This is a genomic window from Chloroflexota bacterium, assembly GCA_026713825.1.
In the GTDB taxonomy this organism is placed as follows: domain Bacteria; phylum Chloroflexota; class Dehalococcoidia; order Lucifugimonadales; family UBA1127; genus UBA1127.
The window spans coordinates 1-55455 of sequence record JAPONS010000080.1; the positions used below are offsets into that span (position 1 = coordinate 1).

Annotated in this window: 59 protein-coding genes (1 of these 59 only partly in view); 24 read left to right on the top strand and 35 right to left on the bottom strand. The window is 65.4% G+C overall.

Annotation, left to right across the window (positions count from 1 at the left end; all coding sequences use genetic code 11):
- The 3 genes from OXC99_10040 to OXC99_10050 all read left to right on the top strand — a co-directional run.
- A partial coding sequence (locus OXC99_10040; protein MCY4625321.1) for a leucine-rich repeat domain-containing protein occupies positions 1–597 on the top strand: 597 nt, incomplete at its 5' end.
- 113 nt (positions 598–710) lie between these two features.
- On the top strand, positions 711–1739 hold the full coding sequence (locus tag OXC99_10045) for a zinc-binding dehydrogenase (GenBank protein ID MCY4625322.1): 1029 nt from the start codon (positions 711–713) through the stop codon (positions 1737–1739).
- Positions 1740–1800: 61 nt separating this feature from the next.
- The gene (locus OXC99_10050) at positions 1801–2829 is read left to right on the top strand and encodes a zinc-binding dehydrogenase (GenBank protein ID MCY4625323.1); all 1029 of its coding nucleotides are present in this window, start codon (positions 1801–1803) and stop codon (positions 2827–2829) included.
- A 67-nt stretch (positions 2830–2896) separates the two neighbouring features.
- Here the strand turns inward: OXC99_10050 and OXC99_10055 are convergent, their stop codons facing one another.
- From OXC99_10055 to aroQ, 9 genes are all read right to left on the bottom strand, one after another.
- Positions 2897–3577 (bottom strand): PHP domain-containing protein, encoded by a 681-nt coding sequence (locus tag OXC99_10055; GenBank protein MCY4625324.1) that lies wholly within the window; start codon positions 3575–3577, stop codon positions 2897–2899.
- A gap of 92 nt (positions 3578–3669) precedes the next feature.
- Positions 3670–3954: an exodeoxyribonuclease VII small subunit gene (gene xseB, locus OXC99_10060; protein MCY4625325.1), complete on the bottom strand. Its 285-nt coding sequence runs from the start codon at positions 3952–3954 to the stop codon at positions 3670–3672.
- A gap of 99 nt (positions 3955–4053) precedes the next feature.
- On the bottom strand, positions 4054–4536 hold the full coding sequence (locus tag OXC99_10065; protein MCY4625326.1) for a cytochrome c: 483 nt from the start codon (positions 4534–4536) through the stop codon (positions 4054–4056).
- A 188-nt stretch (positions 4537–4724) separates the two neighbouring features.
- Entirely contained in the window at positions 4725–5210 is a 486-nt protein-coding gene (locus tag OXC99_10070) for a hypothetical protein (protein ID MCY4625327.1), read from the bottom strand.
- A 14-nt stretch (positions 5211–5224) separates the two neighbouring features.
- The gene (locus OXC99_10075; protein ID MCY4625328.1) at positions 5225–5956 is read right to left on the bottom strand and encodes a DNA methyltransferase; all 732 of its coding nucleotides are present in this window, start codon (positions 5954–5956) and stop codon (positions 5225–5227) included.
- Positions 5957–6076: 120 nt separating this feature from the next.
- Positions 6077–7273 (bottom strand): exodeoxyribonuclease VII large subunit, encoded by a 1197-nt coding sequence (xseA, locus tag OXC99_10080; protein ID MCY4625329.1) that lies wholly within the window; start codon positions 7271–7273, stop codon positions 6077–6079.
- A 79-nt stretch (positions 7274–7352) separates the two neighbouring features.
- Positions 7353–7922, bottom strand: coding sequence for an elongation factor P (efp, locus tag OXC99_10085; protein ID MCY4625330.1), 570 nt, complete (start codon positions 7920–7922; stop codon positions 7353–7355).
- Between the two features lie 225 nt (positions 7923–8147).
- Positions 8148–9236: an aminopeptidase P family protein gene (locus OXC99_10090; GenBank protein ID MCY4625331.1), complete on the bottom strand. Its 1089-nt coding sequence runs from the start codon at positions 9234–9236 to the stop codon at positions 8148–8150.
- Positions 9233–9676: a type II 3-dehydroquinate dehydratase gene (gene aroQ / locus OXC99_10095; GenBank protein MCY4625332.1), complete on the bottom strand. Its 444-nt coding sequence runs from the start codon at positions 9674–9676 to the stop codon at positions 9233–9235. The genes OXC99_10090 and aroQ overlap by 4 nt, the downstream gene beginning before the upstream one ends.
- 459 nt (positions 9677–10135) lie before the next feature.
- On the opposite strand from aroQ, the gene OXC99_10100 reads away from it, so the two are divergent.
- Positions 10136–10573 (top strand): PIN domain-containing protein, encoded by a 438-nt coding sequence (locus tag OXC99_10100; protein ID MCY4625333.1) that lies wholly within the window; start codon positions 10136–10138, stop codon positions 10571–10573.
- Positions 10574–10987: 414 nt separating this feature from the next.
- Here OXC99_10100 and OXC99_10105 read toward each other — a convergent pair whose 3' ends face one another.
- Together OXC99_10105 and OXC99_10110 are read right to left on the bottom strand one after the other, a co-directional pair.
- The gene (locus OXC99_10105) at positions 10988–12589 is read right to left on the bottom strand and encodes a thiamine pyrophosphate-binding protein (GenBank protein ID MCY4625334.1); all 1602 of its coding nucleotides are present in this window, start codon (positions 12587–12589) and stop codon (positions 10988–10990) included.
- A gap of 131 nt (positions 12590–12720) precedes the next feature.
- Positions 12721–13956, bottom strand: a complete 1236-nt coding sequence (locus OXC99_10110) for a helix-turn-helix transcriptional regulator (GenBank protein ID MCY4625335.1) — start codon at positions 13954–13956, stop codon at positions 12721–12723.
- A gap of 363 nt (positions 13957–14319) precedes the next feature.
- Here OXC99_10110 and OXC99_10115 point away from each other — a divergent pair, with 363 nt between their 5' ends.
- From OXC99_10115 to OXC99_10140, 6 genes are all read left to right on the top strand, one after another.
- Positions 14320–15828: a menaquinone biosynthesis decarboxylase gene (locus OXC99_10115; protein MCY4625336.1), complete on the top strand. Its 1509-nt coding sequence runs from the start codon at positions 14320–14322 to the stop codon at positions 15826–15828.
- Between the two features lie 43 nt (positions 15829–15871).
- On the top strand, positions 15872–16756 hold the full coding sequence (gene ubiA / locus OXC99_10120; GenBank protein MCY4625337.1) for a putative 4-hydroxybenzoate polyprenyltransferase: 885 nt from the start codon (positions 15872–15874) through the stop codon (positions 16754–16756).
- Positions 16753–17364, top strand: coding sequence for a UbiX family flavin prenyltransferase (locus OXC99_10125; GenBank protein ID MCY4625338.1), 612 nt, complete (start codon positions 16753–16755; stop codon positions 17362–17364). Before ubiA ends, OXC99_10125 begins: the two co-directional genes overlap by 4 nt.
- Positions 17365–17367: 3 nt before the next feature.
- Entirely contained in the window at positions 17368–17754 is a 387-nt protein-coding gene (locus OXC99_10130; GenBank protein MCY4625339.1) for a hypothetical protein, read from the top strand.
- Between the two features lie 112 nt (positions 17755–17866).
- Positions 17867–18223: a hypothetical protein gene (locus tag OXC99_10135; protein ID MCY4625340.1), complete on the top strand. Its 357-nt coding sequence runs from the start codon at positions 17867–17869 to the stop codon at positions 18221–18223.
- 132 nt (positions 18224–18355) lie between these two features.
- Positions 18356–19312 carry an NAD(P)-dependent oxidoreductase gene (locus tag OXC99_10140; protein ID MCY4625341.1) on the top strand — a complete coding sequence of 319 codons (957 nt, stop codon included), beginning with the start codon at positions 18356–18358 and terminating at the stop codon, positions 19310–19312.
- Positions 19313–19487: 175 nt separating this feature from the next.
- Here the strand turns inward: OXC99_10140 and OXC99_10145 are convergent, their stop codons facing one another.
- From OXC99_10145 to OXC99_10155, 3 genes are all read right to left on the bottom strand, one after another.
- Positions 19488–20474, bottom strand: coding sequence for a zinc-binding dehydrogenase (locus OXC99_10145; protein MCY4625342.1), 987 nt, complete (start codon positions 20472–20474; stop codon positions 19488–19490).
- Between the two features lie 120 nt (positions 20475–20594).
- Positions 20595–22001, bottom strand: coding sequence for an amidase (locus OXC99_10150; GenBank protein MCY4625343.1), 1407 nt, complete (start codon positions 21999–22001; stop codon positions 20595–20597).
- Positions 22002–22003: 2 nt separating this feature from the next.
- Positions 22004–22195, bottom strand: coding sequence for a hypothetical protein (locus OXC99_10155; protein ID MCY4625344.1), 192 nt, complete (start codon positions 22193–22195; stop codon positions 22004–22006).
- Positions 22196–22373: 178 nt separating this feature from the next.
- On the opposite strand from OXC99_10155, the gene OXC99_10160 reads away from it, so the two are divergent.
- The 6 genes from OXC99_10160 to OXC99_10185 all read left to right on the top strand — a co-directional run bounded on the left by OXC99_10160 (position 22374) and on the right by OXC99_10185 (position 26405).
- Positions 22374–23708 carry a Rieske 2Fe-2S domain-containing protein gene (locus OXC99_10160; GenBank protein ID MCY4625345.1) on the top strand — a complete coding sequence of 445 codons (1335 nt, stop codon included), beginning with the start codon at positions 22374–22376 and terminating at the stop codon, positions 23706–23708.
- A gap of 194 nt (positions 23709–23902) precedes the next feature.
- Positions 23903–24967 (top strand): LLM class flavin-dependent oxidoreductase, encoded by a 1065-nt coding sequence (locus OXC99_10165; GenBank protein ID MCY4625346.1) that lies wholly within the window; start codon positions 23903–23905, stop codon positions 24965–24967.
- Positions 24968–24986: 19 nt separating this feature from the next.
- Complete coding sequence (locus OXC99_10170; protein ID MCY4625347.1) at positions 24987–25187, top strand: hypothetical protein; 201 nt, start codon at positions 24987–24989, stop codon at positions 25185–25187.
- Positions 25188–25213: 26 nt separating this feature from the next.
- Complete coding sequence (locus tag OXC99_10175) at positions 25214–25348, top strand: hypothetical protein (GenBank protein MCY4625348.1); 135 nt, start codon at positions 25214–25216, stop codon at positions 25346–25348.
- A 52-nt stretch (positions 25349–25400) separates the two neighbouring features.
- Positions 25401–25760 carry a PaREP1 family protein gene (locus tag OXC99_10180; protein ID MCY4625349.1) on the top strand — a complete coding sequence of 120 codons (360 nt, stop codon included), beginning with the start codon at positions 25401–25403 and terminating at the stop codon, positions 25758–25760.
- A gap of 27 nt (positions 25761–25787) precedes the next feature.
- Positions 25788–26405, top strand: a complete 618-nt coding sequence (locus tag OXC99_10185; protein MCY4625350.1) for a hypothetical protein — start codon at positions 25788–25790, stop codon at positions 26403–26405.
- On the opposite strand, the gene OXC99_10190 is transcribed toward OXC99_10185, so the two are convergent.
- The 11 genes from OXC99_10190 to OXC99_10240 form a co-directional block, all read right to left on the bottom strand.
- Positions 26402–26851, bottom strand: coding sequence for an Rrf2 family transcriptional regulator (locus OXC99_10190; GenBank protein ID MCY4625351.1), 450 nt, complete (start codon positions 26849–26851; stop codon positions 26402–26404). The genes OXC99_10185 and OXC99_10190 overlap by 4 nt on opposite strands.
- Positions 26852–26890: 39 nt before the next feature.
- Positions 26891–27346 carry an SUF system NifU family Fe-S cluster assembly protein gene (locus tag OXC99_10195; protein ID MCY4625352.1) on the bottom strand — a complete coding sequence of 152 codons (456 nt, stop codon included), beginning with the start codon at positions 27344–27346 and terminating at the stop codon, positions 26891–26893.
- Positions 27346–28575, bottom strand: a complete 1230-nt coding sequence (locus tag OXC99_10200) for a cysteine desulfurase (protein ID MCY4625353.1) — start codon at positions 28573–28575, stop codon at positions 27346–27348. Before OXC99_10200 ends, OXC99_10195 begins: the two co-directional genes overlap by 1 nt.
- Complete coding sequence (gene sufD, locus OXC99_10205; GenBank protein ID MCY4625354.1) at positions 28572–29918, bottom strand: Fe-S cluster assembly protein SufD; 1347 nt, start codon at positions 29916–29918, stop codon at positions 28572–28574. The genes OXC99_10200 and sufD overlap by 4 nt, the downstream gene beginning before the upstream one ends.
- Positions 29919–29938: 20 nt before the next feature.
- Entirely contained in the window at positions 29939–30697 is a 759-nt protein-coding gene (gene sufC, locus OXC99_10210) for a Fe-S cluster assembly ATPase SufC (protein ID MCY4625355.1), read from the bottom strand.
- Between the two features lie 127 nt (positions 30698–30824).
- Positions 30825–32267, bottom strand: a complete 1443-nt coding sequence (sufB, locus tag OXC99_10215; GenBank protein ID MCY4625356.1) for a Fe-S cluster assembly protein SufB — start codon at positions 32265–32267, stop codon at positions 30825–30827.
- 126 nt (positions 32268–32393) lie between these two features.
- Positions 32394–33395: an ABC transporter permease gene (locus tag OXC99_10220; protein MCY4625357.1), complete on the bottom strand. Its 1002-nt coding sequence runs from the start codon at positions 33393–33395 to the stop codon at positions 32394–32396.
- Positions 33382–33699 carry a nucleotidyltransferase domain-containing protein gene (locus OXC99_10225; GenBank protein MCY4625358.1) on the bottom strand — a complete coding sequence of 106 codons (318 nt, stop codon included), beginning with the start codon at positions 33697–33699 and terminating at the stop codon, positions 33382–33384. The genes OXC99_10220 and OXC99_10225 overlap by 14 nt, the downstream gene beginning before the upstream one ends.
- Before the next feature lie 89 nt (positions 33700–33788).
- On the bottom strand, positions 33789–35189 hold the full coding sequence (locus OXC99_10230) for an NAD(P)(+) transhydrogenase (Re/Si-specific) subunit beta (GenBank protein MCY4625359.1): 1401 nt from the start codon (positions 35187–35189) through the stop codon (positions 33789–33791).
- Positions 35189–35485, bottom strand: a complete 297-nt coding sequence (locus tag OXC99_10235) for an NAD(P) transhydrogenase subunit alpha (GenBank protein MCY4625360.1) — start codon at positions 35483–35485, stop codon at positions 35189–35191. Before OXC99_10235 ends, OXC99_10230 begins: the two co-directional genes overlap by 1 nt.
- A 32-nt stretch (positions 35486–35517) precedes the next feature.
- On the bottom strand, positions 35518–36675 hold the full coding sequence (locus tag OXC99_10240; GenBank protein MCY4625361.1) for a Re/Si-specific NAD(P)(+) transhydrogenase subunit alpha: 1158 nt from the start codon (positions 36673–36675) through the stop codon (positions 35518–35520).
- 344 nt (positions 36676–37019) lie between these two features.
- On the opposite strand from OXC99_10240, the gene OXC99_10245 reads away from it, so the two are divergent.
- From OXC99_10245 to OXC99_10255, 3 genes are all read left to right on the top strand, one after another.
- Positions 37020–38381, top strand: coding sequence for an MFS transporter (locus OXC99_10245; GenBank protein ID MCY4625362.1), 1362 nt, complete (start codon positions 37020–37022; stop codon positions 38379–38381).
- Positions 38378–38902, top strand: coding sequence for an MOSC domain-containing protein (locus tag OXC99_10250; protein ID MCY4625363.1), 525 nt, complete (start codon positions 38378–38380; stop codon positions 38900–38902). The genes OXC99_10245 and OXC99_10250 overlap by 4 nt, the downstream gene beginning before the upstream one ends.
- Before the next feature lie 77 nt (positions 38903–38979).
- Positions 38980–39480 (top strand): VOC family protein, encoded by a 501-nt coding sequence (locus OXC99_10255; GenBank protein MCY4625364.1) that lies wholly within the window; start codon positions 38980–38982, stop codon positions 39478–39480.
- 284 nt (positions 39481–39764) lie between these two features.
- On the opposite strand, the gene OXC99_10260 is transcribed toward OXC99_10255, so the two are convergent.
- From OXC99_10260 to OXC99_10275, 4 genes are all read right to left on the bottom strand, one after another.
- Entirely contained in the window at positions 39765–40610 is an 846-nt protein-coding gene (locus OXC99_10260; protein MCY4625365.1) for a TIGR03619 family F420-dependent LLM class oxidoreductase, read from the bottom strand.
- A gap of 154 nt (positions 40611–40764) precedes the next feature.
- A complete protein-coding gene (locus OXC99_10265; GenBank protein ID MCY4625366.1) occupies positions 40765–42552 on the bottom strand; it encodes an ABC transporter substrate-binding protein in 1788 nt (595 codons plus the stop codon).
- A gap of 190 nt (positions 42553–42742) precedes the next feature.
- A complete protein-coding gene (locus OXC99_10270; protein MCY4625367.1) occupies positions 42743–43873 on the bottom strand; it encodes a cobalamin-independent methionine synthase II family protein in 1131 nt (376 codons plus the stop codon).
- Positions 43874–43881: 8 nt separating this feature from the next.
- Positions 43882–45348, bottom strand: coding sequence for a 4-hydroxyphenylacetate 3-hydroxylase (locus tag OXC99_10275; GenBank protein ID MCY4625368.1), 1467 nt, complete (start codon positions 45346–45348; stop codon positions 43882–43884).
- Between the two features lie 223 nt (positions 45349–45571).
- Here OXC99_10275 and OXC99_10280 point away from each other — a divergent pair, with 223 nt between their 5' ends.
- A complete protein-coding gene (locus tag OXC99_10280) occupies positions 45572–45907 on the top strand; it encodes a hypothetical protein (protein MCY4625369.1) in 336 nt (111 codons plus the stop codon).
- 91 nt (positions 45908–45998) lie between these two features.
- Positions 45999–46355: a retroviral-like aspartic protease family protein gene (locus tag OXC99_10285; protein MCY4625370.1), complete on the top strand. Its 357-nt coding sequence runs from the start codon at positions 45999–46001 to the stop codon at positions 46353–46355.
- 5 nt (positions 46356–46360) lie between these two features.
- On the opposite strand, the gene OXC99_10290 is transcribed toward OXC99_10285, so the two are convergent.
- From OXC99_10290 to OXC99_10310, 5 genes are all read right to left on the bottom strand, one after another.
- A complete protein-coding gene (locus OXC99_10290) occupies positions 46361–47437 on the bottom strand; it encodes an LLM class flavin-dependent oxidoreductase (protein MCY4625371.1) in 1077 nt (358 codons plus the stop codon).
- Positions 47438–47653: 216 nt separating this feature from the next.
- Complete coding sequence (locus OXC99_10295; protein MCY4625372.1) at positions 47654–48466, bottom strand: alpha/beta hydrolase; 813 nt, start codon at positions 48464–48466, stop codon at positions 47654–47656.
- A 236-nt stretch (positions 48467–48702) separates the two neighbouring features.
- Complete coding sequence (locus OXC99_10300; GenBank protein ID MCY4625373.1) at positions 48703–49242, bottom strand: DUF664 domain-containing protein; 540 nt, start codon at positions 49240–49242, stop codon at positions 48703–48705.
- 113 nt (positions 49243–49355) lie between these two features.
- Positions 49356–50645, bottom strand: a complete 1290-nt coding sequence (locus tag OXC99_10305; protein ID MCY4625374.1) for an MFS transporter — start codon at positions 50643–50645, stop codon at positions 49356–49358.
- Positions 50646–50900: 255 nt separating this feature from the next.
- Complete coding sequence (locus tag OXC99_10310; protein ID MCY4625375.1) at positions 50901–51302, bottom strand: cupin domain-containing protein; 402 nt, start codon at positions 51300–51302, stop codon at positions 50901–50903.
- A gap of 171 nt (positions 51303–51473) precedes the next feature.
- Between OXC99_10310 and OXC99_10315 the strand changes: the two genes are divergently transcribed.
- Positions 51474–51887, top strand: coding sequence for a hypothetical protein (locus OXC99_10315; protein MCY4625376.1), 414 nt, complete (start codon positions 51474–51476; stop codon positions 51885–51887).
- A gap of 106 nt (positions 51888–51993) precedes the next feature.
- Here OXC99_10315 and OXC99_10320 read toward each other — a convergent pair whose 3' ends face one another.
- Positions 51994–53616, bottom strand: coding sequence for a formate--tetrahydrofolate ligase (locus OXC99_10320; GenBank protein ID MCY4625377.1), 1623 nt, complete (start codon positions 53614–53616; stop codon positions 51994–51996).
- Between the two features lie 254 nt (positions 53617–53870).
- Between OXC99_10320 and OXC99_10325 the strand changes: the two genes are divergently transcribed.
- Both OXC99_10325 and OXC99_10330 read left to right on the top strand, forming a co-directional pair.
- Positions 53871–54749, top strand: a complete 879-nt coding sequence (locus OXC99_10325; GenBank protein ID MCY4625378.1) for a methylenetetrahydrofolate reductase — start codon at positions 53871–53873, stop codon at positions 54747–54749.
- Between the two features lie 30 nt (positions 54750–54779).
- A protein-coding gene (locus OXC99_10330) for a hypothetical protein (protein MCY4625379.1) crosses the window boundary here: on the top strand, positions 54780–55455 show its 5' portion. Its footprint extends 464 nt past the window's final position; only the first 676 of its 1140 coding nucleotides appear in the window; it begins with the start codon at positions 54780–54782; its stop codon lies beyond the right edge, outside the window.

Below are 55455 nucleotides of genomic sequence, written 5' to 3' on the forward strand. Positions count from 1 at the left end.
CTCAGCGCCAACCAGTTGAGCGGGGAGGTACCGCCGGAGGTCGGGAACCTCGCCAGCCTGCGAGTGCTGAGCCTCAGCAACAACCAGTTGAGCGGGGAGATACCGCCGGCGTTGGCCAACCTCGCCAACTTGGAACATCTGAACCTCAGCGCCAACCAGTTGAGCGGGGAGGTACCGCCGGAGGTCGGGAACCTCGCCAGCCTGCGAGTGCTGAGCCTCAGCAACAACCAGTTGAGCGGGGAGCTGCCGCCGGAGGTCGGGAACCTCGCCAGCTTGGAAGGTCTGGACCTCCACGGGAACGAGTTGAGCGGAGAGCTAGCACCGGAGTTGGGCAACCTCGCCAACTTGGAACATCTGAACCTCAGCGACAACGAGCTAACCGGGGAGATACCGCCGGAACTGGGCAACCTCACCGGACTGGAATCGCTGCGCCTCAGCAACAACCAGTTGAGCGGGGAGCTGCCGCCGGAGTTGGGCAACCTCGCCAGCCTGCGAGTGCTGAGCCTCAGCAACAACCAGTTGAGCGGATGTGTGCCAAAAGTTTTGCAGGATCAATTGGCGAGCCACGATCTTGGCGACTTGCCCTTCTGCCCATAGGCCCCGGCATCCCCCGATATGAGGATGGGGGACAGAATACGCCCCACGTGACAGGGCACAATCCGACGCCGACACCTATAATGCCCCTGCACACCTACACAGGAGGCCTCCCAATGCGGGGCATGCTCTTCCTCGGCGACAAACGCGTGACGCTGCGTGAGTTCCCGACGCCGTCCGGCCCGGCCGGCCGCCAGGTCGTCGTCAAGATGCGGGCCTCGGGCATCTGCGGCAGCGACCTCTCCTCCTATCGCAACGTGCCCGAGGGCCTCGGGGTCCGCGCGCACATCATCGCCGGCCATGAGCCCTGCGGCGAGGTCGTCGAGGTCGGCCCCGAGGCCCGCAACGTCCGCGTCGGCGACCGCGTCATGGTCTACCACTACAGCGGCTGCGGCCGGTGCGCCCAGTGCCTCTCCGGCTGGTGGCACATGTGCATCCACGGCGAGGTGATCTACGGCGCGCAGGCCAACGGCGGCTTTGCCGACTACCATCTTGCCGAGGACTACATGTGCATCCCCATGCCGGACGGTCTCAGCTTTGAGGAGGGCGCCGCCTGCGCCTGCGGCACGGGCACCGCCTATCAGGCCATCAGACGGCTCGACGTGAACGGCCGCGAAACCCTTGCCGTCTTCGGCCAGGGCCCTGTGGGGCTGTCCGCCACCATGTTCGGCGCGGCAACTGGCGCCTACGTCATCGCCGTCGACCCCGTCCCCGAACGCCGCGCGCTCGCCGAGAAGCTCGGCGCTGCGCAGACCGTCGACCCCTTCGACGCCGACCCCATCGAGGTCGTCAAGGCCGCCACGCACGGCCTCGGCGCCGACGCCTCCATCGACGCCTCCGGCATCGCCGAGGTGCGCACCGCCGCCGTCCGTTCCGTCCGCGACTGGGGCCGGAGCTGCTTTGTCGGCGAGGGCGGCACCGTCACCTTTGAGGTCACCAACGACATCATGCGCCGGCAGCTCACCCTCATGGGGTCCCGCACCTTCAGCACCATTGTGCTGGAAGAGTTGGGCCGCTACGTCGCCGACCGCAACCTGCCCCTCCGTGACCTCATCACCGCGCGCTTCTCCCTGGACCGGATCGACGAGGCATTCGCGCAGTTCGAGGCTGGCGCGCCGGGCAAGTTCGTCGTGACGTGGGACTAGCCCGGCGCAAACCTGAGAGGCAGGGCCTATAATGGCCCCATCACCCACTAGGAGGCCCGCCATGCAGGGCATGTTCTTTCTCGGCGACAAGCAGGTCGCGCTCCGCGACTGCCCCGCGCCGTCCGCCCCCACCGGCCGCCAGGTGGTCTTGAAGATGAAAGCGGCGGGCCTCTGCGGCAGTGACCTCCGCCCATATCGCTCGACGCTCGAGGTCCTCGGCCCGCGCGCCCACGTCATCGGCGGCCATGAGCCCTGCGGCGAAGTCGTCGAAATGGGCCCCGAGGCGCGCAACGTCCGTATCGGCGACCGCGTCATGGTCCACCACTACTCCGGCTGCGGCCGCTGCGAGCACTGCCTCTCCGGCTGGTCGCAGCTCTGCCCCAACGGCATGACGCTGTACGGCTCCCAGGCCCACGGCGCCATGGCTCCCTACCAGTTGGTCGAGGACCATATGTGCGTCCCCATGCCCGACGGCCTCAGCTTTGCGGAGGGCGCGGCCTGTTCCTGCGGTACCGGCACCGCCTACCAGGCCCTCAGGCGCCTCGGCGTCTCCGGGCGCGACACCTTCGCAGTCTTCGGGCAGGGGCCCGTCGGGTTGAGCGCCACGCTGTTCGGCGCGGCCAGCGGCTCCTACGTCATCGCCGTCGACCCCATCCCCGAGCGCCGCGCCCTCGCGATGAAGCTCGGCGCATCCGAGACCATCGACCCCAACGAGGTTGACCCCATCGAGGTCATCAAGGCCGCCACCCACGGCCGCGGCGCCGACGCCACCCTCGACGCCACCGGCGTCGCCGAGGTCCGCGCCCAGGCCGTCCGCTCCACCCGCGTCTGGGGCCGTAGCTGCCTCGTCGGCGAGGGCGGCGCCGTCACGTTCGACGCCACCAACGACATCATCCACCGTCAGGTAACGCTGATGGGCTCATGGACGTTCAGCACAGTGGTCTTGGAGGAGCTCGGTCACTACGTCGTCGACCGGGGCATACCCCTGCGCGACATGATCACCAAGACGTTCACGCTGGACCAGGTAGCGGAAGCCTTCGCAGACTTCGAGGCGGGCGCGGCGGGCAAGTACGTGGTGACGTTCGAATAGCCCCCTACACCAGCAGCCTCCATACCGGCGGAAGCCGGTATCCAGAGGGGCATGGGAGGTGCGGCGTCTACCCCCGCGGCCGGGGCTTCATGCGCAGGCGGTTGGCAATCTTGTTGTAGGTCGTGACGCCGTGCATCAGCGGCTGCGCCCACCACGGCGGCGCGTACGGGTGCAGTGTCGCCTCCCGCAGCGCGTCGAGGAATCCCTGCGGTGTCCCGTCGAACTCCGGCATCTCCGTGTACGTGCACCCCAGCTCCCACGGGTGGTGCGAGTCGCTGACGGCGGTGACTGCGAGCCCATGCTCCTCGGCAGCGGCCCGAGCCCGCTCCTCCGCGCCCCGGAAGACGTTGCGCGCGTTGAACGCCTCGATGATGTCCGCGTGCGGCAGCACCTCGACCATCGCGTCCTCCGAGAGCACGCTGCTCCGCACGTTGTCGTACGGGTGAGGTATGGAGACCAGCCCGCCCTGCGCCTTGATCCGTTCCACAGTCTCCATCGGCGAGAGCCCGCGCGGCACCTCCTCCGTCAGGAACAGCCCCGTGATCTCCCCGTGCGTGCTCTTGACCTCCGACGCGACGATTACCGGGAACGGCGCGATCTTCGCAACCGCCTGCCCGCCGCGAATCGTGTTGTGGTCCGTCACCGCAATACACCCCAGCCCCATCTTCACGGCGCGCGCCACCAGCTTCTCCGGCGACGTCGCGCAGTCCCGCGAGTACCAGGTGTGCATATGGAAATCGCCGCGCATGGTCGTCTTTGCCTCTCAGTCACCGGCGTAGTCGCCTGCGCCATCCCCGCCGTTCGCCCTGAGGGAAATCGAAGGGAGTGAGCGGCGAGGGCCTACGCCTCGTACTCCTCTTCCTCGTCCTGCACGCCTTGTGCGTCGGACATGAACCGCATCTGCTCGCCCATCGAGGTCTGCAGCCGCGTGATCCGGAGCTCGGCCGCGCTGAGCAGCTCGTTGCAGACGCGCGCCAGCCGGGCGCCCTCGGCGTAGAGCCCCGTCGCCTCGTCGAGCGTCAGCCCGCCGGCCTCCAGCGCCTGCACCGTCTCCTCCAGCCGCTGGTACGCCGCCTCGAAGGTCAGCTGCTCCTCGGTCTCTCCGTCATTCTTCTTGGACGTCATCTTCCCCGCTCCCGGCCCTCGCGCTGGATACATGGAACCTGGGCAACAGATACAGGGCAAGTGTAGCACACGAGGACTTGGGGCCGATGCGGGGGCAGCCTATGGTGTGGCCGGTGCGGGCGCGGCGTCCGCTGGCGCGGGCTCCTTGAGGTTGACCAGGTACGCGACCACGGCCTCGTAGTCGTCGCCGAGGACGTCATTGAGTCCCGCGGTCATGAGCGGCGTGTAGTCGGGGGCGATGAAGGCGGCGGGGTCCTCGATGGACTGCCGGATGTACTCCTCGGCGCTGAGGCTCGTGCGGGTGGCCGCCACCGTGCCGATGTTGCTGAGCTCCGGCCCGATGGTGCCCGTCGTGCCGGCGTCCGCGACGGTGTGGCAGATGCCGCACGTCGTGACGAACGCTGCGGGCACGCCCTCGGGCGCTGCGGGGCCGCCCTCTCTGATGATGGGGACGATCATGCCCAAGGGAGGGAGTGGGCCGGGCTGCGCGACTACCGTGGGGCCCGGGTTGAAACACGCCGTCAACAATACGACGGCCCCTAACGCGAGGGCCAACACTGTCACGATGATGCGGGAAGGCATGCCCGGTCTCCAGTCCAAGTGCAGCATCACAGCACTATGTTACGACTTTCACACACGGGTGTCCAGATAGTCCGAAGATGATTTTTTGACACGGCACAACCTCTACGCTGACGCTTCTCCAGACCCCCAATCCCCCTCCACGCGCGCGCTGAACTCGCCGCGATGCAGCCGCACCCGGCGCACATGGCCTAAGATGATTGACCCATCACTTCTGAGCGGACCCAACCTGTAAACTCTTCAATTGGGCGCATTTCTGCCAGGCGCTTGGTCAGTTTGTGAGTTGTGCTTTGCCCTTCTGCCATCCGAACAAGCGATCCTGCTCCTCCCTCAGACACGACACCCTTCCGCCAAGCGCGGAATACAATGCTCTGAGGGGCTATGCCAAGGCACAGCAGATATTGGTATGTCCTGTCCAGCCGGATGTGATTGAACTGAAATGTGCCATTCGTTCCCAGCGATGCCGTCTTGACTTCAAACCTCTGACCGGCAATGAGCAGGTCTGTAGGTGTTACTCGAGTGCCCTGGCTTACCGGAATGCCTGCCTGCGACAGGAACCGCATGACGAAGTCTTCACCAATTTGTCCACGATTGGTGTTGCCGAGGCGGCGGTAGCCCTCCATTGGTGAATCTATCCAAATCGAGCGCGGCGTACGCTCGGCTATGATATCCACCATGAGACTTACGGGATCTATTGGGGAGGTTCCCATATAGGACTGCTTTCGCCTCGCTTCCAAAGTACAAGGAAATAGGAATGGTTTTTTCTTGCATGGACCTGCTTGACAGCTCGGCTGACGCCCGGCCGGTTGTTGCGCACTACCACAAAGAGGTCCTCGGCAACGAATCCAAGCCCCGCAAAGGTCTGCATCAGCTCAACGTGGGTAAATCGTTGCCGATTGGCGCATACCTCATCCTGGCACTTGACGATGAAGATCCCGCGTTCTCGAAGCACCCTGTAGGCTTCCGCGCCTGCACCCGCGTATAGCTCCAAAACAGCTTCATGGTACTTCCCGGCGGTCTGTCTTCCTGAACCGTTGTTGCTGTAATAGACCTCAAATGCCTCATGCCCCTGATGCGCTGTGCCCCCGGGAGTGTGCATGTAGGGGGGATCAAGCACAACGCAGTCAATCTCTCCATCCCCGTACGGCAATGCACGACAGTCCACTCCCGTCTGGAGGTCCGTAGCCTTGAGAATGTATCGTCCCTTTGGGACCCACCGCCAGAAAACGCCTTTGCCATAGGTCACATCGGCAACGACACTGCCTGGCTTGACGTAGAGATCGAGTATTTGGGGGAAGACCGATTCATTGCCGTCTACGTGTGCGCTGACGACAAGTTTATTGGTCGGAGCGCCATTCGATACTGTTCGCCTGTTTTCAATCGGCGATTCTTGTATAGAGGTGCCGTTGAGGTCTGGCTGCATTGGCTGTCCCTAAGGCAAGAGTTTTCTTGAGGCGAGTTCTCCTGGTGACAAGTTATCATCAAGCAGACCATTTGTGTCAATAACAGTCGGCGGCATTTTACGCGCCTTTGCCCACACCGCTCATTGTTTCGTTTGACCATCCCCCTCCACGCGCGCGCCGAACCCGCCCCGGTGCAGCCGCACCCGCACGACGTCCCCCGCCGCCACGTCCGCCGCGTCCAGAAGCGTCTCCCCTGTGTCCTCGCGGCTGACGACGGCGTAGCCCCGCCGCAGCACGCCCGCCGGGTCCAGCGCGCTCAGCCGCTGGTCGAGCCCCGTGGTCCGCTGCCGGTGCATCGCGAGGCTGTTCTCCAGCCGCATGACGAGCCCCGCCAGCAGGTCGTCCACCTGCTGCCGCCGCGACGCAGTGTCGGGCACGCGCCGCTCAATGACCGAAAGGCAGTCGCGAACGTCCGCCATCCGCAGCGCAAGCTCCTGCTGCACGCCCTGGTACAGCGTCTGCCCGTTCTGCGCGACGCGCGCCGCCAGGATGCGCGAGTCCGGCACCGCGAGTTCCGCCGCGGCTGAGGGAGTCGGCGCGCGCACGTCCGCCACCATGTCCGCCACAGTCGTGTTCGTCTCGTGCCCGACCGCGCTGATGACCGGCGTCCGGCTGCCGTACACGGCCCGCGCAACCGGCTCCTCGTTGAATACCCACAGGTCCTCTGTCGAGCCGCCCCCGCGCGCCAGGATGACGGCGTCGATGCCCGGCTCCGCGTTGATGACCTCAAAGGCCTCGATGATGGACGGCGCCGCCGTGTCCCCCTGCACAAGGCACGGCGCCAGCGCCAGCTCCGCCAGCGGGTAGCGCCGCTCGACGACCGTCTGGATGTCGTGCCAGACGGCTCCCGTCGGCGACGTGATGACCCCCAGCCGCTGCGGAAACGCCGGCAGCGGGCGCTTCCGGCTCGGCTCGAAAAGGCCCTCGCTCTCAAGCTTGACGAGCAGCCGCTCCAGCTCCAGGTACCGTTCGCCCATCCCCTCGGGGCGCGCCAGGTCGACGATGCACTGCAGGTCGCCCCGCGCCTCGTACACCGAGATCCGCCCGTGCGCCGAGACCGCCGCTCCGCTGCCCAGGTGCTCGTGGCCGCTCCCGCCGCGGAACATGACGCACCGCAGGACGGTGTTGGCCTCTTTCAGCGAAAAGTAGCTGTGCCCCGCCGACGAGCGCGTGTAGTTCGAGACCTCGCCGCTCACCCACAGGTCGGCCAGCAGGGCGTCGCGTTCCAGCGACTCCTTGATGTACCGCGTGACCTGCGAGACTGTGTAGACGGCCATCGCTCATCCCCTGTGCAGCGCGAGGGGCGCCGTGTGCACCGGCGCCCCTTCGACAACCTCGTTTCGTGTCCCCGACCGGTTACTTCACCAGCGACAGGTACTCGCCGGTGCGGGTGTCCACCTTGACGACCTGCCCGACAGTGACGTGCATCGGCACCCTGACCTGCGCGCCCGTCGCCAGCGTCGCGGGTTTGCGCCCCGACGACGCCGTGTCGCCCTTGAACGCCGGAGGCGTGTCGACGACCTCCAGGTCCACTGTCGTCGCCAGCTCGACGCTCAGCGGCTCGCCCTTGAACGCGACGATGGTGATGTTCTCGCCTTCCTTCAGGAACTTGGACTGGTCGCCGATCTGGTCCGGCGTCAGCGGGAACTGGTCGAACGACTCCATGTCCATGAAGATGTACGACGTGCCGTCGTTGTACAGGTACTGCGCCTCGCTCTCCTCCACGTCCGCGACGGTGAGCCGCTGGCTTCCCGGCAGGTTGCGCTCGAACACCTTGCCCGTGCGCAGCTGCCGGACCTTCAGCGTGAGCGTCGGCGCCCGCTGCTGCATATAGACGTGCTTGAAGTCCACGATCTGGTAGGCGTCGCCGTCCATCTCGATAGTCAGGCCCCTGCGTATCTCGTTGTAGTTCACCGTATCCGCCATGCGTGTCTCCTTGCCTTGGCCCTATCCCCGTCCCGTCGTTCCTGCGCAGGCAGGAACCCCGACGAATGCTGCCCTCTCCATCCTGAGGAAAACGCCCCCGCCACTCCGCATTCCCGTGGGGGGGAAATGGCGAGACCATCCTCCGTTCGCCCCCCTTATCCCCGCCCCGCCATTCCGGCGAATGCCGGAATCCAGAATGGCTGTGGGGCGCCCTTCCATAGGCCCCTACCCGTGCTTCGGGTTCTCGTGCTTGTGCGACGTGGTCAGCGAGCGCACCTTGCCGTTCTCCATGACCACCGTGTCCTCGATTCGCACGCCGCCCCAGCCGGGGATGTAGATGCCCGGCTCGATGGTGAAGACCGTGCCGTCCACCAGCGGGTCTTCCGTGCGCGGGCTCACCCGCGGGTACTCGTGCACCGCGAGCCCAATGCCGTGCCCGAGGCTGTGCCCGAACCGGTCCCCGTAGCCCGCCTTGTCGATGATGTCCCGCGCGATGCCGTCGGCGTCGCCCGAGTTCATGTCCGGCGTGACCGTGACCGACGCCGTCATCTGTGCGTTCAGCACCGTGTCGTACACGATGCGGAACATCTCGTCCGGCTCACCCAGGCAGATGGTGCGCGTCATGTCGCTGTTGTAGCCCATGTACCGCGCGCCGAAGTCCATCACTACCGTCTCGCCCGCGCCGATGCGCCGCTCCGTCGGGTGGTGGTGCGGTTTCGCGGCGTTCGGCCCCGACGCAATGATCGTGTCGAAGGCCAGCGCCTCCGCCCCCGCCTCACGCATCGCCCACTCCAGCCGCCACGCGACCGACTCCTCGGTGTCGCCAATCTCGATCGTCGGCGACACGACGGCGAAGGCGTGGTCGGCGATCTCCATCGCCCGCGTCAGCAATGCCAGCTCGTCCGGCTCCTTGATGGCCCGCAGCGGGTCGATGAATTGCGACGTGGCCAGGAGGCTGACCTCCTTGGCAGCCTCGTCCTCCTTCAGCGCGTTGACGATGGCCGAGTGCAGCGCAACGGTCATGTGCCCCGCCTCGAACCCGACGCGCTTGACGCCAAGCTCCTTGAACAACTCGGCCACCCAGCTCAAGCCGCCGCTGATGCGGTCGACGCGGAAGTCCGGCGCCTGCAGCTCCGCCTGCTCCGTGTAGCGAAAGTCCGTCGCCAGCACGGCCGCATCTTGGCTGATGACCAGGTACCCCGCAGAGCCAACAAACCCGGACAGATACCGCCGGTTCTCAGGCGAAGACACGAAGAACGCGTCCAGCTCCAGAGTGGAGAACTTCTCCCGCAGCCGTTCCAACCGATTCTTCATGCCCTACTCTCCTTCAAGTGCTCCACCAGGTAGTCTATCGCATAGAGGTAGCCCCGCCAGCCCAGTCCCGCGATCGCGCCTCGGGCAACCTCAGCCGTCACCGACTGCCGCCGCCACCGCTCCCGAGCGTGGATGTTCGACAGGTGTACCTCGACGACCGGCAGCCCCGCATCCACAAGCGCGTCCCGCAGCGAGATCCCATAGTGCGTCAGCGCCCCGCCGTTCAGCACAACCCCGTCCGACGACGCCGCCTCAGCCTGCAAGAAGTCAACAATAGCGCCCTCGTGGTTCGACTGGAAGCAGACAACCTCCGCCCCCAGCTCCGCCCCACGAGCAGCAGCAGCCGCCTCAATCTCCGCAAGCGTAGTCGTCCCGTACAAAGACGGGTCCCGACGCCCCAGCATATTGATATTCGGCCCGTTGACCAGCAGAATCCGCAAAACCCCTCCTCAGACAATGACCGCCAACGCCCTCAGTCTACCTGAGGGACGCCCAACCCGCCAACCGGCGCCCCACATCGTCATACCGGCGAAAGCCGGTATCCAGGGGCGATAGAGTGGGGTCGTTCGCTCTGAGAGAAATCGAACGGAGGGGCAGAGAGCCGGCTTGACGATATGGCTTGACCATCGATGACAATATGGTTAGTATGGCACTATGAAAACAACGCTCAACATCCAGGACGAATTGCTAACGCGCGCAAAGCGGCACGCTCAGCGGACCGGACGTCCACTGCGTGCCGTAGTCGAAGAGGGTCTTCGCCAGGTGCTCTCTTCCGAATCCCCTGGTGGACACTATATTCTGCCTGATTGCAGCGTCGGCGAAGCTGGAGGCAGGGATCCCCTGGAGGCGTACTCCTGGCAGGACCTCCGTGAGGAGATATACGGAGCGCCTGAACGCCGATGATCGCCGTCGACACCAACCTGCTGGTGTATGCGCACCGGCGCGAATCACGGCTTCATGTAGCGGCCTCTTCGCTTTTGCGCGGATTGGCAGAGGGCAACGACGTATGGGCTATTCCTTGGCCATGCTGCTACGAGTTCCTCAGCGTGGTGACCAACCCTCGAATCTGGAAGGATAGCGCGACCACGCCGGATCAGTCATGGCGTCAACTCGCTGCTTGGACAACCTCCCCTTCCGTACGTCTGATAGGAGAGACAGAGGACTTTCCGGAGATACTCGAGAGTTTAGTTCGACGCCCCCGGGTCATCGGCGGCGTTGTGCATGACGCCAGGATAGCGGCGATATGCGTAGCCCATGGAGTGGAAGCGCTCCTGACCAGGGACCGCGACTTCTCACTGTTCCCCGAACTCAAGACGCGGGACCCGCTAGCCGGGTGACCGCAGTTGGCAAGCCCTTCCCCGTCGTTCCTGCGCAGACAGGAACCCCGAAGCACGCATTGTCCCCGTTCGCCTTAAGGGGAATCGAAGCCTGTCCTGAGGCTCTCGAAGGGGAGGAAGGTTTGCGCTGGGCAGCCCCACACCTCCCTGCCACCACCCCCTCGCGCGAACGCCTCGCCCCTCGCTACCATTCCCCCATGCACAGCGCGACGGCGCGCACACTCAGCCATCTCGAAAATGCAGGGAACACCGGAAAAGGGGACAGAAATGCAGTTCTCGACAGCTAGGAAGCCCATTCGCAGCGGACTATACGAGTCATATCTGTAGAGGGCAGTTTCCTAGGGGCCTCGTTCTGCAGAAAAGCACATCAAGCGACTCGAATCGAATGCCGCGCAACCCGGCCGGCAACCACCCCTAGAACGACGACTCCATCATCCCCACCGGCACCTCGATCAGCGTCGGCGCCTCGACCGCTATGGACTCCCGGATCGCCGTCTCCAGCGCGTCCGCGTCGTGCACCCGAAGCCCCCGCGCGCCGAAGGACTCGGCCATCTTCACGAAGTCCGGGTTGTGCAGCTCCGCCCCGTACGGGTGGTCGTTGAACCGCCGCACCTGCTCCCGCAGCACGTTGCCGAACGCATTGTCGTTGAACACAACGGTCACCGTGTTGATCCCGTAGTGCACGGCGGTGGCCAGCTCCTGCACGTTGTACATGAAGCCGCCGTCGCCGGTCACGCAGACCACCGGCGTGTCCGGCCGCGCCACCTTCGCCCCCAACGCCGTCGGGAACGCGAACCCCAGGTTCCCCGAGTACGATGACGTGATGAACGTGCCCGGCTTGTAGACCGGAAAGTACGCCCGGCTGAAGTACCCTATCTGCGTCATGCCGGAGATGAAGATGCCGTCGTCCGGCAGCGCGTTGCGGATGGCCCGCATGAAAGACCCCTGCGGCTCCATCAGGTTCGCCGGGTCATTGCGCGTCGCGCGGAACGCCTCGTACTCCGCTTGCCTGCTCCCGCTCGGCCCGGCGAGCCCCGACACCGCCTCGTGCAGCCGCTCCAGCGAAAGCGTCGCGTCGCCGAGCACCGGCAGCGTGTCCTTCCAGTTCCGCCCGATTTCCTCTGGGTCGACGTCGATCTGCACGACGCGGTGCCCCTCGGGCAGGTTCGCCGTCGCCAGCCGCGTCCCCACCGCCAACACGACGGAGTGGTCGGCGACCACCCGTTGCATCATCTCCTCCCGCCCTCGCGGCGAACCCAGCGACAGGTAGTGGCGGTCCGAGATCGCCCCCTTCCCCTCGCCCGTCGTGAGCACCGGCGCCTGCAGGTGCTCGGCCAGCCGCGTCAGCGCTGCCGACGCCGCCTCCGAGTTCGCGCCCCCGCCGGCCCAGATGACCACCTTGCCGTCGTTCTCTGCCAGCAGCCGCGCCGCCTCCGCGATCGAGTCCGCCGACGGCTCCGTGCGGTCGTACATGGCCGGCTCCAGCAGCTCCACGTCGAGCGCCTCCGCCAGCGTGTCGGGCGGGATCTCGATCTCGACGGGCCGCGGCCGGCCAGTGTTGAGCTGCCGGAACGCCTCGTGCACGGCCGAGGGAACCTCGTCGGCGTTCAGCACGCGGGCCGCCCACTTGGTTACGGCCTTCACCGACTCCAACTGGTCGTCGATCTCGTGCAGCATGCCCCTGTTCACGCCGATGAGGTCGCGGGGGATCTGTCCGGCCACCAGCAGCACCGGCGACGACGCCGAGTACGCCGTCGAGAGCCCCGAAGTCGCGTTCAGCACGCCCGGCCCCGGCACCACCATCGCCGTCCCGACCCCGCCGCCCGCGCGAGCGTACCCGTCAGCCATGAACGTCGTCGCCTGCTCGTTCCGAGTGCTGATCCATCGGATCCCCGGCTCATCGAAGAGCGCGTCGGTCGCATAGTAAAGCTGTGCCCCCGGCAGCCCGAAGATCACCCGCACCCCCTCCCGGTACAGCGACTTCGCCAACGCCTGCCCGCCGGTCATCTCAGCCATGCAGTCCTCCCGAAGTGCCGTCTCGTGGTCGTGGGGGCAAGCTATGGCAGGAGGGGGCAAGTGTCAAGGGAATGTAGTAAGCGGAACAATGAACACCCTCAATACCCAAGAAATCACGCGACAGTTGCACGCTATGGCCTGGAGGTAAGAAGCAGACGGTGGGATTCCTCGATATCCAGTTCTACGTTGACCAGATTTGCCATTCCTTCCATTACGCGCAGGAGAAGAAGGAGATGGTCACGCAGCATGCGGAGGTTCTGCTTCTGGCGACCGGAATCATAATAGCTGGCGAAAACAAGATGATAGCCTACTTGTCCCTCTGGGGGTGGCAGTTGCTGCATTCCGGTCCCACTAGCATGGATAATCTTGCTGAGGATCCTATAGTTGTTCTTCCACGCTTCTTTGAATGGGAACGAGGGGTTTCTCTCCTGAAACCGCTCCAGCATTTCCTTTGAGATTCGGATTGATTGTTGATTCTTGAGCGCCTGTCTCGTTTCTTTGCATTCCGGGAGGTCGTACAACACGATAAGGTGCTCCAGCCCAATACGTTGAAGGGCCAAAGCTTGCTCGTAGTAGCCCAGCTCCGAAAGGAACTTGGCGCAGCGCAAGACCTTGAATATTCGAGAGGCTAGGTTCATCCCTTCTTCTACGAGGTCCAGTACCTCTTCAGCTTCCCGATTGCTTCCTACAGCATCAAAACCAATGGCCACCTTTCGCAGTGCACCAAATATGGCATCAAGGCCTTTATCCAATGCAGAAAACTCTTGTCGGTGTCTTTCGGCATTGAGTGACCAAGCCTCCAGTTCAATTTGTTGTAGAAGCGGTGTGATTGGCTCAGCCCCAAGTCGATCAAAGACACCTTGGGCTTCTTCGTATGAGTCAGGTTCAAGGAATAGGTCGATTGTCGGCATGCCGACCGCCTGCGCAATAGCCGAAAGCGTCTTGAACTTAGCTCTTTGCTCACCCTTTTCTAGCCGGACCAAGGTTACTCTGCCAATTCCAGCTGCTCGCGCGAGAGCTTGCTGAGTCAAACCGGAAGCCTTGCGGACTTGGCGAATTCGGCTACCTAGTGTCTGTCTTCCTAGCCAAGCCTGCGATTCGATGCGCTCTCGGTAAGAAGCATCGCAATAGTGCCGGGCAAAGTCCCAAGGAATCTCAGGGTATCGACCTTCAATTCCAACCAAGAAAAGCTCGAATGGATTGGGTAGCTCCAAGCCAATAATTGACTCAGGTCCCTTCACATCCTTGAGAGCTTCAAATGGGATTGTGCCATAGCAACCGTCCGCGAATCTCACCTGAATTCCATCAGGCATCAAGCTTGCAGAAGTCATCATTTGGTCGGCGTTTTTTAGTTCGATAGTGTCCATTAGCTACCTCTTGTGAATGGAGTACCATGTTCTGTTGATAAGGTCGGCATTTGTCAAGTACGCATCCATGATTCTCCCGGCCGTACCAGATGGCGGTTCTTCCATGAATTCCCCATCTCGCAGTCTGATTCGGCAAACGCTCAGGCCTCCAAAGAACACATGAACACGGGGCGGTTCATATAGGTTCTCTCTGGTGTTGATGACAAAACGCAAATTACCTTCTATGACTACGGTTGGCATGGAGAATCCTTGAACGGGGTGATGGTTAAGATTCTAGCATGCATTCAGAGTGTATCATTCAACGATACACAACACAATCCCAACACCCCCCATCCTTGACACCCCTTCCCACCCCTCCCCACAATGCGAGCGCCAATCCCAGCCACGCCATCCTGTCACCGGAGGCCCCGCGTGCCCGGTAAGTTCCGTGACCTGCGCGAGTACATCGCCTTCCTCGAAGGCCGCGGCGACCTGCGCCGCGTGTCGACGCCCGTCAGCGCACACCTCGAGATCACGGAGATCGCCGACCGCCTCGTCAAGTCCGGCGGGCCCGCCGTGCTCTTCGAGAACGTCGAGGGCCACGACATGCCCCTCCTCATCAACGCTTTCGGCACGATCCCCCGCGTTGCGTCCGCCCTCGGCGTCGAGCGCCTCGACGAGCTGACGGAGCGCGTCCGAGGGCTGCTCGGCATGGTGAAGGAGCCGCACCAGGGGCTCTTCGCCAAGCTCAAGGCCCTCGGCCAGCTTGCGCAGATCGCGTCCTACCAGCCGAAGACCGTCCGCTCCGCCCCATGCCAGGAGGTCTTCATTCCCGGCGAAGAGGTCGACCTGTCGACGCTCCCCGTGCTCACGTGCTGGCCCGGCGACGCCGGCCCCTTCATAACTCTGCCCCTCGTCGTCAGCCGAGACCCCTTCACCGGCGTCCGCAACATCGGCATCTACCGCATGCAAGTGTACGACCGCAACACCACCGGCATGCACTGGCAGACCCACAAGATTGGCGCGCACCACCAGCGGCTCGCGCAGGACAAGGGCATTGAGCGCATGGAGGTCGCAGTGGCCCTCGGAGGCGACCCCGCGACGATCTGGGCCGGGTCCGCGCCCCTGCCGCCCGACCTCGACGAATACCTCCTCGCCGGCTTCATCCGCGGCGAGGGCATCGAGCTCGTGAAGTGCAAGACCGTCGACCTCGAGGTGCCCGCCCACGCTGAGATTGTGCTGGAGGGCTACGTCGACCCGGCGGAGAGCCGCCCCGAGGGCCCCTTCGGCGACCACACGGGCTACTACTCGCCCGCCGAGGACTACCCCGTCTTCCACGTCACGGCTATGACGCGCCGCCGAGACCCCATCTACCCCACCTCCATGGTGGGCCGCCCGCCCACGGAGGACTTCTTCTTCGGCAAGGCCACGGAGCGCCTCTTCCTGCCCGCCATCCAGATGGTCCTGCCGGAGATCGTGGACATCAACATGCCCGCGGAGGGCATCTTCCACAACCTCATCATCGTATCCATCAAGAAGTCGTACCGCGGCCAGGCGCAGAAGGTCGCGCACGGCATGTGGGGCCTCGGCCTGCTCGCCCTCGCCAAGACCATCGTCATCGTCGACGCCGACGTCAACGTGCAGGACCTCTCGGAGGTCGCCTGGCGCGTCACCGCAAACCTCGACCCACAGCAGGACATCTTCTTCGCCAGCGGCCCCGTCGACGACCTCGACCACGCATCGAGCACCCCGCGAGTCGGCAGCAAGGTCGGCATCGACGCGACGGCCAAGGGCCCCCTCGATGGCCGCGAGCGCCCCTGGCCCGATGACATCGTCATGAGCGACGAGGTCAAGGCGCTCGTTGACGGCAAGTGGTCGTCGTACGGCATATAATTGAAGGTGCAGCCCCAAATCCTGACACACAACTAGTGGACACATGCAGAACGTAGCGCACGAAAACGCCGGGCCCCTCAGGAAGCTCAACTACGTCCTCGCGGCGGTGAAGTTCGAGCAGAGCCTCTTCGCGCTGCCCTTCGCCTACATCGGCATGCTCCTCGCCGCCGACGGTCTGCCCGAGCTCCAGCCGTTCATATGGGTCACACTCGCCATGGTCGGCGCGCGCAATGCCGGCATGGCCGTCAACCGCGTCTTCGACCGTAACATCGACGCCGTCAACCCGCGCACCGCCGACCGCCACCTGCCGCAGGGCCTCCTGCAGCCGTGGGAGCTCTCGATGCTGGCCGTCGCCGGGCTCGCCCTCTACTTCGTCGCCGCGTGGCAGCTCAACCCGCTCGCCCTCGCGCTTTCGCCGGTCGGCGCCCTCTTCGTCGTCGGCTACTCGACCGTCAAACGGTTCTCCTGGCTGACCCACTTCACCCTCGGCATGACGCTCGCCATCGCCCCGGCGGGCGGCTGGGTCGGCGTCACCGGCGAGCTCGCGTGGGAGGCCGTGCTGCTCTACGCCGTCGTCGCCACCTTCGCCAGCGGCTTCGACATCTTCAACACCGTCGGCGACATGGAGTTCGACCGAACCCACGGCATCAGGGCGCTGCCTGCCCGTTTCGGCATCCACGCCGCCTTCTGGGTCTCCCGCACCATGCACGTCCTGACCGCCTCCGCCCTGCTGGCTCTCGGCTTCTGGTTGGAGCTCGCGTGGCCCTACTTTATTGGCTGGGGCATTGCCGCCGTGCTGCTCGTGTACGAGCACATCGCCCTCAAGCCCGATGACATGTCCAAGCTCCGTTTCGTCTTTACGCAGGTCAACGCCGTCATCAGCCTCGCCGTGCTCGTCTTCACCTTCATCGCGGTCGTGGTCGTATGACCACGCACGACGCGCGCCCCGTCATCGTCGGCGTCACCGGCGCCAGCGGTGCCGTCATGGCGAAGGGCCTCGTCGACGCCCTCCTCCGCCGCGAGACCGACGTCGCGCTCGTCTGCTCCTCCGGCGGCCGTCTCGTCTGGGCCGAGGAGATGGACCGCAGCTACGCTGCGACGGTCGCCGGCTGGCAGGAGTCGCCCCACTTCACGGAGTACGCCATCGGCGACCTCCGCGCCCCCATCGCCAGCGGCTCATACCCCACGCGCGGCATGGCCGTCGTCCCCTGCAGCATGAACAGCCTCTCCGCCATCGCCCACGGCCGCTCCGACAACCTCCTCCTCCGCGCCGCCGATGTCTGCCTGAAGGAGCGCCGCACCCTCGTCATCACCCCCCGCGAGACGCCCCTCCACTCCGGCCACCTCGAGAACATGCTCCGCGCGAGCCAGCTCGGCGCAGTCGTCCTCCCGCCCGAGCCCCCCTTCTACCTCCGCCCGCACACCATCGACGAGGTGGTCGACTTCGTCGTCGACCGCGTCCTGGTGGCCCTCGGTGTCGAGGAGGCCCTGGAGGACGAGCACCAGTACCGCCCCGGCCGAGAGCGCGAGGGCTAGCCCATGTCCACCTTCCCCTGCCGCGTGACCGTCTCCTCCCCCGACTGGCACGACCAGCGCGACGTCAGGGCAACCGTTAACATCGACCTCGCCTTCTCCATGCTCCCCGGTAACCTCCTGCGCGGCCTCGGCCTCGCACCCGACAGGCAGGCCCACTTCCCCCTCCCCGGCGGCCGCCGCGAGCTCATGGACATCGGCGACGTCCGTCTCACCGTCGAGGGCTCCTCCGGCGTCACGCCCGTCGTCTTCGGCCCGGACGGCGCAGAGCCCCTGCTCGGCCGTGTCGCGCTAGCCTCGCTCAACCTCAAGGCCGACCCCACAACGCAGCGGCTCTTGCCCACCCACGGCTGGATGCCCACACGCCGCCCCATCCCCCCACGCTCCGGTTGACAACGCGCAGGCCGTCCAACGTACGTTGTTAGATGCGGGGACAAGCGCAAGCCCCCTGCTGCAACGGCATATATGCTAAAGTTGCTCTAGTCAATGTTCAGGAGGTCCCGCTTTGGGCACCTTTTACTGGCCGATGACTGTTTCTACAGTGACCGGCGAGGGTTCCCGCGAAATCGAAACTTTGGTGGACACTGGGGCGACCTACAGCATGGTTCCTGAGAATGTCCTCCGAGAAATCGGCATTGCGCCAATCCGCGCATCCTTTTTCCAATTGGCGGATGGCAGCCGTGAACGGATGCAGATGGGAAGAATGCTCGTCTCCATTGGCGGGCTTGCTGAAATCTGTCCGGTTGTCTTTGGCCCGGAGAATGCAAGACCGTTGATAGGGGCAGTCACGTTGGAGGCGTTGCTTCTGACGGTAGACCCCATCAAACGCAGACTGGTGTCCACTGACGGCCTCTTGCTGTGATATCGAGTCCCCCCACGCTCCGGTTGACAACGCGAATCCCCCCTAGCTATGCTACCGCCCGAAGCGACTGCATCCGTGGGTGTTGTGCGCGCACGACTCCCGGCAGCCGCGCAAATTGACTGGAGGACAACCATGATTCTGATCACAGGCGGCATGGGGTTCATTGGCCTGCACACGGCCCGCGCAATGCTCGACGCGGGCGAGGAAGAAGTGGTCATCACCTACTACCAGACCTGGCGAGAGCCCAGCTTCATCAAGGACGACTACGGCAGCCGCGTCCACGTCGAGAAGGTGGACGTGACCGACCGCGAGGGTCTCCTCGCCCTCGGCGAGAAGCACAACATCACCAGCATCTGCCACCTCGCCGTCACCGGCCTCGGCGCCTACGACGCCATCGGCGACATGCGCGTCAACCTGAACGGCCTGATGAACGTCATGGAGGCCGGCGTACAGTGGGGCGTCTCCCGGGTCTCCCTCGCCAGCTCCATCGCCATCTACTCCAGCGTCGCCGAGGGCCCGTTCAAGGAGGACATCGCCCTCCCCATCTACGGCACCGGCAACCCGACCGAGACCTACAAGAAGACCTTTGAGATTGTCGGCGGCCACGTCGGCGTCCGCTCCGGCATCGAGGTCGTCACCCTCCGCATCGGCGGCATCTGGGGCCCCCTCTACCACTCGATGGCCAACCTGCCGAGCCGCTTGGTGCACGCCGCCGTCAAGGGCGAGGAGCCCAACCTCGCCGCCGGCCGTGGCGGCGTCCCCTTCGCCGAGGACGAGGCCGACTTCTGCTACGTCAAGGACTGCGGCCTCGGCATCAGCATGGTCCACCGCGCCGAGTCGCTGCCCCACAAGACCTACAACATCAGCAGCGGCCGCACCCACCGCAACCAGGACCTCGTCGACGGCATCAAGGAAGTCATCCCCGACGCCAAGATCGAGCTCCAGCCCGGCAACGGCCCCAACGCCCGCAAGGACCCCTACGGCGACCCGTCGCAGATCAGGGCCGATGTCGGCTACGAACCGCAGTTCACCCTCTACACTGGCATCGCCGATTACATCGGCTGGCTCCGCGCCGGCAACGAGCGGTAGTCTCTACCAACCGCTCAACCGCGCAGCAAAAGGGAAGGGGCCGGAATGACCGGCCCCTTCCTCTTTCCTCGTCGTTCCCGCGGAGGCAGGAACCCTGACACTTCCCTGCCAACTCCTCCCCAGACCGTCGTTCCCGCGCAGGCGGAAACCTCATCCTTTGCCGACAACAGCTCCCCTACGCGCTGGCGTCCATCACCACCTTGATGATCTCGTCCTGGTACCCCTCGTACATCTCGTACGCCCTCGGCGCCTCCGAGAACGGTAGCCGATGCGTCACCAGCCACGACACGTCGAGCTGCCCGCTGTTCACCAGATCCACCGTCTCCCTGATGCAGCCCGTCGGGTCGTTCGTCGACGCGCTCACGTTGGGGATGATGATCGCCTGTCGTCGCATGAGCCCGACGTAGTCCAGCTCGACCTTCGGCTCCTCAGGCAGCCCGAACAGGGAAATGGTGCCGAACATCTTCACCAGCCCCTTGATCATCTCGACCGTCTCGATCTGGCCGGCGGCTTCGATGACCACGTCGGCGCCCTCGCCGTCCGTCAGCTCGCGCACAACCGCGATCGGGTCCTCGTTGTAGGAGTTAATCGTGTGCGTCGCCCCCAGCGACCGCGACTTCGCCAGCCGGTAGTCGTGGTGGTCGACGGCGATGACCTTCCCCGCGCCCATCTGCACGGCAAGCCGCGTGAAGGTCAGGCCGATGACGCCCTGCCCCAGCACCACAACCGACTGCCCGATGACGTTCGGCAGCCGCTTGGCCGCGTACAGCACCGTCCCCACGGGCTGGCACATCATGTAGGTGAACGGGTCCGCGCCCTCAGGTAGCGGAATGACCAGGTCCGGCGCCGAGAGCACGTACTGCGCGCCCATGCCGTAGTTGCCGCCGCGCCCGCCGCGTCCGATGTTCAGCGCGATGACCCGCGTCCCCGCCGGCACCTCCGCCGAGTCGCTCTCCTCCACGACGCCGACACATTCATGGCATGGCATGCACGGCGCAAGCGGGTAGTTTTCCTCCGGGAACGCATACCGGAACGAGCGCATGTCGCTGCCGCAGATGGAGAGCACCTCGCTGCGGATGAGCAGCTGCCCGCTCTCCCGCTGCGGCTCCGGCACGTCCACCATCCGCATGTGCCTGGGCCCGAAGACCTGTATCGCCTTCATCGTTCCTCCTCGTGCTTTTGGTTGCCCTCCGTTCGCCCTGGCACCGTTCTGGTTTCGTCGAAGGGCAATCTCCAATTCGTCATACCGGCGAATGCCGGTATCCAGAGCGCGCTTGCGTGCCTACAGCGCGGGCCTTTTTTCGTGCCAGCGGGCCTGCTGCTGGTAGGCGTGCCCCGCCTTCAGCGCCGTGTCCTCGCGGAACGGCGCAGCGGCAAGCTGCATGCCGATGGGCAGCCCGTCGGACGAGAACCCCACGGGCACCGACATCGACGGCAGCCCCGTCTCGTTGAACGGCGCCATCAGGCTGGGCGTCATCATCATGCCCAGCGGGTCGAAGTCCGCAAGCGACGCCGCCGGTTTCGGCATGACGGTCGCCGCGATCAAGTCCACGCTCCCGAGCGCCTCCGCAAACTCCCGGCGGAGCCGGCTCCGCGCCCGCTGCGCCTGCACGTAGTCGCCCGCCGTGTACACCGCGCCGAGGATGAACCGCGTCCGCACAATGTCGCCGTAGTTCTCCGGCTGCGAGAGCAGGTTCTTCCGGTGGTACGCGTGCGCCTCGCTGATCATGATCACGTTGTTGGCGATGCTCGCATACTGCAAACTCGGGATCTCGATGTCCCGCACCGTCGCCCCCAGCTCGCCCAGCGTGTCGATGGCCTTGTTCACCGCGTCGGCCACCTCCGGGTCGAGGGCCACGTCGTCGCTGAAGAAGTAGTGGCGCGGCACCCCGACGGTCAGCCCGCGCAGGTCGCCGCCCAGCGCCGCCGCGTAGTCCGGCACCGGCTCCGTGCTCGATGTCGGGTCCTTCGGGTCGTGCCCCGCAATGGCCTGCAGCATCAGCGCCGCGTCCTCCACCGTCCACGTCATCGGCCCGCAGTGGTCCAGCGACCAGCTCAGCGGCAGCACCCCGTACCGGCTGACACGCCCGTACGTCGGCTTCATGCCGACGATGCCGCACAGCGCCGCTGGCCCGCGGATCGACCCGCCCGTGTCCGACCCCAGCGTCCCCATCGCAAGTCCCGCCGCCATCGCCGCGCCGGAGCCACTGCTCGATCCGCCCGTCACGTGGTCCAGGTTCCACGGGTTGCACGCCTGGTCGAACAGGCTCGTCTTCGGCCCGCCCAGCGCGAACTCGTGCATCGCCAGCTTGCCAAGGGTGACCGCCCCGGCCTCGCGCAGCCGCACGATCGCGGTGCAGTCCTCCGTCGGCACCCGATGCTCCAGCACCTTCGACTGCCCCGTGGTGCGCACGCCCTCCGTGTCGTACAGGTCCTTGTAGGCGATGGGCACGCCGTGCATAGGCCCGCGGTACGCGCCCCGCGCGATCTCGTCCTCCGCCGTGCGCGCCTGCTGCAGCGCGGCCTCCGGCAGCAGCGTCACGTACGACTTGACCCTGTCGTCCAGCGCCTCGATGCGCTCCAGGTACGCCTGCGTCAACTCCACCGGCGACAGCTTGCGGTCGCGCAGCAATCCGCTCGCCTCCCCGATGCTCATGAAGCAAAGCTCGTCGCGTGTCATCTGCGCCATGGCTACGCCCCCTTCCACACCGGCGTGAAGCTACCGGCCACCTCTTCGTCGTCCAGGTCCGCCTCGTGGAGTCGCCGCAGCCGCTCCTTGTTCACGCGAAAGACCCTCAGCATCTCCTCCATCTCTTCGCCAGAGAAGCTGAACCCGGAGTGGGCCAGCAGCGCGAGCAGTTCTTCCCGGTCGTCGTCCGCCATAGTGCGCCTTCCTTCCACCCGTCCATAGCGACGCTACGGACAGGCAATTGCTGCGCCGTGATTCTACCACCATTGCCGTCGTCACGGGCATTGCGCGCCTCGCGCGCGTGTTGACACTGGCAACTGCGCGGCGTAGATTGAAGCGGTATCCCAACGAACAGAATCGTGGAGGGTGTAAATGCTGACGGCCAAAGACAACGCACTCTTGACCCAGGTGGGCCCCGGGACCCCCATGGGTGACCTCATGCGGGAGTTCTGGATCCCCGCGGTCCAGTCCATTGAGCTCCCGGAGCCCGACTGCCCGCCCGTCCGCATCAAGCTGCTGAGCGAGGAGTTGGTAGCCTTCCGCGACACCAACGGCGATGTCGGCATCCTCGACAACTACTGCCCGCACCGCCGCGCCAGCCTCTTCTTCGGCCGCAACGAGGAGTGCGGACTCCGCTGTGTCTACCACGGCTGGAAGTTCGACGTGAACGGCGAATGCGTCGACATGCCGTCCGAGCCCGCCGAGTCCAACTTCAAGGAAAAGGTCAAGATCAAGTCCTACCCCTGCCGCGAGCGCGGCGGCGTCATCTGGACCTACATGGGACCCCGCAAGGAGCTCCCGCCCCTCCCGGACCTCGAAGCCAACATGCTCCCCGAAGGCGAGTTTGCCGTCGCCACCGTCATGCGCAGCTGCAACTTCGTGCAGGCCCTCGAGGGCGATATCGACACCTCCCACCTCGGCTTCCTGCACCTCGGCGCCGTTGACCCCGGGAATGCGGCCCCCGGCTCCTTCGACTACTACACCGTCAACGTCCGCAACCCGCGCTACAAAATCATGGACACGGATTACGGCACCAGCTACGCCGCCTACCGTGACGCCTCGGAGGGCAACTACTACTGGCGCTTCGCTCACTTCTTGCTGCCCTTCTACTCGATGATCCCGACCGGTGTCCTCGGCATTCAGGTCCTCGCACGGGCGTGGGTGCCCATCGACGACGAGCACACCATGTTCTGGAACATGATTGTCCCCAGCACTCGACAGAGCAATTCGGCTGGCCAGGGTGGCTCCGCGCCGCCGCGCAAGGGCGTCAACATCGACGGCAAGAGCGGCGCATCCTCCTACATCCCCAACGGCACCGGCTGGTACGACCGCTGGAACCTGACCCAGAACGCGGACAACGACTACATGATCGACCGCGAGGCCCAGAAGACCGGCCAGAACTTCACCGGCATCGACGGCATTTACCTGCAGGACCAGGTGGTCACAGAGGCAATGGGCGCCGTCGTTGACCGCACCAGGGAGCACCTCGGCACCAGCGACACCATGGTCATCAAGACCCGGCGCCGCCTGATGAGCGCCGCCCGCGACCTGCAGGAGGGCATCGTCCCCAAGCCCGTCGACCACCCAGAGCTCTACGCCCTCCGCTCCGGCGGCGTCGTCCTCCCCAAGGAGACCGACTGGCTCGAGGGCACGTCCGAGCTCCGCAAGGCCTTCGTCAAGCACCCCGGCCTGTCGACTGTGCAATAGGCCAACACGACCCGGCAGTTTGGAAGGGCTCCTGCGCCGCAGGGGCCCTTCTACTTGGGAGTCCCTTCCCCCCTCAGGGGGAAGGTTAGAGCCTGCCCCGTACTTGATACGGGGATGGGGGTGACGCGCAGCCCCCGCGGGACTATCCTGTACCCGCGCCTCGGCGAGGGGCGAATCGGCGGCCCAGGAGGACCATGAAGTTCGGCGTTTTCCTGCTACTGCACTCACCCGACATGAAACCCGCGGCCGATGTCTACCGCAACGCCCTGGAGCAGGCACGGCTCGCGGACGAGCTCGGCTTCGATGCGGTCTGGCTCGCCGAGCACCACTTCTCCAGCTACGGCTACGGCCCCAACCCCCTGACCTTCGCCGTCAAGGTGGCGGAGCAGACCCGGCGCGTGCGCATCGGCACCGCCGTCGTCGTGCTCCCCCTCTACCACCCGCTCCGCCTCGCCGAGGACATCGCCCTCGCCGACCACCTCACTGAGGGCCGCCTCGACGTCGGCCTCGGCCGCGGTTACCAGCGCTACGAGTTCGAGCGCCTCGGCCTCGAGCTCAGCGAGAACCGCGCCATGTTCGACGAGGCTCTTGAGGTCATGCTGGCCGCGTGGACCCAGGACACCTCCAGCTACGAGGGCGCCCACTTCTCCTTCCCGGAGACCACCATCTTCCCGAGGCCCCTGCAGCAGCCGCACCCGCCGCTCTGGATCGCGGCCCAGTCGCCGGGCAGCATCGTCGACGCCGTGCAGCGCGGCTACAAGTGCATCACCGGCGGCTCCAGCGCCCCCTCCGACCGCGTCCTGCAGAGCTGGAACGTCTTCCGCGACGCCGTCAACGAGTCCGGCCTCGGCTGGCCGCAGGAGTTCGTCATCCAATCGCAGGTGCACGTCGGCGAGAATGATGCTGCCGCTCGCGCGCAGACCCAGAACGCCCTCTGGCACCTGCGCTCCGCCGGCGCCCTCCGCGCCAACACCCAGATCGTCCGCAACGGCCTCGCCGTGGAGCAGCCCCAGCCCAACGAGCCTCCGCCGGACCTGATGTACGACGAATGGGTCCTCTTCGGCGACTCCGACACCGTAGAGTTCAAGGTGCAGCGTCTCCTCAACAACACCGGCATCACCTATCTCAACTGCGTCTTCGCCATCGGCCGGCTGGAACACGGGGAAGTCATGAAGTCCATGGAGCGGTTCGCCCGGGACGTCATGCCCCAGTTCCGCGACAAGGTCGGCGTCTCCGGCGCCGTGGAAGCGCCCGTATAGCGCGAGAAAGGGGAACGTCATGGGCTTTGGAGCCCCGCATCTCCCGCAGCATGACCCGTTCAACCGCTCGAATATTGAGCGCAACATGCAGCAGTCGCCCGGTCACCGCGACCACGGCCTCGGCCATACGCTGCACGGGCTCAATCTCCTGGAAGTGGCGATCATCGCCGCGGTGCTCGTCGGCATAGCGCTGGCGGTCCTGTTCTTCGTCATGCTCTAGCCGAGTCGGCGCGAGAGGAGGTCCCCATGGGAGCCATAGGTAAGCCCCAGCGAAAGGTGGAGTACTGGCCCATCCGCACCCCCGTGCCCGAGCGCCGCTCGGCCCCTGCCGCACCCCCGGTGACACCCGCGCCAACAAGGGAGCCCGCGCCCGTGCGGTAGGCAATGAGGCATGATAAAGAGTGGAGGATCCAGCCTGGAACCAAGAGCAAGCATGAATCGCCCATCTCATCAAGAGCAAGGCAGAATCTCTCTCGCGCAAGCTGAGGAGGAGTTGGCGAAAGACGACCTGCGGCAGGCGTCAGAGAAGGGATGGGGAGCCGCGTCGCAGATGGTGAAGGCCGTGGCCGACGCCCGTGGCTGGGACCACAAGGGCCACGCACAGCTGTTCAAGGCAGTTGGATCGCTGGCCGGCGAGCATGACGACAAGGCGCTCAGGCGGCTGTTTTCTTCCTCAAATGACCTGCACATCAACTTCTACGACGGATACCTGAGCCAGCACGAGGTTTCTGTGCGCATGGAAGACGTCGCGCTGTTCGTGAGAAAAATGGACGCCATCCTCGCTGAAGCCTGACCCACTGCGGCCGGAGGCCACATTCGCATGGCTGAAGCATCCCCAATTGAGACCCGCCTCGGCTACGTGACGGCATGGCGCACGTGGCGCGTCTGGTCGTCGCCCGATAGCCTGTCGCTGCACAGCGTCGCCGCCGCGCCGTCGCTCGGGGAGTGGCAGCCCCTGCAACCGATGGAGGCCCGCTGCGGCTACCGTGAGATGCGCCCGCCCGCCTGCCAGTGCGAGTCCTGCCCCGGCGACGGCAACCACTGCGGCATCTACGCCTACCGCGAGGCCCCCAGCGCCGTCACCCACGCCATGGGCGTCGTCGGCCGCGTCGCGCTCTGGGGCACCGTCATCGAGCACGCCACCGGCTACCGCGGCCAGTTCGCCTACCCCATAGACTTCGCCTACGGCCACTGCACCTGGTGCCGCTCGCCGGAGAGACCCAAGCTGCTGCCCTTGGAGGAATCGGTGGTGCTGGCCCCGGAGCGCGGAGAGGGCTGGCTGGTGTGGGCGTGCTCCAAGCACGCGCAGGCAGCTCTGGCGAGAGCGCGCGCGCTTGAAACCGGAAAGGCGTCGATGGGATGGGCGCCGATGCCCGGCCTGGACGTGGCGCGTGCCATCGCGGAAGTCTACAGCGTCGAGGTGGCCGCGGGCGGCTAGGGCTGCCCAACCGCCCGCGTGGGCGCTTCCACGAACGCCACTCGCGGCGGCGTCACCAGGTCCGCGATGGTTGTCCGCTCGAGGATCGTGTTGATCGCGTCCTCCACCGTCTGCCAAACGTTCCGCTGGGCGCAGCAGTCGGACAGCGTGCAAGCGTTCTCGTCGTCGAGGCAACCCACAAGCGCGTTGGACTCGTCGAACGCGGACATGACCATGCTCAGATTGATGTCCTTGGGTTCCATCGCCAGCATGTGCCCGCCCAGGGGGCCTCGCAGCGTCGTAGTGAACCCGTGCTTGCTGAGCGTGTGGAGGATGTGGTTGAGGTAGGGCTCAGGCATCGCCATGGTCTTCGCGACCTGCGTGGCGTGCACCGGTCCCCTGCCCTTCTGCTGGGCAAGCGCAACAAGGGCCCTGACCGCGTAGTCCACCTTGATCGGAATGTGCATTGGCCCCTCCTTGCAGCGGGCGCCTTGTCCAATGCCCGCCTACTCCGTCGTTACCTGCTCCGCCTTCTTGGGGTCTAGTGAGGCCGCCATCGTGTGCCACGCCAGGCTGGCGCACTTGATGCGGTTGGGAAAGGCGCAGACCCCGGCCAGCGCCTCGAGCTCGCCGAGGCTGCCGGAGTCGAAGTCTTCCCCCGGCTCGCGCGTGACCATGCTGTGGAAGACCTCGAATAGCGCCCCTGCCTCCTCGACGGACTTGCCCTTCACGTTCTGCGTCATCATCGACGCCGACGATTGCGATATCGCGCACCCGACGCCCTGAAACGCCACGTCGGCGATGACCCCATCCGTGACCTTCAGAAACACCGACACCTGGTCGCCGCACAGCGGGTTATACCCATCGGCGGTGTTGCTCGCGTCCTCCATCGTCCGCTTGTTGCGCGGCCGGTTGTTGTGGTCCAGCACCAGCTCCTGGTACAGCTCGACAAGGTCACTCACTAGCTGAACACCTCAAAGGTCTTGTGGATGCCCTCCACCAGCGCGTCTATCTCGCCCCTGGTGTTGTAGAAGGCGAACGACGCCCGCGCCGTCGCCGGTATCTGGAACCGCTGCATCAGCGGCTGCGCGCAGTGGTGCCCCGTGCGAATGGCGATGCCCTGCGTGTCGAGCACCGTGCCAATGTCGTGCGGGTGGATGCCGTCCAGCACGAACGACAGCACGCCGGCCTTCTCCCGCGCCGTGCCGATAAGCCTCAGCCCCTCGATGGCCTGAAGCTGCTCCGTGCCGTATTCCAGCAGCTCATGCTCGTGCGCGGCCGCCCGCGCCAGCCCGACGCCGTTCACGTAGTCGATCGCCGCGCCGAGCCCGATCACCCCCGCGATGTGCGGCGTGCCCGCCTCGAACTTGTACGGCAGGTCGTTGTAGATGGTCTTCTCAAATGTGACCGACTTGATCTGCTCGCCGCCGCCCTGGTACGGGGGCATACTCTCCAGCCATTCGCGCTTGCCGTAGAGCACGCCGATGCCCGTCGGGCCGAAGAGCTTGTGGCCGGAGAAGGCGTAGAATTCGCAGTCCAGCTCCCGCACGTCGACCGGCAGGTGCGGCGTCGCCTGCGCGCCGTCCAGCAGCACCGGGATGCCGTGCGCATGGGCCAGCGCGACGATGTCCTTCACCGGGTTGATGGTGCCCAGCGCGTTGCTCATGTGCACAATCGAGACCAGCGCCGTCTGCGGGCCCAGCATGCTCTCGTACTCGTCCATGAGCAGCTCGCCGTCGTCGTTGATGGGCACTACCCGGAGGCGGCCGCCCTGTTGCTCGCACAGGATCTGCCACGGCACCACGTTGGAGTGGTGCTCCATGTTGGAGATGACCACCTCGCTGCCCTGCCCAACGCGCTGCGCCCCCAGCGTCTGCGCGACGAGGTTGATCCCCTCGGTAGTGCCCCGCGTGAAGACGATCTCCGCGTCCTCGGCCGCATTGATAAGCTGCCGCACCTTGCCGCGCGCGCCCTCGTATGCCTCCGTGGCCTCCTGGCTGAGCGTGTGCACGCCGCGATGGATGTTCGCGTTCATGCCCGTGTAGTACGCAGAGAGCGTGTCGATGACCACCTGCGGCTTCTGGCTCGTGGCCGCGCTGTCGAGGTAGACCAGCGGCTTGCCCCCGATCTCACGGCTGAGGATGGGGAAGTCCCTGCGGACGGCCTCGACGTCGAAGGGCATGGAGGTCATGCGGTCCTCCCCTGATGTCGAAGTGAAGCGGTGATGAGCTGCTCCAGGTGCACGCGCAAGGGCGTCAGCCCCACGTGTTCGAGCACCTCATTGGCGAAGCCATGCACCAGCATGCGGCGCGCCGCCGCCTCGTCGATGCCCCGGCTCTGCAGGTAGAAGAGCGCCCCGTCGTCGAGCTTCCCGCACGCCGCTCCGTGGCCGCAGCGGACGTCATCGGCGTAGATCCACAGCGCGGGCTTGGTGTCTACCTCCGCCTCGTCGGACAGCAGCAGGTTCTTGTCGGACTGCTTGGCGTTCGTCTTTTGCGCCGCCTGCCGCACGGTGATGCTCCCGTGGAAGACTCCGCGCGACTTGCCATTCAGCACGCCCTTGTACACCTGCTCGCTCGTTGTGTGCGGCGCGATGTGCTCGACCAGCACCTGGTTGTCGACGTGCTGGCCCTGGTTGGTCATGTAGAGGCCGTAGAGCGTGCACTCGCTCCCCTCGCCCTCCAGCGCGACGCTCAGCGTGTGCCGCGCGATTGCCCCGCCGAAGTCGAAGGCGCCCGACGTGAAGCGGCTGTTCCGCCCCAACCGTACCTGCGCCGACCCGACGTGGTACGCCGGCAGCGCCTGCTGCTGCAGTCGGCACGCGTCGAGCTGCGCCCCCTCGGCGAGGACGTACTCGGACACAGCATTGGTGAGCGAGATCGTGTCCGTCAGGCCGCCATAGCTCTCGATGACTGATGCCTTCGAGTTCCGGCCCATTGACACCAGCGTCCGTGGCTGCGTCACGGAGGACTGCCCCTCCGACGATGACAGGTAGATGAAGTGGATGGGCTCCTCCACAACGGTGTCGTGCGGCACGATGAGCGCCGCGCCGTCGCGCAGAAAGGCGGTGTTGAGCGCCGTGAAGCCGCTCTCGTCGTAGGGAGCGTAGTGCCCGAGGTGGTCGCGCACCAGGTGCGGGTGGAGAGCCATCGCCTTGGCGAGGCTCGTGACCGTCACCTGTGGCGGGAGCGTCGGCATCGAGGTCAGCGACGGCACCCAGTGCCCGTCCACGAAGACCATGCGGTTCCACACGGAGCCGCCCATGATGTGCTGGTCCAGCGCATCGGTTGCCACGCGCACCGGCGCCGCCGGCGCAAGGTCGTCGAAGGCCGCGTTCGCGATGGGCCCGATGTCCGTGTACTTCCACGCCTCGTTGCCGCGCCGCGCCGTCGGAAACCCGACCTCCTCGAACTTCGCGATGGCCGACTCCCGCAGCGCGTGCAGCTCGGCGGGCACGGCGGACGACGACGGCCCAATGACGGCGTTCCACGCCTCCACGTACCGTCGCTCCAGGGTTGCTGCCTGCTGCGTCATGCCTTCCCGGTCCCCCGCGATTAGCTCTGGGCCTGCAGGACCTCGTCCTGCCCCTCGTAGCCCTCCGCCTCGATCTCCTCGGCCAGCTCCATGCCGCCCGTCCGCACGATGCGGCCGTTCATCAGCACGTTCACCACGTCCGGCGCCACGAGGTTCAGGATGCGCTGGTAGTGGGTGATGAGGATGACCGACCGCTCCGGGCTCCGCAGTTGGTTGATGCCGTCGGCCACCAGCCGCAGCGAGTCCACGTCGAGCCCCGAGTCCGGCTCGTCCAGGATGGAGAGGCGGGGCTCCAGCATCGCCATCTGCAGGATCTCGTTGCGCTTCTTCTCGCCGCCGGAGAAGCCGTCGTTGACGCTCCGCTTCAGCATGGTCGGCTCCATGTTGACGATGCTGGCCTTCTGCTGCAGCAGCCGGTCGAACTGGATGGGGTCAAGCTCCTCCAGCCCCTTGCTCTTGTGGATGGCGTTGTAGCCCGCGCGGAGGAACTGGTCCAACCGCACGCCGGGAATCTCGACGGGGTGCTGGAATTGGAGGAAGACCCCCGCGCGGGAGCGCTCCTCAGCCGGCATCGCCAGCAGGTCCACGCCGTCCAGGATCGCCTCGCCCGACTCCACGATGTACTGAGGGTGCCCGGCGAGCACGTTGGACAGCGTGCTCTTGCCGGAGCCGTTGGGCCCCATGATGGCGTGCACCTCGCCCTGCTCCACCGTGAGGTTGATCCCGTTCAGGACTCTGTTGCCCCCAACGGAGGCGCTCAAATTGCGAATCTCAAGCATGTCACTCTACCGTTGTCTTGAATTTTCCCGCGCCCCAACCGTCATTCCCGCGCCCCCGACCGTCATTCCCGCGAAAGCGGGAATCCAGGAATGCCGGAAAGGACGGCCCCTTATGGTCGGGCGCTCCCTACCCCACAGACCCCTCCAGGCTGACCTCCAGCAGTCGCGTCGCCTCGATGGCGAACTCGAACGGAAGCTGCTGGAAGACCTCCTTGCAGAAGCCGTTGATGATGAGCGAGTTGGCGTCCTCCGACGACATGCCCCGCTGCTGGCAGTAGAAGAGCTGCTCCTCGCTCACCTTCGACGTGAAGGCCTCGTGCTCCAGGTGCGCCGAGCTGTTCTGCACCTCGACGTAGGGCGTCGTGTGCGCCCCGCACTGGTCGCCGATGAGCAGCGAGTCGCACTGCGTGAAGTTCCGGGCGTCCGCCGCACGGGGCATCACCTTCACCAGCCCGCGGTACGTGTTCTGCCCGTGCCCCGCCGAGATGCCCTTGGAGATGATCTTGCTGCGCGTGTTCTTGCCCAGGTGGACCATCTTGGTGCCCGTGTCCGCCTGCTGGTAGCCGCGCGTCAGCGCGACCGAGTAGAACTCGCCGATCGAGTTGTCGCCCTGCAGCAGCACGCTTGGGTACTTCCACGTAATCGCCGAGCCGGTCTCGACCTGCGTCCAGGAGATCTTCGAGTTGTCGCCCGCGCACTTGCCGCGCTTGGTCACGAAGTTGTAGATGCCCCCGACGCCGTTCTCGTCGCCCGGGTACCAGTTCTGGATGGTGGAGTACTTGATCTCCGCGTTCTCCATCGCGACGAGCTCCACCACGGCGGCATGGAGTTGGTTTGTGTCGCGCATTGGCGCGCTGCACCCCTCGAGGTAGCTGACGTAGGAGCCCTCCTCCGCGACGATGAGCGTCCGCTCAAACTGACCCGCCTCGGCGGCGTTGATGCGGAAGTAGGTGGAGAGCTCCAGCGGACACCGAACGCCCTTGGGGATGTAGCAGAAGGAACCGTCGGAGAAGACGGCCGAGTTGAGGGCGGCGTAGAAGTTGTCCGTGTACGGAACGACTGAGCCTAAGTACTTCCGTACGAGCTCCGGATGCTCCTGCACTGCCTCGTTGAACGACCCAAAGATGATGCCTTGCTTGCTCAGCGTCTCCTTGAACGTCGTCGCGACGGAAACGCTGTCGAACACCGCGTCCACCGCGACGCCCGCCAACCGCTTCTGCTCCTCCAGCGGGATCCCCAGCTTCTCGTACGTCGCCAGCAACTCCTTGTCGACGTCTTCGAGACTGGCTGGCTGGTCCTTCTTGGGAGCGGCGTAGTACACGCCGTCCGCGAAGTTGATGGGCGGGTAGTGGACGTTGGCCCACTTTGGCGACTGCTCCTTCTCAACTAGGGTGAGAAAGTGCCGGAAGGCCCGGAGCCGCCACTCCAGCATGAACTCCGGCTCCTGCTTCTTTGCCGAGATCCAGCGGATAGTGTCCTCGGTGAGCCCGCGGGGAGCGGTCTCCTCCTCGATGTCCGTGACGAACCCGTACTTGTACTCGGCCTGCGCCAGTGACTTGGGCGATACCATAGGCAGGACCCCTTCAATGGCAGTAGTAGACCAAAGTGGTCAAGAATCTACAGGTAGTGTACGGCGGGCGATTTGGGGGTGTCAACTTTGGTAGCGGCGGCCCCTTAACCTCGCTGGCGAGAGACGTCACGGAGTGGCGGGCGATGGAGCGTACTCTCGCGTCTCGGGGAACCGCACTCGCGCGTCTGCAAAAGCCAGCGCGATGTCTATAACTACGTGGAAGACAATGAGCGCTGTTGCTGTTGTCAATACTATGCCGTGCAACAGGAAGTCGTCGGCCGCAATCACTGCTTGCATCACCAGCATACCTGCGCCGGGCCACCCAAATAGCCACTCTACGACAACAAGTGTACTGATGAAGGCGGAAACTCCAGTGATTATGGAAGCGGGTGGTGCCATTGCAGCGATTCGAACTCCATGCCTCAGTATGGTCTTCCACTCCGACAACCCCTGCATTCGCGCAAACTTGACGTGCTCAGAATTCAACTGCTTGAGCATTGCGCAGCGCATGTATCGTAGCGCGCCCACGGTGGAGAGCGCTAGGACCGTGACTGGGAACACAGGGCTTGCGAATCCGTCCGCCTCGGGACCTAGTGACCACCCTATAAATCCGAAGAATACCAAGATGAACTGCATGGAAATGCAAAGGACTGGAATGCTCTGTGAATTAAGCAACAGCTTTTCCCCAACGTAACCAAGCGGAGTATGTAGTTTGACTGCGCTAATCAGCCCTATTCCAAGAGCAATGGGAACACCAATCCCCGCTGCCAGCCCTCCTAAGAAAAGGCTGTTAGGCAAACGTTGCCCGATAACTTCTATAACTCTTACGTCTTCTCTACTAAAGCCGAGTTCATCCACGGTAAAGCCGAGTTCACCCTTGATCAAATATCGAACGTATGTGTAGTACCCTTTGAAATACGATCCTTCTGAACCGAAAGGAACAAGTACCAGCCAGCGGTCTTCGGGGCAATGGAGGACATTGCAACGGAGATCCGGCGGGGCTAGATGGAATGCGCTGTAGAGGATGATAGTTACTCCGAAGATAGCAATGGTCCCGTAGAGTAATCGGACGATGGCGTACCGCAGCCAACGGAGCGCCTCGCGACTGTGCGCCTCATTCTCGCTCATACATCACCGTGCCCTCTTGAAGGGCTTCCCGGAGGACCGTGCCATAGACGTGCCCTCTGCGCCGGATCTCTTCCGGCGTGGTTACGATGATGTCCTTGGCGACAGGCATACCGCTCAGTGCCACACGTATGTCGACGGCAACGCCGTGCTTGTCCGGCGCCTCGTCCAGCACCACCAGCAGGTCGACGTCGCTGTCTTCCCTGGCCGTGCCTCGCGCCCGCGAGCCGAACAGCAGCACACGAAGCGGCCGGTGTCGCTCCACGATGCGCTCAACCATGGCGCCGATGATGGTGTCCGTCGTCATCACATGCCCCACACCCACATTCTAGCAGAACACCCCTCCCTTACGGCGGCCGCGAGAGGGGTGTCAATGTTGGCGCGGGCTGTGGTGAGCTACAACCCCTTGACCTCGCTCACCAGCGACGTCACAGACCGCCGCGCGTCGCCGAACAGCATCCGCGTGTTGTCCTTGAAGAACAGGTCGTTGTCGATGCCCGCGAAGCCCGGGCTCATGCTGCGCTTCAGGACGATAACGTGCTGCGCCTGGTCGACGTTCAGGATGGGCATGCCGTACACGGGGCTGTCCGGCTGGTCGCGCGCCGCCGGGTTCGTCACGTCGTTCGCGCCGATGACCACCGCGACGTCCGTGTTGCGGAAGTCGTCGTTGATCTCGTCGAGGTCGTAGAGCTCGTCGTAGGGGACGTTCGCCTCGGCCAGCAGCACGTTCATGTGCCCCGGCATGCGCCCCGCGACGGGGTGGATGGCGTACTTGACGCGCACGCCCTTGCCCTCCAGCAGGTCCGCCAGCTCCCGCACCTGGTGCTGCGCCTGCGCCACCGCGAGCCCGTAGCCCGGCACGAAGATGACCGAGCGCGCGTACGCCAGCATGACCGCAGCGTCCTCCGCGCCGACGGAGCGCGCCGTGCGCGTCTCCACGGCAACCGGCCCGCCCGCCGTCACCGCGCCGAACGCCCCGAAGACCACGTTCGCCAGCGAGCGGTTCATCGCCTTCGTCATGATGTTGGTCAGGATCAGGCCCGCCGCGCCCACCAGCGCGCCGCTCACAATGAGCGCCAGGTTGCCCAGCGCAAACCCCGCGGCAGCCGCGGCCACGCCCGAATATGAGTTCAGCAGCGAGATCACCACCGGCATGTCGGCCCCGCCGATGGGAATGACCAGCTGGATGCCCAGGATCAGGCTCAGGGCCACCAGCGCGTAGAAGACGTAGATGTTGAACTCGAAGCCCACCAGGTACACGATCATGCCCACGATGGCCAGGAACATGAGCCCGCTGACGATGTTCTGCAGCGGGTATGTGACGGGCCGGGTCGTCATCAGGTCCTGCAGCTTGGCGAATGCGATGAGGCTTCCCGTCAGGGTGACGAATCCGATGAGCACGCCCAGCATGATCGTTAGCTTGACGTGTCCTTCGACGCTGATGTCCCCGTCCCATATTCGCACGAACTCCGACACCGCGATGACCGCCGACGCGCCGCCGCCCACGCCGTTGAAGATTGCCACCATCTGCGGCATCGCCGTCATCTTGATGGTGCGCGCCAGCACGGCGCCGATGACCGCGCCGATGGCGATGCCAATCGCGATCATCTCGTAGTTCAGGACCTCTTCGTTCACCAGCGTCGCCACGATGGCGATGAACATGCCCAGTGCCGCGAGGAAGTTGCCGCGCCGCGCCGTCGCCGGCGACCCCAGCAGCTTGATGCCGAAGATGAACAGCACCGCAGACGCCAGGTAGACGTACTGGATGACAAGGTTGATGCCCTCAAACACCGCCATTACGCCCCCTCGCCCGGCCGGCGGCGGAACATCTGCAGCATCCGGTCAGTCACCATGAACCCGCCCACCACGTTGATCGTCGCCAGCACCAGCGCCGTGAACCCGAGCGCCACCGCGAGGTTGGCGTCCCGCGGCCCCACGACCACCATCGCGCCAATGATGGTGATGCCGGAAATGGCGTTGGCGCCCGACATGAGCGGCGTGTGCAACGTCGGCGGCACCTTCGTAATCACCTCGAAGCCGACGAAGATGGCCAGCACGAATATGTACAGCGCGATGACCAGTGGAATCCCGATTAGTGCACTCTCTACCATCTTCCCTGCGCCTTCTATCCAGATCCTGAAAGCAGCCCAAGCGTCGGGCCGTGAATGACCTCGCCGCCGTACGTGATGCAGCAGTCCTTGATGATGGCGTCCTCCCAGTCCAGCGTCAGCTCGCCGTCGCGGACCAGGTGCTGCAGCAGCGTCAGCATGTTGCGCGAGTACATCTGGCTGGAGACCACCGGCACCGACGAGGGCACGTCCAGCGGCCCGAGGATGGTGACGCCGTTCGCGATCACCGTTTCGCCCGGCTTCGTCAGCTCGCAGTTGCCGCCCGTCTCAGCCGCCAGGGCGATGATGACGGCGCCCGGCCGCATGTCCCGTACCATCGCCGCAGTGACCAGCTTCGGTGCGGATTGTCCCGGAATTGCCGCGGTCGAGATGATGAAGTCCGACGTCCGCGCGTGCTTGTGGATGAGGTCCTGTTCCAGGTTCTGGGCCTCTTCATTGAGCTGCTTCGCGTAGCCGCCCTCGTCCTCGATGTCCTCGGTGTGGATGGCCTCCTGGATGAACGTCGCGCCAAGGCTCTCCACCTGCTCCTTCACCACCGGCCGCACGTCGAAGGCCGCGACGACGGCCCCCAGCCGCCGCGACGTCGCGATGGCCTGCAGGCCCGCAACCCCCGCGCCCAGCACAAGACCCTTGGCCGGCGGCGTCGTGCCCGCGGCAGTCACCATCATCGGCAGGTAGATGCCCAGGGCCTCGGCTGCCATGATGGCCGCCTTGTAGCCCGCGATGGAGCTCATGGAGCTGAGCGCGTCCATGGACTGCGCCCGCGCAATGCGGGGAACGGCGTCCATGCTGAAGCTGGTGACGCCCATTTCAGCCAGGCCCTTCGCCATGGCCGGGTGGTAAAGAGGCTGCAGCAAGCCGATGAGGACTTCGCCGGAACGGAGCATGGAGGTCTCCGGCGGCTCATCCTCACCGCCGAATGTGGGCCGCTGCACCTTCACCAGGATGTCGGCCCCCTCGTACACCGCCGAGGCGCTGGAGACGATGGCGGCTCCGGCGTTCCGGTACGCCGCGTCCGCGAAGTGGGCGCCCAGTCCGGCGCCCTCCTCCACAATGACTTCCATCCCCGCGTCGGTCAGCTTGGCCACGGACTCCGGCACCAGCGCCACCCGCCGCTCGTTGGTTCTGACCTCCCTGGGAACGCCTACCTTCATGCAACTCCCTTGCGCGCCCGATGCTTCTGAGCGCACTCATCCAGTTTGAAATGCGGGGACTGCTAGCATTCTAGCCAATGCGCCACACCATGTGAAGTGTTGCACAAGCCCGATAGCGTCGGCCCTGAGTCAACAAAGGTTAAAACAACGTCCTCGGTGATAGTAGGTATACGCGTGCAATGTTCCCGGCGAGACCGGTCCTTCCCGGGATGCGTTTGACACGTCTACTGGGCGTTCCGTACCCTTTGCCTTTGAGCCGGACCCCCAATCCCGCCGTTCAGGATGGCCCGCCACCCGTCGTACTCGGCAACGGACCTCCACGCGCGGCGCCGGAAAGGCGGCGGATGCGCACCGCATCAGTTACCCAGAAGCGCCCAAGGATCTTCTACGGCTGGTACATCGTCGCCGCCAGCTTCACGTGCAACGTCTTCACATCGGGCGCTTACTGGCAGGGCTTCCAGGTCTTCTTCCTCCCCATCCTGCGAGAGTTCGGATGGTCGCGCGCCGCCCTCTCCGGCGCCTTTGCCCTCCGCCAGATCGAGACCGGCGCATTCGCCCCCATCCTGGGCTTCGTCGTCGACCGGATCGGCCCCAAGCCGGTCATCATATCCGGCGCCGTCCTCCTTGGTGTCGGCATGATCCTGATCTCCTATACTTTCTCCATTTGGAGCTTCTACCTCTTCTTCGCCGTCGCCTCCATCGGGGCCAGCGGCACCTCCCACGCCATCGGGTGGACCGTGGTCATCGTGCGATGGTTCCGCCGTCTCCGGGGGACCGCCCTGGGCATCGGCGTCTCCGGCCCCATCCTCACCGGCGCCGTCCTCTTCGTCCTCGCATGGTTCCTCGGCGAGGTCGGCTGGCGATGGACGATCCGCGGCACCGGCGTCGCCCTCATCCTCATCATCATCCCCCTGGCGATGCTCATCCGCATGAACCCCATCCAGCACGGCTGGCTGCCCGACGGCGACCGCCCGCGCAGCCCCGGCGATCCCGACATTGCGCCGGGGGACATCCAGGCGGTGCGGCAAGCGCGGCGTGCCCACCGGGCGGCCTTGGAGGACGACCAGGGCATGACCGCCAGCGTCGCCCTGCGGACGCGCTCCTTCTGGTTGGCCTCATCCGTCTTCATGGCGATGTTTCTCGGCACCAGCGCCCTGCAGGTGCACCAGGTGCCCCTGTTCGAGAGCAAGGGCTTCAGCACTGCCGAGGCCGCCGTCACCGTGTCGCTCGTCTTCCTGGCCAGCGGCGTCGGCCGCATCGGCGCGGGCTTTCTCGCCGACCTGTTTGAAGTCCGCTACGTGCTCGCGCTCATGGTCGGGATGCAAGCCCTCTCCTGGCTCTACCTGTTTGTGTACGGGACCACGGCGCTGTGGGCCGCGGTGCCCTTCACCATCTTCTACGGCGTCGCATTTGGCGCAATGGTGTCCGTGCGGCCCGTGCTGCTTGCCCAGCTCTTCGGCACACGGGCGCTCGGCTCGCTTGCCGGCATGCTCCAGGCGACTGCCCTCGCCTCTGGAACCGTTGGCCCGGTGTTCATGGGTTGGATTTTCGACATCAATCAGTCGTATGATGTGGCCGTCTTTACCTTCATCGTCACCACGGCCGCCGGACTCCCGATGGCGTGGGCCGTCCGCCCCACCGGCTCGCCGGCCGCGCGGCTCCGGCGCGCCCGGCGCCTCGGCGCCAGAATGCGAGGTTCACCATGAGCGGCGTGGTCATCCAGGTCAATCGAAAGCCGGAAACGCCCGGCCAGCACGGCCTCCCCAAGATCCCCGCCGACGCCGTCCGTGTTACTGCGAACGGGCTCGACGGCGACTACAACCGTTTCCGTACGTTCGCCAAGGGCGGCGACCCCGCCCGCGCCGTCATGATCATGCCCATCGAGATGCTGCACCAGCTCAACGCCGAGGGCTGGCCCGTCCACCCCGGCGACATGGGCGAGAACATCACGTCCCAAGGCATCCCCTACAACGACTTCACCATCGGCGCACGCTACCGGATTGGCGAGGCCGTCATCGAGATCGCCGAGCCGTGCCTCGCCTGTATGAACCTCGCCGCGCTGCCCTTCATCGGCCAGGAGCGCGGCCCCGCCTTCATCAAGACGCTCACCCGCATGGAGGGCAACGCCCTCTTCAACCGCCGCGGCTGGTACGCCGCCGTCGTCCGTGAGGGCATCGTCTCCCCAGGCGACGCCATCACGCCACTCCCCGCGCCCGCGCGCGCTTGACGCCCTCCACACTCGGTGCAATCATGCCTGAAACCGGCCAATAGGGCAGTTCCGCAGCCATTCGAAGGAGGTCAGTCATGGGTGGCTTCACTATCAGCAGGGTCGGACATGTGGGCGTGCAGGTCACGGACATGGACCGCTCCCTTGACTTCTACTGCAACAAGCTCGGCCTCACCCTCACCGGCCGGTGGCCCCGCGGCGAGATGGGCGACATGGCCTTCATCCGCTTCGGCGAGATGCACCATGACATCGTCCTCTTCACCCACCCGGACCACCCGCAGTCCGACAACCGCCGCATCGGCTACAACGCCCTCCAGCACATCGCCATGGAGATCGACTCCCGCGACGAGTGGCTCAAGGCCCTCTACGACCTCAAGAGGAAGGGCGTCGAGATCGTCAGCGGCCCCCTCGTCCACGGCGCCGAGGGCGACCCCCGCAACATCGGCGGCAGCGGCACCCGCTCCTTCTACTTCGAGGACCCCGACGGCAACTCCCTCGAACTCTACTGCGACATGATGCGTGTCCCCAACGGCGAGCCCTTCCCCCGCCCCGAGTACGCCGACGTCTGGACCCTGTAACCCACTCCCGCACACAACAGAGACCCTCGGCGAAACAACGCCGGGGGTCTCTCACTTTCAGTCACCGCAGCGAACCCGCCCTCCGTCCGCCCTGACCTCCAACTCGTCGTTTCTGCGAAGCCTGCCCCCTACCCCGATACGGGGGCAGGGGAACCCAGGCGGTGAGGTACGGGAGGGGTCCCCGCAGCGCACCCTCGCCACCCCACACCCTCATACCGGCGAATGCCGGTATCCAGAGGAGCTGCGGTGGGGGCGCGTAGGGGCGACCCTCCTGGTCGCCCGCCCTACAGCAGCGCCCGCGCGTGGCTCTCGAGCTGCGCCAGCGCCTCATCCCGCCCCGCAGTGTCTATCTGGATGACGACCCTGTCGACCCCGGCCTCTTCCAGCGCCCGAACGTGCTCGGGGTCCGGCGGCACCTGGTAGCACGTAACCTCCAGCGAGCGAGGGTCCCGCCCCGCCTCTTCCGCCAGCCGGTCCAGCTCCTTGCGCCCCTCGGCGACCCGCTCGGGCCGCGCCCGAAGCGGCAGCCACCCGTCGCCGTACTCGATCACCCGCTTGAACACGTTCCGCGCGCCGCCGCCGAGGATGATCGGCGGGTGCGGCCGCTGCACAGGTCTCGGGAACGAGACCACCTGGGGAAAGTCATAGAACTCCCCGTGGTACTCGCTGTACACCGTCGTCCACAGCTCCTTCATGGCCAGCACGGACTCCCGGCACTGCGCCCATCGCCGCGGAAAGTTGCCGCCCATGATCTCCGTCTCCTCCGTGATCCACCCCGCGCCGATGCCCATGATGAACCGCCCGCCGGAGATAAGGTCCAGCGTCGCCGCCTCCTTCGCGAGCAGCAGCGGGTTCCGCTCCGGCAGCAGCGTGACCCCCGTCGCCACCTTGAGCGTCGTCGTTGCCGCGGCGGCCGCCGCCAGCGTCACGTACGGGTCCACCACGTCGAAGTACTTCTTCGGCAGCTCCTCGTCCGTGCTGTCCGCAGGCACCTTCTGCGTCCGCTCCACCGGGATGATCGGGTGCTCCGGCGCCCACAGCGAGTCAAACCCAAGCTCCTCCGCCCGCGTAGCCAGCGTCACCACGTCGATGGAGTAGTCTGTCAGGAAGGACGACACGCCAATCTTCATACCCGAAGCCCAGCCTTTCCCGGTGAGGTTTACACGAGACTGCGCCACTATAGCAGTTGACGCTCGGCGGCGCAGGCAACCCTGCATATGTAAACAACAACAGGCCCCGCCCCCTGCGAGAGGGGACGGGGCCTGCGTTAGCGCCGTTCAGGGTCTACTTCTTGACGGCCTCGATGTTCTCCAGGTGAGTCCAGGTGCCGGTGATGGACCCCGGCCAGACCCAACCCGCAATGACTTCCTTGTTGATGACCGCCTCAGCGGGCAGCCAGAAGAGCGGGATGGAGATGAACTGGTCGAAGAAGATGTCGCCCATCTGACGCGCCAGGGCGTCAGCCTTCACGGGGTCAAGCGTCTGGATGAACTCGCCCATGATCCTGCTGCTCTCAAGGATCTCCACACCGCCGCCCCGTGGCGGGAAGGAGGTGTTGTAGACCTTCGGGCCGATGGTGATGTTGGAGCTCGTGCCGCCCATCGCGATTTCCCGCGTGTACTCGAAGTTGCGTCCGCGGGCGCGCCTTGTGGCCGTGTCCTCCGTGTACTGGTTGACCTTCACGCCGATGTCGGACCAGTAGCCGGCCATAATCTCGATGATGTCGTCAGCGCCCGCGTAGCGGGACAGCGGCGCCACGTTGATGTCGATCTCCAGCGGGTTGCTGGCGTCGTAGCCGGCCTCCGCCAGGAGTGCCTGAGCGGCATCCGGGTCGAAGCCGTACTTGGCCGGGAATTCCTGGACCCACCGCTCATTCCAACCGGGGCGGCCGGGGTTCAGGTGGTTAACCTGCATCAGCACACCCTTGTCGCCAAAGTACGCGCTGTTGATCTCATCGCGGTTGATGGCCCGGTTCAGCGCCTGCCGGACGCGAACGTCCAGGAAGGGGCTGCCGGTGTCCTGGTAGCCGGTGCCCTGCGCGGAGGCTTCATCCTCATACTGGCCGCGGAACTGGGCGAAGGCCCGGAGCGCGGTCACGTTGCCCCGGACGACGCCATAGCCGTCGGCCACTGCCTGCTGCAGGTTGTCCTCAGGGAGGTTGGTAAGGTGGACCTCACCGGTGAAGAGCGCGGCCAACCGAGTGGACGCCTCATTGATGAACTTGATCTCCAACTCCGGGAAGTCGGGGCTGAAGCGCCAGTGGTCAGGCGTCCGCTCGAAGACGATGTTCAGGGCCTGCTCGCGCTCCAGGTACTGGTAGGAGCCGGTGCCCGCAATCGGGTCGTCCTCGCCGATGACCACCGGGTCGCCCTCGGCCTCGTGGTGAGCCTTGGAGATGATCTCAAAGCCGCCCTGCAGCCGAGAGAACTGGGCGAAGAAGTTGCTGTCGTTGCGGGACAGCTTGATGATGACCTCGTAGTCACTGACCACGACGGCCTCGGGGGTAACTGTCTGGAAGTAGACCAGCTCGCCGTGGAGGCCGCCCTCGCGCTGGTGGTTCATCAGCGTGTGGACCACGTCCGCGGAGGTGAACTCACCCCAGTCGTCGTGGAACTGCACGCCCTCACGCAGCTTGAAGCGGACCTGCGGCCCTTCCTCGACCGCCCACTCCGTCGCCAGGCCGGGGATCATCTCGTCCGAGACCGGGTGGGAGTCCAGAAGGTACTCATACATCGGCTTGAGCTGCCACACCGTCGTCTGGCCAATGTGGCGGGTCTCGTTGCCCTCAGTCGATGGTGCCTCAAAGGCAGTGACCACGCGGTCCTCCACCGGCTCCATCATGGCGGGTTCTTCCGTCGTCATGGCGGGCGCGGCAGTTGGCTCCGCCGCTGCGGTCGTCGAGGTGTCGGTCGTGGTCGTTGTGGACGTCGACGTGTCGGTCTGCGGCGCGGCGGCTCCAGAGCCGCTGTCACCGTCGTCGCCATCCCCACCGCACGCCGCCACCATCATCATGGCTGCAATGAGCAACGCCACGACCAGCAGCAACCTCTTCGAGATATAACTGTCAACCATTAATTCTATTCTCCTTCTCCCCCCAAACAATTACTAGCGACCATTCTTTATGTCTGACCGTCAACTGTCAACAAGCTAACGTGTGATTACGGCCAGATCATAGCCGAAACCATGCAAAAGTGTTTAGAGGCGGGGCTGGCTTTTGGTCGCATTTTGTCTATAGACGCCGAAATGCGCCAATCGGTTCCCGCTACCAGAGCTGCTCGGAGGCCAGCCGCGCGCCCTCCGCGAGCGACGCCAGCTTCGCCCACACGATGCCCGGCTGCACGTTCGGCGCCGTGCTCGCAAACGTGCCGAAGCCGCAGTCCGAGCCTGCGATCACCCGCTCCTTGCCCACCACCTCGGCATACGCGACGATCCGCTGCGCCACCAGCTCCGGGTGCTCGATGAAGTTGGTCGTCGAGTCGATGACCCCGGGGATGACGGCCATGTCGTCCGGCAGCGGCACGTCCTTGAAGACCGCCCACTCGTGCGCGTGGCGCGGGTTGGCGCCCTCCATCGAAATAGCCCCGACGTTGGCCTTCAGCACCACCGGCAGGATGTCCCGAAGCGGCACGTCGCGGTGGTGCGGGCCCTCGTAGTTGCCCCAGCACAGGTGCAGCCGCACCCGGTCCGCCGGGATGCCGCTGATGGCGTGGTTCAGCGCCTCGACGTTGCCCTCGGCGATCTTGAGGAAGTCGGCGATGTCCAGGTCCGGGAAGCGCATGTGGCGGCTCATCGCCAGGTCCGGACAGTCCAGTTGCAACACGAACCCGGCCTCGACGATGGCCTCAAACTCCTGCTTCATCACGTCCGACAGCGTCGCCAGGTACTCCTCCCGCGTCGCGTAGTACTGGTTGCCGAGGAAGTGCGCGATGACGCCCGGCGACGCCGCCGTCAGGAACCCCTCCTCCGCCGGATTGGCCTCCAGCGCCGAGTTGAAGGTCGCGACGTCCCCCTGCACCGCGTCGGGGTCCTTCCACGCGACCGGGCCGTTGCACGCGGGCCGCTTCACCCTCGCCGCCAGCGGGACCGAGGCGTCGGGAAAGTCCGCCCAGTCCGCCCGGACGTTGACGGTCGCCTCCCCCTCGAAGCCCGTGAGCCGGTCCTTCACGTACGTTGAGTAGCCGATTTTGCCCTGCTCGCCGTCGCTGACCACGTCGACGCCCGCCTCGACTTGCTTCCGCACCGTCTCCGCCACGGCCTCCCTGACGGCCGCCGCCAGCGCTTCCGGGTCCGTCTCCTCGCCGTCGTCCTTCTTCAGCAGCATCTCCGCTAACTCCAGAGGCCGGGGCAGGCTGCCCGTATGCGTCGTCAGGATCCGGTCGACGCTGCGCTTCATGGCTCCCCCTAGAGCTGCTCGCCGTGCGGCAGCGGCTTCGATATCAGCTCCTCGATGCGCTCGATCATTTCGCTCTGGTCGTACGCACGCAGCATGTTCACGCGGTTGCGCGTGGGGTCGCCCGCGTGCCAGTACTCGTAGATGTCCTGCCGCATGCCGAAGGAGCTGGCGGCCAGCTCATGCGCGATGCGGTAGAGCCGCGACTTGTACTCCACGTCGACGTCCTTGCCCCTCATGTAAAGGTCCAGGTACTTGCGGATCTCCGGGTTGGCCAGGTCCGCCTCGCTCGGCTGCATGATCATGCCCGAGCCACTGACCTCCCGCATGAGCTGCACCATCCGTTGCGACGTGAACGCAAACCAGTTCTGCAACGCCGCCGCGCTGCCCGTGGGCTGCGCGCCGTCCTTGATGTACGTGGTCTCCTCCACCCCCGCCATGGCGTAGCGCCACAGCTCGCAGTACGAGACCATTTCGCCCAGCTTGGCGCCCACCTCGCGGAAGTCGTACACGCCGATGGCCTTCGCGATCATCGTCGTGACGGCCGTCATCAGCTTCATGCGGAAGTGCACTCGGGTCATGTTGGACCAACCGAGCAGGTTCAGCCCTCCCCCAAGTCCGGGCCCAAGGCCCGCGGGCGGCGGCTCGTAGAGCATGAACACCCGGTCCCACGGCACCAGCACGTTGTCGAAGAAGAGCATCGCGTCCTGCTCGTCGAGGGCGAGGAAGGGGTGGCCGTAGGTGCCTTGCCACATCCCGACGGGCTCCCGCACCAGCGTCTTCAACCCCGGCGTGCCGCTTGGGATCGAGAACGCCATGTAGAACTTCGGGTCCGCCCGCCGCGCAAACGTGGCCGACAGCGACACGTAGGTCTCATTCGTCATGTGCGCCGCGGTCGATAGCTGCTTCCCGCCCGTGACGATGATGCCCTCCTTGGTCTCCTCCACCACGTGCAGCGCCAGGTCCTCCTCCTTGACCGTCCGCCGCTCGTTCTGCGGCTGCAGGCTCCGGTCCACCTGCGGGTCGCCGAGGGCATGGGTCAGGAAGAGGTCGTTCTCGCGGCAGAGTTGGGTGTAGTTGATGATGTTCTCTCGGAAGTCGCAGTTGGGGTGCTTGATCTGCCCCAGCGCTTCCCGGCGGTTGTACAGCATCAGGATGTAGGGCGCCAGAATGTCCGGGCCCCTGCCGAGCTGCCCCCAGAGTTGCTCGTTCCACACCTCGCTGTTGCGCCGCTTCGCACGCGTCTGCTCCAGCGACTCCGGGATCATCCACGAGAGGCTCACGCGGTTGCCCGTGTCTGGCGACTCGTAGGTCATCAGGTCCCGGTACTCGTCCGTGTGCTGCAGGTCGTAGATCCGGGCCAACTCATTGATCATGGCAGCGAAGGCCGGCTCGGTCGTCACGTCGGCAACCTGCCTCCCGTCGAGGAATACCTCGCGCCCGTCCTGCAGGCTCTTGATGTACCGTTCCCCCGTCATTGCGCCTTCTGGTCGTTGCGTGTCCAAAACCATGGTTTTCTCCTTTGTCTGGTGCCCGAAAATTGTGCGGCAAGCATACGACAACGCGCAGGTGTTGTCACGGGAGGGGGTGTCTGATTTCGCCCTTCTGCAGGCCCACTGTTTCACCGGAGCGGGCCGGTGGGTACAATGGGTATGAGACAGGGCTTGGCGGCCGTCGACGACGCGAACAGGGAGCGTGGCAATGAAGGCATTGACCGCTGTGAGTGTGCTTTCCTCTGCGCGGCTTGCCGCTGCCGTCATGGGGCTTGCAGGCATAGCGGCCGGGATACTGTACGCCTTTGGAGGCGCCCTTTACGACACACTTGTGACCCTGGACTGGGTCACCTCTGCCGAGTCCGGCACATGGTCCACGCCCGGGCTTGGGTGGGGCACCGTGCTTGCCTTTGGCGCGCTCATCGGCATGCCCCTTATCTTCGGCGCCGCGGGGCTCGCCGCCGGCGCCGTCGGCGCGCTCCTGTACAACGTGGCCGCGCGGCGGATCGGCGGCATTGTGCTCCACTTCGACCAGCCCCGGTAGTTCCCGGCCCGCGCCGAGGTTGTGAGGGGCGAATGAGGAACTTGCGGGTGGTCTGTTACAATGGCAAAAGACTCAATCAATGAGGACAGGAATGGGCGTTTTTGTCTGGCCACTTCGCTTGGATAGCCTCGACGGTGAGCGGTCGCTGGAAGTCGAGGCGATGGTGGACACCGGGGCATCCTACACGATTGTGCCCGGGCGCTTGCTGGAGGGTTTGGGAGTGACGCCCATCGACAAGGTTCGGCTCACGCTTGCGGACGGCTCCCAGGTTGAATTCGAGCTCGGCGAGGCAATTGCAACCGTAAACGAACGGAGCATCTCCACCCTCGTAGCCTTTGGCGACGACAATGCCCGCTGCCTGCTGGGCGCCTACATCCTTGAGGGGCTGCGCCTGGCGGTCAACCCGGTTGATGGCAAGCTGGCGCCCGTCACCACCGCTTGGGCGTAGCAACCCTACGCGTTCACCTTCGGCAGCACCTCGTTCACCAGCATCTCCATAGACGCCCGCCACTGCTCCTCCGGCTGCCACTCGTGGCCCATCACCAGCAGCACCCCGAAGCCGCCCACGTACTTGTTCAGCTCGCTCAGCTTCTCCGCCACTTCGTCCGGCCCCCCGACGATCCACACGTTGTCCGCCATGTACTCCGCGTCGATCTCGCTGTCCGGCATATCGGGGTCCGCCTTCAGCCCGTTCAGCCCGCGCAGTTTCGGCAGCAGCCGCCGGAAGTAGTCCGTGAAGTCGCGGCCCAGCACCCCGTCGATGGCCTCCCGCCGCGCCTTCTTGCTGTTCTCGCCCACGTACACCTCGCGCGCGATCCGCCACGTCGAGCGGTCGGCCGTCCGGCCGGTCTCCGCCGCGCCGGTCTCGACGCCGTCCCAGTGCGTCTTGAGGATGCGCTGGTGCGCCAGGTTGATGCTCATCGGGATGTAGCCTCGCGCCCCCGCCAGTGTCAGCGTGTCGCTCTTCTCCGAGACCCCCGCCATGCCGATGGGCGGGTGCGGCTGCTGGTACGGCTTCACGTGGAATCGCAGCGCGATGTCCTCCTGCGGCTCCGGCACGGTGAACCGCCAGTACTTCGACTCGTACAGCCCCGGCTTCGGGTCGTCCCAGAGCTGCAGCACCAGGTCCACAGCCTCGCGCGTCATCCCCCGGTGCTCGCCCGTCGCCGGCACGAAGCCGAACACGTCGAAGTCGCCCGGGAACCCGCCGGACCCGACGCCCCAGTGGAAGCGCCCCTTCGCCATGTGGTCGAGCTGCGCCACCCGGTGCGCGATCACAAACGGGTTGTGGTTCGGCATGCACGTGACGCCCGTGCCGAGCACGATGTTCTCCGTCAGCGGCAGCGCCTGCGCGATGAACAAGTCGGGCGCCGGGATGTTCTCCCACGCCGTCGTGAAGTGCTCACCAATCCACGCCTCCCGGTACCCCAGCTTGTCGAGCGCGACAATCTGCTCCAGGTCGTCCTCCAGGGTCGCCGTCATGTTCGACCCCGGCGGGTGCATGGGCATGGTGAAGTACCCGATGTCCATCGCGCGTGACCTCCAATTTGCGAGTTCCTGCAAGCCCAGCAAGCGCCAGGGAGCCCGTCCGCCCTGACCCCCCTCCTCAATCCGACGAAGGGGCCTGTAGAAGCGTCGCCCGAACGGACTCCCCGTACACCCTATCCCTCATACCGGCGAATGCCGGTATCCAGAGGCGGGGTGATGGTCGTAGAGGCGGCCACACGGGTCGCCCACCCCCTTGCCCTACGAGGTAAAGAAGTCCAGCACGAGCTTGTTGAACTCGTCCGCCTTCTCCGTCGGCACCGCGTGCCCGCACTCCAGCACCACCAGCTGCGCGCCGGGGATGTTGGCCGCCGTCGTCTCGCCCATCTCCAGCGCGTTCACCTGGTCGTCCCTGCCCCAGATGACCAGCGTCGGCGCCTTGATGTGCTTCATGCGCCGCACGGTGTTGTACCGGGGGCGCGTCATCGGGTCGGTCATGTGCTTCATCACCTTGGCAAACGCCTCGCCGTGCTCCGGCAGCTCGATCTTCTTGATGAACGTCGCCGCCATCTCCTCCGGGTCCACTGTCCCCTCCGGGTAGCGCCGCGTCATCTGCTCGCGGATCGCCTCTGGCGCGGGCACCTTGAACTCGACCATGTTCTGCAGCGGCCGCGTCGCCGTCCCGCCGCCCGCCACGTTGACGAGCTTGTTCACCCGGTCCGGGCTCTCGTACGCCATCAGCGTGACGATCCACCCGCCCATCGAGTGCCCGACGAAGTTCGCCTTGTCGATCTCCAGCACGTCCATGAACTCCCGCACGTGGTCGACCAAGTACGCGAACGACATCTCCTGGTTGAACACGTCGCCCAGCCCCCAGTTCAGGCAGTCGATGGCGTAGACGTGCAGCTTCTCAGAGAGCGGCCCCATCGCCAGCGCCCAGTTCTCGCAGCCGCTCACCCAGCCCGCGCCGTGGAGCAGGATGGTGGGGTAGCCCTCACCCGCCTCCCAGTAGCGCGTCTTGCCGTGGCTCATTTCCAGATACTTTTCCGTCCATACCTTGGACACGGTGGTCATAGCATCCTCCAATGATGGTTTCCCATGGTCTTGCGCCATGATACCCGGACTTGGCGCGACTGCAAACCTACGCCCCGCCTGACACAGCTCGCCATACCGGCGAATGCCGGTATCCAGCGGTGGAAGTGTGGCCGGGCCGTAGCGGGCGGCTACAAGGGCCGCCCGCCCCTCCGTTCGTCCTGAGGGAAATCGAAGCCTGCCCTGAGGCTCTCGAAATGGGGCGAACACGGCGCCCCCTACGCCCCAAACCACCCCTTCCCCGTGATCAACCCCCGCAGGTATTCGATCTGCCCCGTGTGCTTCATCGTGTCCGAGCACACCCCGAGTATCGACCGCCACTTCGGCCGAAGATCGCCGCGCCCCGGGATGTAGTGCACCATCTCCTCCAGCTGCTCCTGCGACAGCGAGTTCACCCGCTCGATGAACGTCGTGTGCGCCGCCTCCGTGTACCCCCACAGCAGCTCCGGCGGCGGTCGGAACTCGGCCACCTGCTCCGTCGAGTCGCCGATGCCCGTCCGCTCGGCCGGGATGCCGAAGCGCTCGCACCAGCCGTCCCGGATCCACACCTGCTCCTCGCCCGTCACCAGGTGCCCCTGCCAGTCCTTCCACCGGTTCATGTGCCACGCCAGCCACGCGATGTTGTTGGTGTCACCCGTAGGCTGGTGGAACACCTGCTCGTCCGTCAGCCCGTCGACCGCGCGCTTGAGAGACCCGTTGGCGTAGTCCAACAGGATCGTCACGAAGTTCTGGATCGTCCCCGCGTTCTCGTCCGCCATGCCTTCCTCCCACCTGCAGCGGTATAGCCGCAGCCGATGTTAGCCGTTCGCCCTGAGCCTGTCGAAGGGCGCAGGAAGTAGGGCGGGATTGTCGATACTGACAGCCCGAAGGGCTACCCGGCGAGCGTATTGTCGCGTTCGGGGTCTTGGGTGTCCACAAGCTCCGCCTGCCCCTCGAACTCCCTGATGCGCAGAACCGCGGAGCGGCGCCAGACCGAGTTCACGATGATGCCCGCCCCCGCTGCCGCCAGCATCACCGGCACGGTCACCACGCTGCCCAGTCCGCCGATGAAGAACCCGCCGACCGCCGTGAACGAGATCGCAAGGCTGTGCAGGCTCACCGCCCGCCCGCGCATGTTGGACGGCGCCGCCAGTTGCAGCAGCACCCCCAACGTCAGGTCGTAGACGTTCAGGAAGCCCATCACCGCTCCGGCGAAGAGCACCGCAAACGCCAGCGAGTAGGGAAGCGCGGGCGAAAGCGCAAATCCGATGAGCGCCAGGCCCGCCAGGAACGCGTAGTAGACGATGATGCGCTGCTTGTTGTGCCGGTCGCCCACCGCCGCCATCAGCAGCGTCGCCACGAACATGCCGACGCCGACGCCCGCGTTGATGTAGCCCAGGCCAAGGCCACCCGCGTCTAGCACGTTCTTGGCCATCACCGGCACCATCACCAGGAAGGAGAATCCCAGAAACTCCATGACTATGCTCACGGTGAACAGCGTCCGCAGCGACGCGTTCGACGACGCGTACTTCAGCCCGTCGATCGTCTGCCTGATGAGCCGCCCGCCGGTCTCCTCCGTCACGCCCTTGACGCCGATGAGCAGCAGGAAAGGGAGCGAGACAATCAGGCTGCACGCGATGAGCGTATACGCGGCCCAGATGCCTACCCAGTCGATCATCGCGCCCGCCAGAATGCTGCCTGCGATCATGACCGGCGTGTTCGCGATGCGCCACAGCGACACCCCGTTCACCAGCCGCTCCGGCCCCACCAGGTCGTAGACGAAGCGGTTGGTCGCCGTGAACCGCGTCGCCCGCAGGCAGCCGACGAAGAAGGCCATGCCGATGGCCATCCACAGCTCCATGACGTCGAAGTAGACGGCGGCTGCGGCAAACACGGCCAGCGACGCGCCAAGTACGCCCTCGATCAGCAGCACGTCGCGACGCTGAAAGCGGTCGGCCAGCGCCCCGGCGAACGACGAGAACAGCAGCTGCCCCCCGCCGAGCACAAGCGCGTAGATGCCCACCCAGAACTCGGAGTCGCCGGAGAGCTCCAGCACCAACCAACCGTGAACGGCCATCCGCACGTTCATGTCCACGGCCGCAAAGGCGCTGTGCACGTAGAAAGGCTTGAAGCCCGGCTGCCGGAACGAGGCAAATGTTGACTGGTGCGAGAAGAGTCTCAGAAAAGCCCCCCGGTGACACGTCTGCCTTCCATGCTAGCAGAAAACCCGCCACCCCACGGGAACGTCATCCCTCCATACCGGCGGAAGCCGGTATCCAGGGGCGGGGAATGCCATCTCCCAGCCGCCGTTGCCCTCCCGCCCTATCTCGCGTCGTTCCTGCGAAGGCAGAGCCTGCCCCCGCGAAGGCGGGGGAACCCCGACGAACCGCCCACCCCTGCGCCAAGTCACCGCCAACCACAGTCACCCAACCCACCACTATCGCGCGCCACCCCCCGCCGGCCACTTCCCCTCCACCGCGTACGCCTCCTCAGCCCCCGGCCAAGGCGGCATCGTCGCGATGAGAAACGTCAGCGGCTCCGGCCCCGTGTTGCGAAACTGGAACCCCACCCCCGTCGCGATGTCCACGCACACCCCCGGCCCGACGGCCAGCGTCTCCTCCGACGCCCCGTCGCTCCGCCACATCTCCCCCGCGCCGCTCAGGAAGTACCAGATCTCCTCGATGGCCCGGTGCGCCACAGCCCCCGACGTCGCTCCCGGCGGCAGCGTAAAATGGTTCAGCTCCCCCCGCTCCCCCCGCAGTAGGAACCGCACCTCGGACCCGTCCGGCGCCGTCGTGTCGACACCCTCCCCCACCCGCTTGTGCCGCAACTCCGCCATGACCCGCCTCCCTGACAAAACTGAAACGCCCTAATCCCTGTAGAGGCGAACCTCGTGGTCGCCCTCGTCTCTGCGTGGACACCAATTCCCAAAACCCTGACACAAGCCCTTTGCGCGTAACTCTAAGACCCCTCTACCCTCATCCTTGAACACCAAACAAGGAGCGTGAACATGGTAGACCCATTCAAGAAACTCGAAAGCGACCTCACCAGCATGGTTCTAACCGCCGCCCAGAGCGCCGAGATCCGGAAGCAGCAGCCCGGTGCCGGTGAGAACAATGAAGGAATCGAGGAGGCCCAGCCAACCCGTAGGCGGCGAAGGGGGAAGCGCCGTCGCGGCGCCCCGTTGGGCAACCAGAACGCCCGCACGCACGGACTCTATGCCAAGGCATTGACCCGGGAACAACTTGAGCTCCTCCCGCTGGCCAGGAAGGCCTATTGCCTCTATGAAGAGGTTGCGGTCTGGCGCCTCAAGGTTCTGGACATCTTGGCTGATCGCAAAGCCGATCCGGAATTCCAGCTGCGTGCCATGCGGGTCCTCGTCCAGCTGGCGCGCACCGACGACCGGATGCGTTTCGGCCCTTAACAGATACGAATTGTTTCCCAGATCACGATGATATTGTCGTAGCTGAAATCGCCCTTAACAGCTACCAATTGATAATCGAAAACAATGTCGCCGCCGGACGGCCGCCCTACAGGTTCAGAATATTGCCCTTCGCGTCGACGTCCAGCGCCCGAGGCGACCCCGGCAGCCCCGGCATCGTGACGATGCTCCCGGCGATCGGGTAGATGAACCCCGCGCCTACGGACGCGCGTACGTCGTTGACCTCGAAGGTGTACCCCGACGGCCGCCCGCGCAGCGACGCCTGGTGCGAGATCGACGCGTTGGTCTTCGCCATGCACACCGGCAGCCCGCCCCAGCCGTTGGCCTCGAAGCCGCGCAACGTCCGCTGCGACGCCGCGCTCCAGCTCACGTCGGCCGCGTTGTAGACGGTCTTGGCCAGCGCCAGCACCTTGTCCTGGATGGAGGCGTCTTCCGGGTAGAAGTAGGAGATCTCCGGCTGCGGCCCCTCGGTCGCCTGGATGATCGCCTCCGCAAGCTCGATGCCGCCCGCGCCGCCCTCGGCGAACACCCGGCTCTCAACGGCCGCAAACGCCCCGGCGTCCTCGCAGCCGCGCTTGACGATGTCCATCTCGGCCTGCGTGTCCGTCGGGAAGTGGTTGACCGCCACCACCACCGGCAGGCCCGTCGCCTTCACCACGCCGATGAGGTGGGTCAGGTTCTCCATGCCCCGGCGCACCGCGTCCTCGTCCGGCGTCGCCAGCTCGCGTACCGCCACGCCGCCGTGGTACTTCACGGCCCGCACCGTCGCGACGAGCACCGCCGCGCTCGGCTCCAGCCCGTTGAAGCGCGCCTTGATGTGCATGAACTTCTCGAAGCCCAGGTCGGCCCCGAAGCCCGCCTCGGACAGCACGAAGTCCGCGTACCCCAGCGCCAGCCGGTCGCCGACCACCGAGCTGCACCCGTGCGCGATGTTGCCGAAGGGCCCCGCGTGTACGATGACCGGCTGCCCCTCGGTGGTCTGAACGAGATTGGGGAGGATGGCATGGCGCAGCAACGACATCATGGAGCCAACGGCGTTCACGTCCCCTGCCGTCACCGGCGCGTTCTCGTCCGTGTACCCGACCACGATGCGGCCGAGCCGCTCGCGAAGGTTATCCAGGTCGCGGGCCAGCGCGAGTATCGCCATGATCTCCGACGCCGTCACGATGTCGACGCCCGTCTCGCGCAGGGGAGCGTTGGCCGATCCTCCCAGCCCCGTCACGATGCTCCGCAGCGCCCGGTCCTCCACGTCGGTGACCCGCCGCCAGGAGATCCGCTCCGCGCGAAAGCCCGCCACCTGCCCCCGCTGCGCAGCGTTGTCCGTCAGCGCCGCCAGCAGGTTGTGCGCCGAGCCCACCGCGTGGGCGTCGCCGGTGAAGTGGATATTCACCTCGTCCTGCGGCTCCACCAGCGAGAGCCCGCCGCCGGTCCCGCCGCCCTTGATGCCGAAGATAGGCCCCAGCGACGGCTCCCGCAGCGTCGCCACCACGTTCTTGCCCAGCCGGCCCATCGCCTGCGTCAGCCCGACGGTCGTCGTGGTCTTCCCCTCGCCAGCGGGCGTCGGCGTGATGCCCGTCACCACCACCAGCTTGCCTCGACTGCCGCCCTCGCGGATGGCGTCCAGCGGGATCTTTGCCTTGTAATGCCCCTGCGGGATGATGGCGGCCGGATCAAGCCCCAGCCCCTCGGCGACTTCTGCTATCGGCTTCATGCAACTCCTCCATCTCCGTGGCAGACGCTGCCACGCGCGAGCTTTGTGCCCTATGCAAGGCCCATGCCCGGGTTTACTGCCACATCCCTCTTGACGAGGGTGCAAGCAGGCCCCATGATATGGCCTCAGTCATTATTCGTAAATCCGGTAGTAACATTTTTCTATCATTCCAATTAGAAGATGTTACAATGCCCTCGTAAAGGCGTCACAGGCGCGGCCCGCGTCACCGAGTCATGCTAAACGAGGGGGAGTGCATGAGCAATCTCAAGGAAACCCTGGCTGGCGGCCGTTTCGCCGTCACTGCGGAGTTGAGCCCTCCCAAGGGCACCAACCTGGACTCCCTGTATGAGAAGGCGGACCTGCTCAAGGGCAGGGTCACCGCCTTCAACCTCACCGACTCCTACACCGCCAAGATGGCTATGGTTCCCCTTGCCGCAGCCAGGCTCCTCCTCGACCGCGGCGTCGAGAGCATCCTCCAGCTCACCTGCCGCGACCGTAACCGCATCGCCCTGCAGGGCGACCTCCTCGGCGCAGCCGCCCTCGGCATTGGCAACGTCGTCTGCATGGGCGGCGACCCGCCCACCATCGGCGACCACCCGGAGGCCAAGCCCGTCTTTGACTTCGACGCCGTCGGGCTCCTCGGTGCCGTAAAGGCGCTCACGGATGGCCACGACATCAACGGCAACGCCCTCCGCGGCACACCGGAGTTCTTCGCCGGCGCAGTCGCCAACCCCGGCGCCGACGACCTCGACTTCGAGCTCGGCCGCGTGCAGATGAAGATTGACGCCGGCGCCCGGTTCTTCCAGACCCAGGCCGTCTACGACCCGGCCGACTACGAGCGCTACGCTGCAGCTACGGCCGGTATGGGCGTGCCCATGCTGCCCAGCATCATCATGCTCAAGTCGGCAGACATGGCCCGCTTCCTGAACGAGAAGGTGCCCGGCATCACCGTCCCGGAAGCCATCATCAATGACATGGAGAACGCCGCCACCGCCGAGGAGCGGTCCGCCGTCAGCATCCGGATCGCGGCCCGCACCATACGGGAATTGCGCGGCATGGCCCAGGGCGTCCACCTCATCGCGGCCGGCTGGGAATCAAGGTTGCCCCGGGTCTTGGAGGAAGCGGGCCTCTAACAGGGCCGCAGTGGGAGGACGACAGCTGCCATGGAAAACCAGGCCCCATCGCTCCGCTTCTTCGACAACCGTGAAAAGTACCTGCAGTTCGTCTCCACCTGCAATGAGAAGCAACTCATCGCCCGCCGCGTCGCCATGGACATCCGCCACTTGGAGCCGGTCCAGCCCGCTCTCCGGGTCTTCGACGCCGGCATGGGCGACGCCACCGTCATCACGCGGCTCATGCGTCACCTCCACCAGCGCTTCCCCACTGTGCCCTTACTCATCGTCGGCAAGGAGATCAGCCATGAGGACGTGCGCCTCAGCCTAGAGCGCATGGGCGACCGCCTGAGCGAGCACCCCCAGACGGTGATCGTCGTCACCAACATGCTCTACACCGAAGCCCCCTACCTCTGGCCCTCGACGGAGGAGAAGCAGGCGAAGCTGAATTGGCGGGAAGTCGCCTTCGAAGGCAACACCGCGTACGACTTCGACGAGCAGATACGCGACCTCCTCCCGCTCGTAAGGGAATGGTGGCAGACCAAGCCCAGCGAGCGGACAGGCAACCCGGTCTATGCCGCCCCTTCCGTCCTCGTAATCTACCGCAAGGACCAGGAGTGGCCGCTATCGCCCGTTATCCCCCGTCGCGGCGACGGCGCCCTCGCCTATGACCTCATGCTCGCAGCGCAGCCCTTTCGCGCAACGCAGCCGGCGTCGGCCAAGGTGA

Coding starts and splice junctions, on each gene's coding strand:
- OXC99_10055 (MCY4625324.1), bottom strand. CDS start 3,577: ATGCGCGGCGATTTCCATATGCACACCTGGTACTCGCGGGACTGCGCG.
- OXC99_10115 (MCY4625336.1), top strand. CDS start 14,320: ATGCGAGCGCCAATCCCAGCCACGCCATCCTGTCACCGGAGGCCCCGC.
- OXC99_10105 (MCY4625334.1), bottom strand. CDS start 12,589: ATGGCTGAGATGACCGGCGGGCAGGCGTTGGCGAAGTCGCTGTACCGG.
- OXC99_10185 (MCY4625350.1), top strand. CDS start 25,788: ATGGCTGAAGCATCCCCAATTGAGACCCGCCTCGGCTACGTGACGGCA.
- OXC99_10075 (MCY4625328.1), bottom strand. CDS start 5,956: ATGCAGCCAGACCTCAACGGCACCTCTATACAAGAATCGCCGATTGAA.
- OXC99_10050 (MCY4625323.1), top strand. CDS start 1,801: ATGCAGGGCATGTTCTTTCTCGGCGACAAGCAGGTCGCGCTCCGCGAC.
- OXC99_10220 (MCY4625357.1), bottom strand. CDS start 33,395: ATGAGCGAGAATGAGGCGCACAGTCGCGAGGCGCTCCGTTGGCTGCGG.
- OXC99_10175 (MCY4625348.1), top strand. CDS start 25,214: ATGGGAGCCATAGGTAAGCCCCAGCGAAAGGTGGAGTACTGGCCCATC.
- OXC99_10325 (MCY4625378.1), top strand. CDS start 53,871: ATGAGCAATCTCAAGGAAACCCTGGCTGGCGGCCGTTTCGCCGTCACT.
- OXC99_10230 (MCY4625359.1), bottom strand. CDS start 35,189: ATGGCGGTGTTTGAGGGCATCAACCTTGTCATCCAGTACGTCTACCTG.
- OXC99_10260 (MCY4625365.1), bottom strand. CDS start 40,610: ATGAAGATTGGCGTGTCGTCCTTCCTGACAGACTACTCCATCGACGTG.
- OXC99_10290 (MCY4625371.1), bottom strand. CDS start 47,437: ATGGACATCGGGTACTTCACCATGCCCATGCACCCGCCGGGGTCGAAC.
- OXC99_10150 (MCY4625343.1), bottom strand. CDS start 22,001: ATGGCGCAGATGACACGCGACGAGCTTTGCTTCATGAGCATCGGGGAG.
- OXC99_10255 (MCY4625364.1), top strand. CDS start 38,980: ATGGGTGGCTTCACTATCAGCAGGGTCGGACATGTGGGCGTGCAGGTC.
- OXC99_10100 (MCY4625333.1), top strand. CDS start 10,136: ATGATCGCCGTCGACACCAACCTGCTGGTGTATGCGCACCGGCGCGAA.
- OXC99_10245 (MCY4625362.1), top strand. CDS start 37,020: ATGCGCACCGCATCAGTTACCCAGAAGCGCCCAAGGATCTTCTACGGC.
- sufB (MCY4625356.1), bottom strand. CDS start 32,267: ATGGTATCGCCCAAGTCACTGGCGCAGGCCGAGTACAAGTACGGGTTC.
- OXC99_10145 (MCY4625342.1), bottom strand. CDS start 20,474: ATGAAGGCGATACAGGTCTTCGGGCCCAGGCACATGCGGATGGTGGAC.
- OXC99_10225 (MCY4625358.1), bottom strand. CDS start 33,699: ATGACGACGGACACCATCATCGGCGCCATGGTTGAGCGCATCGTGGAG.
- sufC (MCY4625355.1), bottom strand. CDS start 30,697: ATGCTTGAGATTCGCAATTTGAGCGCCTCCGTTGGGGGCAACAGAGTC.
- OXC99_10155 (MCY4625344.1), bottom strand. CDS start 22,195: ATGGCGGACGACGACCGGGAAGAACTGCTCGCGCTGCTGGCCCACTCC.
- OXC99_10315 (MCY4625376.1), top strand. CDS start 51,474: ATGGTAGACCCATTCAAGAAACTCGAAAGCGACCTCACCAGCATGGTT.
- sufD (MCY4625354.1), bottom strand. CDS start 29,918: ATGACGCAGCAGGCAGCAACCCTGGAGCGACGGTACGTGGAGGCGTGG.
- OXC99_10140 (MCY4625341.1), top strand. CDS start 18,356: ATGATTCTGATCACAGGCGGCATGGGGTTCATTGGCCTGCACACGGCC.
- efp (MCY4625330.1), bottom strand. CDS start 7,922: ATGGCGGATACGGTGAACTACAACGAGATACGCAGGGGCCTGACTATC.
- OXC99_10065 (MCY4625326.1), bottom strand. CDS start 4,536: ATGCCTTCCCGCATCATCGTGACAGTGTTGGCCCTCGCGTTAGGGGCC.
- xseB (MCY4625325.1), bottom strand. CDS start 3,954: ATGACGTCCAAGAAGAATGACGGAGAGACCGAGGAGCAGCTGACCTTC.
- OXC99_10130 (MCY4625339.1), top strand. CDS start 17,368: ATGTCCACCTTCCCCTGCCGCGTGACCGTCTCCTCCCCCGACTGGCAC.
- OXC99_10275 (MCY4625368.1), bottom strand. CDS start 45,348: ATGACGGGGGAACGGTACATCAAGAGCCTGCAGGACGGGCGCGAGGTA.
- OXC99_10160 (MCY4625345.1), top strand. CDS start 22,374: ATGCTGACGGCCAAAGACAACGCACTCTTGACCCAGGTGGGCCCCGGG.
- xseA (MCY4625329.1), bottom strand. CDS start 7,273: ATGGCCGTCTACACAGTCTCGCAGGTCACGCGGTACATCAAGGAGTCG.
- OXC99_10170 (MCY4625347.1), top strand. CDS start 24,987: ATGGGCTTTGGAGCCCCGCATCTCCCGCAGCATGACCCGTTCAACCGC.
- OXC99_10180 (MCY4625349.1), top strand. CDS start 25,401: ATGAATCGCCCATCTCATCAAGAGCAAGGCAGAATCTCTCTCGCGCAA.
- OXC99_10070 (MCY4625327.1), bottom strand. CDS start 5,210: ATGGTGGATATCATAGCCGAGCGTACGCCGCGCTCGATTTGGATAGAT.
- OXC99_10125 (MCY4625338.1), top strand. CDS start 16,753: ATGACCACGCACGACGCGCGCCCCGTCATCGTCGGCGTCACCGGCGCC.
- OXC99_10250 (MCY4625363.1), top strand. CDS start 38,378: ATGAGCGGCGTGGTCATCCAGGTCAATCGAAAGCCGGAAACGCCCGGC.
- OXC99_10300 (MCY4625373.1), bottom strand. CDS start 49,242: ATGGCGGACGAGAACGCGGGGACGATCCAGAACTTCGTGACGATCCTG.
- OXC99_10200 (MCY4625353.1), bottom strand. CDS start 28,575: ATGACCTCCATGCCCTTCGACGTCGAGGCCGTCCGCAGGGACTTCCCC.
- OXC99_10285 (MCY4625370.1), top strand. CDS start 45,999: ATGGGCGTTTTTGTCTGGCCACTTCGCTTGGATAGCCTCGACGGTGAG.
- OXC99_10295 (MCY4625372.1), bottom strand. CDS start 48,466: ATGACCACCGTGTCCAAGGTATGGACGGAAAAGTATCTGGAAATGAGC.
- OXC99_10045 (MCY4625322.1), top strand. CDS start 711: ATGCGGGGCATGCTCTTCCTCGGCGACAAACGCGTGACGCTGCGTGAG.
- OXC99_10165 (MCY4625346.1), top strand. CDS start 23,903: ATGAAGTTCGGCGTTTTCCTGCTACTGCACTCACCCGACATGAAACCC.
- OXC99_10110 (MCY4625335.1), bottom strand. CDS start 13,956: ATGGACACTATCGAACTAAAAAACGCCGACCAAATGATGACTTCTGCA.
- OXC99_10280 (MCY4625369.1), top strand. CDS start 45,572: ATGAAGGCATTGACCGCTGTGAGTGTGCTTTCCTCTGCGCGGCTTGCC.
- OXC99_10090 (MCY4625331.1), bottom strand. CDS start 9,236: ATGAAGAATCGGTTGGAACGGCTGCGGGAGAAGTTCTCCACTCTGGAG.
- OXC99_10240 (MCY4625361.1), bottom strand. CDS start 36,675: ATGAAGGTAGGCGTTCCCAGGGAGGTCAGAACCAACGAGCGGCGGGTG.
- OXC99_10190 (MCY4625351.1), bottom strand. CDS start 26,851: ATGCACATTCCGATCAAGGTGGACTACGCGGTCAGGGCCCTTGTTGCG.
- OXC99_10270 (MCY4625367.1), bottom strand. CDS start 43,873: ATGAAGCGCAGCGTCGACCGGATCCTGACGACGCATACGGGCAGCCTG.
- OXC99_10320 (MCY4625377.1), bottom strand. CDS start 53,616: ATGAAGCCGATAGCAGAAGTCGCCGAGGGGCTGGGGCTTGATCCGGCC.
- ubiA (MCY4625337.1), top strand. CDS start 15,872: ATGCAGAACGTAGCGCACGAAAACGCCGGGCCCCTCAGGAAGCTCAAC.
- OXC99_10310 (MCY4625375.1), bottom strand. CDS start 51,302: ATGGCGGAGTTGCGGCACAAGCGGGTGGGGGAGGGTGTCGACACGACG.
- OXC99_10265 (MCY4625366.1), bottom strand. CDS start 42,552: ATGGTTGACAGTTATATCTCGAAGAGGTTGCTGCTGGTCGTGGCGTTG.